This is a genomic window from Corynebacterium sp. HMSC074A01, assembly GCF_001831515.1.
In the GTDB taxonomy this organism is placed as follows: Bacteria; Actinomycetota; Actinomycetes; order Mycobacteriales; family Mycobacteriaceae; genus Corynebacterium.
The window spans coordinates 161,499-218,515 of the sequence record NZ_KV825619.1 but is presented as its reverse complement, the minus strand read 5'-3'; the positions used below and the strand labels follow the sequence as shown (position 1 = coordinate 218,515).

Annotated in this window: 54 protein-coding genes and 1 tRNA gene (1 of these 55 only partly in view); 9 read left to right on the top strand and 46 right to left on the bottom strand. The window is 65.1% G+C overall.

All coding sequences use genetic code 11. The features are described from left to right. The 5 genes in view from carB to pyrR are tightly spaced (at most 34 nt apart) and all read right to left on the bottom strand, a layout consistent with a single transcriptional unit that may run on beyond the window. Positions 1–1,641, bottom strand: the start of a protein-coding gene (gene carB, locus HMPREF2550_RS07630) for a carbamoyl-phosphate synthase large subunit (protein ID WP_070790555.1). 1,704 nt of this gene lie to the left of the window's left edge; only the first 1,641 of its 3,345 coding nucleotides appear in the window; it begins with the start codon at positions 1,639–1,641; its stop codon lies beyond the left edge, outside the window. A gap of 34 nt (positions 1,642–1,675) precedes the next feature. Next, entirely contained in the window at positions 1,676–2,851 is a 1,176-nt protein-coding gene (gene carA, locus HMPREF2550_RS07625) for a glutamine-hydrolyzing carbamoyl-phosphate synthase small subunit (RefSeq protein ID WP_141760554.1), read from the bottom strand. A gap of 19 nt (positions 2,852–2,870) precedes the next feature. Continuing rightward, a complete protein-coding gene (locus HMPREF2550_RS07620) occupies positions 2,871–4,187 on the bottom strand; it encodes a dihydroorotase (protein WP_070790553.1) in 1,317 nt (438 codons plus the stop codon). Next, positions 4,188–5,108 (bottom strand): aspartate carbamoyltransferase catalytic subunit, encoded by a 921-nt coding sequence (locus HMPREF2550_RS07615; protein ID WP_070763920.1) that lies wholly within the window; start codon positions 5,106–5,108, stop codon positions 4,188–4,190. It lies immediately after the preceding gene. A gap of 3 nt (positions 5,109–5,111) precedes the next feature. Further along, the gene (gene pyrR / locus HMPREF2550_RS07610; protein WP_070763918.1) at positions 5,112–5,681 is read right to left on the bottom strand and encodes a bifunctional pyr operon transcriptional regulator/uracil phosphoribosyltransferase PyrR; all 570 of its coding nucleotides are present in this window, start codon (positions 5,679–5,681) and stop codon (positions 5,112–5,114) included. A gap of 162 nt (positions 5,682–5,843) precedes the next feature. Here pyrR and HMPREF2550_RS07605 point away from each other — a divergent pair, with 162 nt between their 5' ends. Continuing rightward, positions 5,844–6,407 carry a YbjN domain-containing protein gene (locus HMPREF2550_RS07605; RefSeq protein ID WP_246819784.1) on the top strand — a complete coding sequence of 188 codons (564 nt, stop codon included), beginning with the start codon at positions 5,844–5,846 and terminating at the stop codon, positions 6,405–6,407. Further along, entirely contained in the window at positions 6,397–6,855 is a 459-nt protein-coding gene (locus tag HMPREF2550_RS07600) for a YbjN domain-containing protein (protein WP_070790552.1), read from the top strand. The genes HMPREF2550_RS07605 and HMPREF2550_RS07600 overlap by 11 nt, the downstream gene beginning before the upstream one ends. Here the strand turns inward: HMPREF2550_RS07600 and HMPREF2550_RS07595 are convergent. From HMPREF2550_RS07595 to aspS, 16 genes are all read right to left on the bottom strand, one after another. After that, the gene (locus HMPREF2550_RS07595; RefSeq protein ID WP_070763914.1) at positions 6,852–7,694 is read right to left on the bottom strand and encodes a PPK2 family polyphosphate kinase; all 843 of its coding nucleotides are present in this window, start codon (positions 7,692–7,694) and stop codon (positions 6,852–6,854) included. The genes HMPREF2550_RS07600 and HMPREF2550_RS07595 overlap by 4 nt on opposite strands. Positions 7,695–7,716: 22 nt before the next feature. Further along, positions 7,717–8,280, bottom strand: coding sequence for a transcription antitermination factor NusB (gene nusB, locus HMPREF2550_RS07590; protein WP_070790551.1), 564 nt, complete (start codon positions 8,278–8,280; stop codon positions 7,717–7,719). Continuing rightward, complete coding sequence (gene efp, locus HMPREF2550_RS07585; protein WP_070790550.1) at positions 8,280–8,843, bottom strand: elongation factor P; 564 nt, start codon at positions 8,841–8,843, stop codon at positions 8,280–8,282. Before efp ends, nusB begins: the two co-directional genes overlap by 1 nt. Positions 8,844–8,916: 73 nt before the next feature. Continuing rightward, on the bottom strand, positions 8,917–10,008 hold the full coding sequence (locus HMPREF2550_RS07580; RefSeq protein ID WP_070790549.1) for an aminopeptidase P family protein: 1,092 nt from the start codon (positions 10,006–10,008) through the stop codon (positions 8,917–8,919). A gap of 15 nt (positions 10,009–10,023) precedes the next feature. Continuing rightward, positions 10,024–10,461, bottom strand: a complete 438-nt coding sequence (gene aroQ / locus HMPREF2550_RS07575) for a type II 3-dehydroquinate dehydratase (RefSeq protein WP_070790548.1) — start codon at positions 10,459–10,461, stop codon at positions 10,024–10,026. Between the two features lie 46 nt (positions 10,462–10,507). Then, complete coding sequence (gene aroB / locus HMPREF2550_RS07570) at positions 10,508–11,560, bottom strand: 3-dehydroquinate synthase (RefSeq protein ID WP_070763904.1); 1,053 nt, start codon at positions 11,558–11,560, stop codon at positions 10,508–10,510. Between the two features lie 24 nt (positions 11,561–11,584). Continuing rightward, a complete protein-coding gene (locus HMPREF2550_RS07565; RefSeq protein ID WP_083317079.1) occupies positions 11,585–12,166 on the bottom strand; it encodes a shikimate kinase in 582 nt (193 codons plus the stop codon). A gap of 2 nt (positions 12,167–12,168) precedes the next feature. Further along, a complete protein-coding gene (aroC, locus tag HMPREF2550_RS07560; protein WP_070790547.1) occupies positions 12,169–13,398 on the bottom strand; it encodes a chorismate synthase in 1,230 nt (409 codons plus the stop codon). Positions 13,399–13,422: 24 nt separating this feature from the next. Continuing rightward, positions 13,423–13,845: a prepilin peptidase gene (locus HMPREF2550_RS07555; RefSeq protein ID WP_070790546.1), complete on the bottom strand. Its 423-nt coding sequence runs from the start codon at positions 13,843–13,845 to the stop codon at positions 13,423–13,425. 11 nt (positions 13,846–13,856) lie between these two features. Then, positions 13,857–14,735, bottom strand: coding sequence for a shikimate dehydrogenase (locus HMPREF2550_RS07550; RefSeq protein WP_070790545.1), 879 nt, complete (start codon positions 14,733–14,735; stop codon positions 13,857–13,859). A gap of 12 nt (positions 14,736–14,747) precedes the next feature. Next, entirely contained in the window at positions 14,748–15,899 is a 1,152-nt protein-coding gene (gene mltG, locus HMPREF2550_RS07545) for an endolytic transglycosylase MltG (RefSeq protein ID WP_070790544.1), read from the bottom strand. Beyond that, positions 15,896–16,390 carry a Holliday junction resolvase RuvX gene (gene ruvX, locus HMPREF2550_RS07540; RefSeq protein WP_038590855.1) on the bottom strand — a complete coding sequence of 165 codons (495 nt, stop codon included), beginning with the start codon at positions 16,388–16,390 and terminating at the stop codon, positions 15,896–15,898. Before ruvX ends, mltG begins: the two co-directional genes overlap by 4 nt. A 138-nt stretch (positions 16,391–16,528) precedes the next feature. Next, positions 16,529–19,198 carry an alanine--tRNA ligase gene (alaS, locus tag HMPREF2550_RS07535; protein ID WP_070790543.1) on the bottom strand — a complete coding sequence of 890 codons (2,670 nt, stop codon included), beginning with the start codon at positions 19,196–19,198 and terminating at the stop codon, positions 16,529–16,531. A 90-nt stretch (positions 19,199–19,288) separates the two neighbouring features. Then, entirely contained in the window at positions 19,289–20,671 is a 1,383-nt protein-coding gene (locus HMPREF2550_RS07530) for a replication-associated recombination protein A (protein ID WP_038590859.1), read from the bottom strand. A 61-nt stretch (positions 20,672–20,732) separates the two neighbouring features. Next, the gene (locus tag HMPREF2550_RS07525) at positions 20,733–21,980 is read right to left on the bottom strand and encodes a protein kinase family protein (protein ID WP_070790542.1); all 1,248 of its coding nucleotides are present in this window, start codon (positions 21,978–21,980) and stop codon (positions 20,733–20,735) included. 167 nt (positions 21,981–22,147) lie between these two features. Next, complete coding sequence (gene aspS, locus HMPREF2550_RS07520) at positions 22,148–23,968, bottom strand: aspartate--tRNA ligase (protein WP_070763978.1); 1,821 nt, start codon at positions 23,966–23,968, stop codon at positions 22,148–22,150. A gap of 139 nt (positions 23,969–24,107) precedes the next feature. Between aspS and HMPREF2550_RS07515 the strand changes: the two genes are divergently transcribed. Genes HMPREF2550_RS07515 through HMPREF2550_RS07495 form a run of 5 tightly spaced genes read left to right on the top strand, consistent with a single transcriptional unit; the run spans position 24,108 to position 29,063 of the window. Then, complete coding sequence (locus tag HMPREF2550_RS07515) at positions 24,108–25,013, top strand: KPN_02809 family neutral zinc metallopeptidase (RefSeq protein WP_070763890.1); 906 nt, start codon at positions 24,108–24,110, stop codon at positions 25,011–25,013. 14 nt (positions 25,014–25,027) lie between these two features. Next, positions 25,028–25,777, top strand: a complete 750-nt coding sequence (locus tag HMPREF2550_RS07510) for a CBS domain-containing protein (RefSeq protein WP_070790541.1) — start codon at positions 25,028–25,030, stop codon at positions 25,775–25,777. Between the two features lie 35 nt (positions 25,778–25,812). Next, on the top strand, positions 25,813–26,931 hold the full coding sequence (locus tag HMPREF2550_RS07505; RefSeq protein WP_070763886.1) for a CE1758 family FMN-dependent luciferase-like monooxygenase: 1,119 nt from the start codon (positions 25,813–25,815) through the stop codon (positions 26,929–26,931). A gap of 20 nt (positions 26,932–26,951) precedes the next feature. After that, entirely contained in the window at positions 26,952–27,623 is a 672-nt protein-coding gene (locus HMPREF2550_RS07500; RefSeq protein ID WP_070790540.1) for an FMN reductase, read from the top strand. A 42-nt stretch (positions 27,624–27,665) separates the two neighbouring features. Further along, positions 27,666–29,063 carry an L-serine ammonia-lyase gene (locus HMPREF2550_RS07495; RefSeq protein ID WP_070763882.1) on the top strand — a complete coding sequence of 466 codons (1,398 nt, stop codon included), beginning with the start codon at positions 27,666–27,668 and terminating at the stop codon, positions 29,061–29,063. 4 nt (positions 29,064–29,067) lie between these two features. On the opposite strand, the gene hisS is transcribed toward HMPREF2550_RS07495, so the two are convergent. From hisS to tpx, 3 genes are all read right to left on the bottom strand, one after another. Continuing rightward, the gene (hisS, locus tag HMPREF2550_RS07490) at positions 29,068–30,351 is read right to left on the bottom strand and encodes a histidine--tRNA ligase (protein WP_070763880.1); all 1,284 of its coding nucleotides are present in this window, start codon (positions 30,349–30,351) and stop codon (positions 29,068–29,070) included. Positions 30,352–30,362: 11 nt separating this feature from the next. After that, positions 30,363–31,019, bottom strand: a complete 657-nt coding sequence (locus tag HMPREF2550_RS07485) for an MBL fold metallo-hydrolase (RefSeq protein WP_070790539.1) — start codon at positions 31,017–31,019, stop codon at positions 30,363–30,365. 79 nt (positions 31,020–31,098) lie between these two features. Further along, complete coding sequence (gene tpx, locus HMPREF2550_RS07480; RefSeq protein ID WP_070790538.1) at positions 31,099–31,596, bottom strand: thiol peroxidase; 498 nt, start codon at positions 31,594–31,596, stop codon at positions 31,099–31,101. Between the two features lie 132 nt (positions 31,597–31,728). Here tpx and HMPREF2550_RS07475 point away from each other — a divergent pair, with 132 nt between their 5' ends. Next, on the top strand, positions 31,729–32,727 hold the full coding sequence (locus HMPREF2550_RS07475; RefSeq protein WP_070790537.1) for a peptidylprolyl isomerase: 999 nt from the start codon (positions 31,729–31,731) through the stop codon (positions 32,725–32,727). A 236-nt stretch (positions 32,728–32,963) separates the two neighbouring features. Then, the gene (locus HMPREF2550_RS07470; RefSeq protein WP_070763872.1) at positions 32,964–33,308 is read left to right on the top strand and encodes a hypothetical protein; all 345 of its coding nucleotides are present in this window, start codon (positions 32,964–32,966) and stop codon (positions 33,306–33,308) included. 161 nt (positions 33,309–33,469) lie between these two features. On the opposite strand, the gene HMPREF2550_RS07465 is transcribed toward HMPREF2550_RS07470, so the two are convergent. The 22 genes from HMPREF2550_RS07465 to HMPREF2550_RS07360 form a co-directional block, all read right to left on the bottom strand. Then, the gene (locus tag HMPREF2550_RS07465; RefSeq protein ID WP_070790536.1) at positions 33,470–35,551 is read right to left on the bottom strand and encodes a bifunctional metallophosphatase/5'-nucleotidase; all 2,082 of its coding nucleotides are present in this window, start codon (positions 35,549–35,551) and stop codon (positions 33,470–33,472) included. Positions 35,552–35,718: 167 nt separating this feature from the next. Further along, complete coding sequence (locus HMPREF2550_RS07460; RefSeq protein ID WP_070763868.1) at positions 35,719–37,998, bottom strand: RelA/SpoT family protein; 2,280 nt, start codon at positions 37,996–37,998, stop codon at positions 35,719–35,721. 45 nt (positions 37,999–38,043) lie between these two features. Next, positions 38,044–38,610: an adenine phosphoribosyltransferase gene (locus HMPREF2550_RS07455; RefSeq protein WP_038590882.1), complete on the bottom strand. Its 567-nt coding sequence runs from the start codon at positions 38,608–38,610 to the stop codon at positions 38,044–38,046. Positions 38,611–38,670: 60 nt separating this feature from the next. Continuing rightward, on the bottom strand, positions 38,671–40,302 hold the full coding sequence (locus tag HMPREF2550_RS07450; protein WP_070790535.1) for an ABC transporter substrate-binding protein: 1,632 nt from the start codon (positions 40,300–40,302) through the stop codon (positions 38,671–38,673). Between the two features lie 40 nt (positions 40,303–40,342). Then, positions 40,343–41,512, bottom strand: a complete 1,170-nt coding sequence (secF, locus tag HMPREF2550_RS07445; RefSeq protein ID WP_070790534.1) for a protein translocase subunit SecF — start codon at positions 41,510–41,512, stop codon at positions 40,343–40,345. A gap of 2 nt (positions 41,513–41,514) precedes the next feature. Continuing rightward, positions 41,515–43,365 (bottom strand): protein translocase subunit SecD, encoded by a 1,851-nt coding sequence (gene secD / locus HMPREF2550_RS07440; protein ID WP_083319837.1) that lies wholly within the window; start codon positions 43,363–43,365, stop codon positions 41,515–41,517. A 135-nt stretch (positions 43,366–43,500) separates the two neighbouring features. Then, a complete protein-coding gene (gene yajC / locus HMPREF2550_RS07435) occupies positions 43,501–43,815 on the bottom strand; it encodes a preprotein translocase subunit YajC (protein WP_246817492.1) in 315 nt (104 codons plus the stop codon). A gap of 42 nt (positions 43,816–43,857) precedes the next feature. Beyond that, complete coding sequence (ruvB, locus tag HMPREF2550_RS07430) at positions 43,858–44,934, bottom strand: Holliday junction branch migration DNA helicase RuvB (protein WP_038590888.1); 1,077 nt, start codon at positions 44,932–44,934, stop codon at positions 43,858–43,860. Positions 44,935–44,940: 6 nt separating this feature from the next. Further along, positions 44,941–45,540, bottom strand: a complete 600-nt coding sequence (gene ruvA, locus HMPREF2550_RS07425) for a Holliday junction branch migration protein RuvA (RefSeq protein WP_070790573.1) — start codon at positions 45,538–45,540, stop codon at positions 44,941–44,943. Between the two features lie 11 nt (positions 45,541–45,551). Further along, positions 45,552–46,106: a crossover junction endodeoxyribonuclease RuvC gene (ruvC, locus tag HMPREF2550_RS07420; protein WP_070790533.1), complete on the bottom strand. Its 555-nt coding sequence runs from the start codon at positions 46,104–46,106 to the stop codon at positions 45,552–45,554. Positions 46,107–46,252: 146 nt separating this feature from the next. Continuing rightward, positions 46,253–47,005, bottom strand: a complete 753-nt coding sequence (locus tag HMPREF2550_RS07415; protein ID WP_070790532.1) for a YebC/PmpR family DNA-binding transcriptional regulator — start codon at positions 47,003–47,005, stop codon at positions 46,253–46,255. An 88-nt stretch (positions 47,006–47,093) separates the two neighbouring features. Then, positions 47,094–47,972 (bottom strand): acyl-CoA thioesterase, encoded by an 879-nt coding sequence (locus HMPREF2550_RS07410; protein ID WP_070763854.1) that lies wholly within the window; start codon positions 47,970–47,972, stop codon positions 47,094–47,096. 34 nt (positions 47,973–48,006) lie between these two features. Then, complete coding sequence (locus tag HMPREF2550_RS07405; RefSeq protein WP_070763852.1) at positions 48,007–48,486, bottom strand: hypothetical protein; 480 nt, start codon at positions 48,484–48,486, stop codon at positions 48,007–48,009. 3 nt (positions 48,487–48,489) lie between these two features. Next, positions 48,490–49,584 carry a glycosyltransferase family 4 protein gene (locus tag HMPREF2550_RS07400; RefSeq protein WP_070763850.1) on the bottom strand — a complete coding sequence of 365 codons (1,095 nt, stop codon included), beginning with the start codon at positions 49,582–49,584 and terminating at the stop codon, positions 48,490–48,492. Further along, a complete protein-coding gene (locus HMPREF2550_RS07395) occupies positions 49,585–50,529 on the bottom strand; it encodes a phosphatidylinositol mannoside acyltransferase (RefSeq protein WP_070790531.1) in 945 nt (314 codons plus the stop codon). Next, positions 50,530–51,165, bottom strand: coding sequence for a phosphatidylinositol phosphate synthase (pgsA, locus tag HMPREF2550_RS07390; RefSeq protein ID WP_070790530.1), 636 nt, complete (start codon positions 51,163–51,165; stop codon positions 50,530–50,532). Beyond that, positions 51,158–51,745, bottom strand: a complete 588-nt coding sequence (locus HMPREF2550_RS07385; protein ID WP_070790529.1) for an ATP adenylyltransferase — start codon at positions 51,743–51,745, stop codon at positions 51,158–51,160. The genes pgsA and HMPREF2550_RS07385 overlap by 8 nt, the downstream gene beginning before the upstream one ends. Next, complete coding sequence (gene thrS, locus HMPREF2550_RS07380; RefSeq protein WP_070790528.1) at positions 51,723–53,798, bottom strand: threonine--tRNA ligase; 2,076 nt, start codon at positions 53,796–53,798, stop codon at positions 51,723–51,725. Before thrS ends, HMPREF2550_RS07385 begins: the two co-directional genes overlap by 23 nt. A 171-nt stretch (positions 53,799–53,969) precedes the next feature. Beyond that, entirely contained in the window at positions 53,970–55,136 is a 1,167-nt protein-coding gene (locus HMPREF2550_RS07375; RefSeq protein ID WP_070790527.1) for a Dyp-type peroxidase, read from the bottom strand. Positions 55,137–55,189: 53 nt separating this feature from the next. Next, positions 55,190–55,888 carry a copper chaperone PCu(A)C gene (locus HMPREF2550_RS07370; protein ID WP_070790526.1) on the bottom strand — a complete coding sequence of 233 codons (699 nt, stop codon included), beginning with the start codon at positions 55,886–55,888 and terminating at the stop codon, positions 55,190–55,192. 32 nt (positions 55,889–55,920) lie between these two features. After that, positions 55,921–56,493: a copper resistance CopC family protein gene (locus tag HMPREF2550_RS07365; RefSeq protein WP_070790525.1), complete on the bottom strand. Its 573-nt coding sequence runs from the start codon at positions 56,491–56,493 to the stop codon at positions 55,921–55,923. A 188-nt stretch (positions 56,494–56,681) separates the two neighbouring features. Continuing rightward, positions 56,682–56,753, bottom strand: a tRNA-Val gene (locus tag HMPREF2550_RS07360). Between the last annotated feature and the right edge of the window lie 264 nt (positions 56,754–57,017).

Genomic DNA, 57,017 nt, shown 5'->3' with positions numbered 1-57,017 from the left:
CGTCTGTGCCTCAAACTCGCCGGCGCAGGTATCGACGGTCTTGAACACGGGATGGATACCCAGCGACCAGCGCAGGGAACGCACGCCGTCCTCGCCCGCCAGCTCCGGACGCAGCGCCGCGATCTGGGCGTCGGAGAGCCCGTAAGCCTTGGCCTCGCGGAGGAGTTCGGCGTCGAGCACGGGGGCGTCGATAAGCTGCTGGCGGAAGTCCACGAGCGTCTGCAGCTCGGCGAGGAACCAGGGGTCGATGCCGCTGGCCTCGTGTACCTCATCGACGCTTGCGCCGAGGCGCAGGGCGAGCTCAACGTCGTACATGCGCTTGTCCGTCGGGACCTTCAGGTCCTCGAGCACTGCGGCCACGTCGTTCTCGCGGCCTTCGGCGAAGTACGCGTCCGGGCGGGTCCAGAAGCCGTTCGGCTTGTCCTCCATCGAGCGCATGACCTTGTTCAGACCCTGGATGTAGTTGCGGCCGATGCCCATGGCCTCGCCAACCGCCTTCATCGAGGTGCCGAGCGTGTCGTCGCTGCCCGGGAACTTCTCGAAGGCGAAGCGCGGCATCTTCACGATGACGTAGTCCAGCGTCGGCTCGAACGCGGCGGGGGTCACGCCGGTGATGTCGTTGGTGATCTCGTCGAGCGTGTAGCCGATGGCCAGCTTGGAGGCGATCTTGGCGATCGGGAAGCCGGTCGCCTTCGATGCCAGCGCCGAGGAGCGCGACACGCGCGGGTTCATCTCGATCGTGATGATGCGGCCGTCTTCCGGGTTGACTGCGAACTGGATGTTGCAGCCGCCGGTGTCCACGCCCACCTCGCGGATGATGGCAATGCCCTGGTCGCGCATCGTCTGGTACTCGCGGTCCGTCAGCGTCAGCGCGGGTGCCACGGTGACGGAGTCGCCGGTGTGCACGCCGAGCGCGTCAACGTTCTCGATCGAGGCGATGACCACGACGTTGTCGTCACCGTCGCGCATGAGCTCGAGCTCGAACTCCTTCCATCCCAGAATGGACTCCTCGATGAGCACGTTTGCCTCGGGGCTGGCCTCCAGGCCGCCGCCGGCAATGCGGTCGAGGTCCTCCATCGTAAAGGCCAGGCCAGAGCCCAGGCCGCCCATGGTAAACGACGGGCGCACGACTACCGGCAGGCCAAGCTCTTCGACCGTCTCGTGGACCTCGTCCATGGTGTAGCAGACGCGGGAGCGGGCGGACTCGCCGCCGATCTTCTCCACGATGTCCTTGAACTTCTGGCGGTCCTCGCCGCGCTCAATCGCGTCGATGTTCGCACCGATCAGCTCAACGCCGTGCTTTTCCAGGATGCCCTGGCGATCCAGCTGGATCGCAGCGTTCAGCGCGGTCTGGCCGCCAAGCGTTGCCAGGATGGCGTCGACAGGGTTGCCCTGCTTCGCCTCCTTCTCCAGGATCATGTCGATGTAGTGCGGCTCAATCGGCTCGACGTAGGTGTGGTCGGCAAACTCGGGGTCCGTCATGATGGTTGCCGGGTTCGAGTTGATCAGGGTGACACGCAGCCCTTCTTCCTTGAGCACGCGGCACGCCTGCGTACCCGAGTAGTCAAACTCACAGGCTTGACCAATCACAATCGGCCCGGAGCCAATAACCAGGACGTGGTTGATGTCTTCTCGTTTCATCGGTGATACTCCCTAGTACTTTCGTTCTTCCTGGTTACTTTGCGTTCGGGCTGTGCTCATTCATCAGCGCGATGAACTGGTCGAAGAGCGGGTTCGCATCGTGCGGGCCGGCGGCCGACTCCGGGTGGAACTGCACCGAGTACGCCATCCCGTTTTCCAGCGCCACGCCCTCCACGACGTCGTCGTTAAGGCAGGTATGCGTGATCACGGCCGGACCGAACTCGGTGTCGAAGGTCTGGCCAGCACCAACGCCCTCGGGCGCGGCGAGCGCGAAGCCATGGTTCTGGCTGGTGATGTCGATCTTGGAGGTCAGGTGGTTCTTCACCGGCACGTTGACGCCGCGGTGGCCGAACTTCAGCTTGTACGTGTCAAGCCCGAGCGCGCGGCCGAGGATCTGGTTGCCAAAGCAAATGCCAAACAGCGGCAGCTTCTCCTGGAGAATCTTGCGGGTAATCGCAACCATCTCGTCCGCGGTCGCCGGGTCGCCCGGGCCGTTGGAGATGAACACGCCGTCCGGCGAGTACTGCGCAATGTCCTCGAAGGGGGTGTTCGCCGGCACGACGATCGTCTCCACGCCGCGCTGGGCCAGGTGGTTCGGGGTGGCGGACTTGATACCCATGTCGTAGGCCACGACGGTAAACCGCTTCTCGCCCACCGCCTCAATGGTGTAGGGCGCATCAGTGCTGACCTGGGCAGAAAGGTCCGCGCCAGCCATGGTCGGCTGCTCGTTGACCTTCGCCACCAAGTCTTGGACATCGCTTTGCGACGCCTCCCCCACGAACAGGCCCGCCGGCGCGGAACCCTCGTTGCGCAGGTGGCGGACCACGCTGCGCGTATCAATTCCGGATATGCCCACGATGCCCTGGGCACGCATCTCCTCCTCCAGCGTGCGCTCGGCGCGCCAGTTCGATACGCGCTTGGAAAGATCGCGCACGATCAGGCCAGCGACCCAAATGCGGCCGTCGCGGGACTCGTTGTCCTCGTCGTTCCAGCCGGTGTTGCCGATCTGCGGTGCCGTCATCACCACGATCTGGCGGTGGTACGAGGGATCCGTCATGGTCTCCTGGTAGCCGGTCATCCCGGTGGTAAACACGGCTTCCCCGTAGACAGGGTCGATGTCGCTGTCGGGCTCGACGGCGCCGAAGGCGTAGCCGCGGTAAACGTGACCGTCGCCAAGCACGAGGGCCGCAGGGATTCGAGATTCAGTCATGATTGCTTCCTTACTTGAACTACTTCGTGCTGGTTGTGGTTTCGGTCTCAGTCTCGCCGGCCCGGTAGGTCACCTCGCCGCGCAGCATCGTCAACGCGATGCTGGTGGCAAATTCCGTGCCCTCGTACGGGGTGTTCGACGCCTTGGAGCGCAGCTTCTCGCCCTCGACGGTCCACGCCTTACCCGGGTCGACGAGCACCAGGTTGGCCGGCTCCCCTTCCGCGATCGGGCGGCCCTGGTCTGCAAGGCGCAGGATCTCGGCGGGGCGCTCGCTCATCACCTTCGCCACGAAGCGCCAGTCCGCCAGACCGGACTCCACGAAGACCTGCGCGATGATCGGCAGCGAGGTCTCCAGGCCCAGCATGCCGGGCTTGGCGTGCTCGAACTCCACGCACTTGTCCTCGGAGCCGTGCGGGGCGTGGTCGGTGGCCACCACGTCGATCGTGCCGTCAAGCAGCGCGTCGCGCAGCGCGATCGTGTCGCGCTGCTCGCGCAGCGGCGGGTTGACGCGGTAGACGCCGTCGTAGGTCTCGAGTTTCTCGTCGGTAAGCAGCAGGTGGTGCGGGGTCGCCTCGGCGCTGACGCTGATGCCCTGTTCCTTTGCCCAGCGCAGCAGCTCGACTGTGCCCTCGGTCGAGGCGTGGCAGATGTGCAGGCGGCCGCCGTAGTCGCGGGTCATGATTACGTCGCGGGCGACGACGGATTCCTCCGCCACGCGCGGCCAACCGCCCAAGCCCAGCCGGGCCGCGGTCTCGCCCTCGTGGGCGACCGCGTCCGCGGTCATGCGGTGGTCTTCGGCGTGCTGGGCGAGCAGGACGTCGTAGGCCTTCGCGTATTCGACCGCGCGGCGCATGACCTGCGGGTCGTTGACGCACTTGCCGTCGTCGGAGAACATGCGGACGTGTCCTTGGCTCATCAGCCCGATCTCGCTGAGCTGTGTGCCTTCCAGGTTCTGCGTGATCGCACCGACCGGGTAGACGTCGCACTTGCCGTAGGCCTGGCCCTTTTCCCACACCGCGTCGGCGAGGAAAGGCTGGTCGATCACGGGGCTGGTGTTCGCCATGGTGAACACCGCGGTAAACCCGCCCTTGGCTGCCGCATCGGAGCCGGTGGCAATGGTTTCCGTGTCCTCGCGTCCCGGCTCGCGCAGGTGGACGTGCATATCCACCAGGCCCGGCAGCAACACCTTGCCGCCGGCGTCAATGACCTCGAAGGACTCATCTGTCTCATCGAGGCCGAGGTCTTTACCGATGGCTTGGATCACGCCGCCGTCGATAAGCAGCTGCACCTCGTCCTCACCGTAGGGACGGACGTTTTTGATTACGAGCTTTCCCATTTACTCTTCCTCTCCCACAAGCAGCGTAAACAGCACGGCCATGCGGGTGTAGACGCCATTGGTGACCTGCTGCAGCACCGCGGTGTTGTCGCGCTCCGCAACAGCAAAGTTGATTTCCATCCCGCGCAACATCGGGCCCGGGTGCATGATGATCGCGCCTTCTTTCATCCGGTTGGCGCGCTGCGTGCTCAAGCCGTAGAGGGTGGCGTACTCGCGGTGCGAGGGGAAGAACCCGCCGTGCATGCGCTCGGCCTGCACGCGCAGCATCATCACCACGTCCGCATCCGCAATCTCGGCGTCCAGGTCGTAGGCCACGCGCGCCGGCCAGTGCTCCACCCCAGTGGGCAAAAGCGTCGGCGGAGCCACGAGCACGACTTCCGCGCCCAACAGGTGGAGCAGGTCGACGTTCGAGCGCGCCACGCGCGAGTGCACGATGTCGCCCACGATGACCACCTTGCGCCCGGCGATCTCGCCGATGCGCTGGCGCATGGTCACCGCGTCCAACAAGGCCTGCGTGGGGTGCTGGTGCTTGCCGTCACCTGCGTTAATGATCGAAGTGCCCGGCAGCCACTGCTTCAGCAGCTGCGCCGCACCCGAAGCCGGGTGGCGCACCACGATCGCGTCCGCGCCGACGGCCTCGACCGTCTGCGCCGTATCTTTGAGCGATTCGCCCTTCTTCACCGAGGAACTGGACGCGGAGATATTAATCACGTCTGCGCTCATCCACTTGCCCGCTGTCTCAAACGAGGAGCGGGTGCGGGTGGAGTTCTCGTAGAACAGGGTGAAGATGGTGCGGCCCCGCAGTGTGGGCAGCTTCTTGATCTCGCGGCCGTCTAGGGCCTCCTTGAAGCGGTCGGCCTCGTCCATGATGGCAAGCGCCTCGTCCCGGCTTAGGTCTGCAATATCAATGAGGTGTTTCATCTCTTATGCCTCCCGGTGCAGCGTGACCGCGTCAACGGCGTCGATCGGCGTGAGTGTGACGGTCACGTCCTCGCTCAACGCGGTCGGGATGTTCTTGCCCACATAGTCTGCGCGGATGGGCAGCTGGCGGTGCCCACGGTCAACCAGCACGGCAAGCTGAATCGTCTCTGCCCTCCCGATGTCGCGCAGCGAGTCCAGGGCAGCGCGGATCGTGCGCCCCGAGTACAGCACATCATCGACGAGCACCACCGTCGCCCCATCGAGCGGTGCAGGAATGCTGGTCGGGCGCAGCGCGCGGTGCGGCTTGTCGCGCAAGTCATCGCGGTACAGGGTGACATCGAGGCTACCGACGGGCACGCTCACCCCGGAGAATTCCTCAATAGCTGCCGCGATGCGCTGCGCCAAGGGCACACCCCCGGAGGGAATGCCGAGCAGCTGCACGGGCGCGGTACCATCTTGCGATGCTGTGTCCAGCGCCGTCTTTTCAATTATCTGGTGCGCAATGCGTGCGATCGTGCGCGCGACGTCGTCTGCGCTTAGCAGCTCCACCGTCGTGCGGGTATCTCCACTCATCTCGCCTCCTTCCCCGCCTCACAGTGCGGAATTTAAAGGATGCTTGTGCAAAACCCGCGTACTGCGGGCCGAGTCCCGGTCTGAAAGATTGTTGAGACTGCCCAGCATTTTAGCACTTATGCCTCACTCGCGTGACGAAGCGTGGCAGGTACAGTCGTCTGTGTGAGTAGCAACAACACGACACCCCCACACGCGTCCCAGTCAGCTGCGGACGGGGCCGAGCTTCCGAGCGCCCCGGACGCGGAGACCGTCGCCGAGGTCAACGCCGCAGCGCAGGCTGACTCCAACAACGAGCTCAAGGAGGTGACCCCGGAGGCCGTCGCCGAGATCTTCAGCGCCGAGGGCCTCGAGCACCGCGTCGAGGACGGCACGGTGCGCTCCGGCTTCATCAACGCCGCCATCGTGGTGGCATTCGACAGCGACCACCTCATCTTCGAGTCGCTCTGGCGCGGAAAGATTCCGAAGGACATGGCCTCGCACATCCTGCTCGCCACCAACGAGCACAACCAGACGCACTTCGCGCCCACCCTGCGATTCTTCGAGCAGGGCGAAGACCACCTGGCGATTAGCGCGATCCGCACGCTTGACATCACGCACGGCGCATCCTACAACCAGCTCGGTGCGTTCATCATGAGCTCGATCGACACCACGCTGCAGGCCTTCGTCTTCTTGGCCACTTCATTCCCCACCCTCGTCACTTGGGAGGATCCGCACGATGAGCACTAATACAACACAACTGGTCACCATCGACCGCGTCGTGGACGCGCTCGCAGACCTCGACGTCACCGTGCAGACCGACGCCTCCGGCCGCGCCGCGCATGCCAACATCAACGGCTACAACGTGCTGTTCGTCCTGCTGGACTCGGTGCTCATCGCGCGCGCCGACGCCGCAACGGAAACGCCGTCCGATACGCCGGACCCCACCGTGTACCTGGCTGCAAACCAGGTCAACTCCTCTTTCTTGGACGCTCGCGCGCTTGTTGTCAACAAGGCGGACACGCTGATTATCCGCACGGAGTCGGAGAACCAGGTCGCTGCCGGCATGACCGACGAGCAGCTCTCCAGCGCCCTCAAGCGCAGCCTCGACGGGCTGATGCGCGGCCAGGACGCAATGCACGCCCTGATCGAGGAAATCACCTCGGCCCGCGAGGCCGCCCAGGAAACGGAGAGCTAAGAGTTCTCTAGCCGCGCAAGCTCCGTCGCCGGGTCAAAGTCGGCGGCGGGCCACTGTGGATCGAGTTGCTTGAGCGCGTCGACAAGCAGCGTCTTGACCACGGTGCGGCAGTACTTCTTGTTGTCGGAGGGGATGCAGTACCAGGGGGCGGTATCTGTCGACGTGCGCGTCAACGCAATCTGGTACGCGGCCATGTACTGCGTCCACAACTTCCGGTCATCGATGTCGCCCGGGTTGTACTTCCAGTGCTTCTCCGGGTTCTCGATGCGCTCGCGCAGGTTTTCCGCCTGGAACTCGCGCGAGATATGCGGCATGACCTTGATGATCTTCGTGCCCTGCGCCGCAGCCTTCTCCTCAAAGTCCACGATCGCGCCGTAGCGGCGCTCGATCTCCTCCGGCGGTGCCATCTGCTTGACCCGCTGGACCAGCACGTCCTCGTAGTGGGAGCGGTCGAACACGCTGATTTGGCCAGGCTCCGGCAGGTGCGGGGCGATCCGCCACAGAAAGTCGTGCTCGGCTTCCTCTTCAGTCGGCGCGCCGAAGGCCTTGATGTGCACGCCCTGCAGGTCCATCGTCCCGCCGATGACGTGGCGGATGATCCCGCCCTTGCCCGCAGTATCCATCCCCTGGAGCACCAAGAGCACCGAGCCGGTCCCCGGCGTGCCCGCGCGCCCGTTGGCATAGAGCTTCTTCTGCAGCACGCCAAGCTCATCGTCGAACTTTTCGAAGGCCTCCCCCACGTCTTTGACGCCCGGGGTGGCTGCCGGGTCCACATCGTCGATCTGGAAATCCGGGCCGACCTTGAAGGCCTGTGCTTCTTCGATGGAAACCTTTGCCATTGGGTGTGTCCTTGCGGTGCTTTTAGGGTTCCTGCGGGCTCGCCGCGGGCGGGACAGCGGCCTCGGCCACCGTCTCGGTCACGATTCGCTGCGCGTCATCTGCGCTTTGGGCTGGCTCTGCGTCATCTTCCTCCGCGAAGGGTGCCTCCGGGAGTCCGCGCTGCGCGACCCCGTCGAGCACCACGTTGATGTAGGGCGCAGCCTGCGCGGCGGAATACTCCGCGGCCATTTCCACGCCCTCCTTGATGGAGATTGGCGCGTCGACCGCGTCGTTGAACATGATCTCCCAGGCGCACACGCGCAAGATCTGGCGATCCACCGCTGGCAGGCGGGACAGCTCCCAGTCGTCGACCAAGAAGCGCTCAATCGCGTCATCCAGGTCGTCGAGCTGCTCAGCGGCACCGGCCACGATTTGCTGCGTGTACTCGGCGACGGGCGCGACTGAGTTCTGCGGGTTCTTCGCCAGTTCGACGCGGTCTTCAACAATCGCGACCGGATCAACGTCGCGCGTTTCCGCCTCAAAGAGGATGTCTACCGCGCGACGACGTGCGCGGTAGCGGGCTCCGTGGCGCTTAAAGTCCGCCATTAGTTGCTCACGCGGGAGAGGTACTCACCCGTGCGGGTGTCTACCTTGACCACGTTGCCGGTGTCCAGGAACAGCGGCACCTGGATCTCCGCACCGGTCTCCAGCGTTGCCGGCTTGGTGCCACCGGAGGAACGGTCGCCCTGCAGGCCCGGCTCGGTGTGCTCGATCTTCAGGTCCACCGAGATCGGCAGCTCGGCGAACAGCGCCTCACCATCGTGGAAAGAAACCTGCACGCGCATGTTCTCCAGCAGGAAACGCGCCGCCTCGCCGAACTTGTCGGCCGGCAGCTCGAACTGCTCGTAGGTCTTATCGTCCATCACGACGTAGGCGGTGCCGTCGTTGTACAGGTAGGTCATGTCGCGGCGGTCAACGTTCGCGGTCTCTACCTTCACACCAGCGTTCCACGTCTTGTCCACGGTCTTGCCGGTGACGACGTCCTTGAGCTTGGTGCGCACGAATGCAGGGCCCTTGCCCGGCTTGACGTGCTGGAACTCAATGATCTGCTGGAGCTTGCCCTCGTTCTTGAGTACGAGCCCGTTCTTAAAATCGGCGGTAGTTGCCACGTGAAACCTTCCTCTAATCCTTCATGAAAGTGCCGCTGAATACTTCAGCAAAGCGTGTGCAAACACAACAATGCTACAGCACAGTCAGTTCCTTAGGGTACTGCGTGATCACCTTCGGTGCCCCAGAGGTGATGATCAGCGTGTCCTCAATACGCACCCCGCCCTTGCCAGGCACGTAGATACCCGGCTCGATGGTCAGCGTCATCGCTTCGCGCAGCTCGCCCTTGCCCGTCGTCGAGGCGTACGGGGCCTCGTGAACGTCAAGGCCCACGCCGTGACCGGTGGAGTGTACGAAGTACTCGCCGTAGCCTGCCTCTTCGATCACTGTGCGGCAGGCCGCGTCGACGTCGACAAGCTTGGATCCCGCCACCGCGGCGCGCACACCTGCCTGCTGGGACGCCAGGGTGACCTCGTAGATCTCGCGCAGGAACTCATTCGGCTCGCCGATGGCAAAGGTGCGGGTCATATCGGAGTTGAACCCGAGGCGGTGCATGCCAAAGTCGATGGTCACCAGCTCGCCTTCCTGCACGATGCGCTCACTTGCGCCGTGGTGCGGCTTCGCAGAGTTCGGCCCGGAGGCGACGATCGTGTCAAAGCTGGGACGCTCCGCGCCGAGCTTGCGCATGCGGTACTCCAGGTCCGCGGCAATGTCGCGCTCGCTGCGGCCCGCGGCGAGCTCGCCGGCGTCGATAAGCTGCTCGAGCGCCTCGGTGGCGAGCGCTGCGGCCTCCTCCAGACGGTGCAGCTCGAGGACGTCCTTGGTCAGGCGGATGTCTTCCACCGCACCGGACACCGGCACCAGGGTGACGTCTTCCGGGCATGCCTTCTTCAGCACCTCGAGCTGGCTCACGCTGAGGTAGTCCGCCTCGAAGCCCACGCGGTGGCCCTCGACCACCTGCGCCAGCAGCTCCTCGGCCACCTTGCGGGTAATGGTCGCGGGGATGTCGGGCACTTCCTCACCAATCTGGGTGGTGTAGCGCCCGTCCGTGGCGATCTTTGCCGTGCGGTCCTTCGACACCAGCAGCGCGCCGTTGGAGCCGCTAAAACCCGAAAGGTAGCGCACGTGCGTGAGGTGCGTGATCAGCACGTCGTCAATCCGCTTCGCGGCCAGTGCGGAGGCAAGCTTCCGACGCCGCGTTTCAAAACGAGTATCAGCCAGTGACATGTGTTCCTCCAAACCTTAGCTTTCGGTCTGTGCAAAGTATTCAAGTGCGAGCAGGTAGCCCTGGGTGCCCAGCCCGGCGATCACGCCCTTAGCAATGGGTGACAGGTACGAGTGGTGCCGGAAAGGCTCGCGGGCATGCACGTTGGAAATGTGCAGCTCGATGAAGCCGTGGTGGTCGGTCAGCTCCACCAAGGCGTCGCGCAGCGCCACCGAGGTGTGCGTCCAGCCGCCGGGGTTGATAATGATGGGCAGGCCCGCCTCTGCCGCCTCGTGGACCCATTCGAGCATCTCGCCCTCGTGGTTGGTCTGGCGCAGCTCAACCTCCACGTCGAGCTCCTCCGCGCGCGCCTGAAGCTGGCGCTCCACGTCTGCGAGCGTTGCGTGCCCATAGATCTCCGGCTGACGCTTGCCCAGCCGGTTCAAGTTGGGTCCGTTGAGCACCAAAATCTTCATCGCTTTTACGTCCCTTCCTAGAAGCCTTGCCCTGTGTGTGAGCGCGCTACTCTGCAATCGCGTCGTAGGCCGCGCGCATTTCCTCGACCGTTGCGTCCTCCAGACGGGTACACGAGCCGAGCTTGTTCAGCACCACGAAGCGGATCTGTCCGTCGCGGTTCTTCTTGTCGTGCGTCATCGCCTCGTACAGCTCGTCGAAAGCGCCCGCCTCGTAGGTGGTTGGGAGGCCGACTGCGGTGAGCACTTCGTGGTGGAGAGCGAGCAGGGAGTCGTCGATAAGCCCGCGATTGTGCGCCAAGTGCGCGGCGAACATCATGCCTACCCCCACCGCATTGCCGTGGCGCCAGGTGTAGTTCTCGCGGCGCTCAATCGCGTGGCCGAGCGTATGCCCGTAGTTGAGGATCTCGCGCAGGCCCGACTCTTTGAGATCGCGGCTGACCACGGCGGCCTTGACCGCCACGGAGCGCTCAACCAACTCCGCCCAGTGCGCGTCCGCGCCGGCGCGGTACAGCTTCAAGATCTTCGGGTCGGCGATAAAACCGGTCTTGACCAGCTCAGCGGAGCCCGAAACAATCTCCTCCTGCGGCAGGGTGTAAATGCGCTCGAGGTCGATGAACACCGAATCCGGTTCGTGGAACGCGCCGACGAGGTTCTTACCCACCGAGGTGTTGATGCCCGTCTTGCCACCGACCGCGGCATCCACCATGGCCAAAAGCGTGGTCGGCACCTGGATGACTTTGATGCCACGCATCCACGTCGCGGCGATGAACCCGGCGATGTCTGTGGCCGCGCCGCCGCCCAGACCGATGATCACATCCTGGCGGGAGAAGCCGTGCTCGCCGACCAGATCCCAGAGCCCGCTTGCGGTCTCCAGCGACTTGCCTGCCTCCGCGTCCGGGATCGGTGCCAGCACTGCGGCAAGGCCTTCGCCCTCAAGGTCTTGCGCGATGGAACGCGCTACCGCCTGCAGCGGCCCTTGGTGCACGATCGCTGCCTTGCGCGCGCCGATTTCTTTCACCCGCGCCGCAACGTCGCGAATGGTGTCGTACCCGATGTGGATGGTGTACGGGTCTGCTCCAGTTACCTGCACTGTGGCCATGGTTGCTCCTTGGGTGGGTAAAAACTATTCCTCGGTTGATTCGATGATGCTGAGCACCTCGGCCACCACACGCTGCGGCGGCCGGGAATCCGTCCGCACCCGGTAGTTCGCAACCTCGCGGTAGAAAGGCTCGCGCGTGGCCAGCAGGTCGCGGTAGTGCTGCGCCGGGTCATCGGCTTGCAGCACCGGGCGCGACGTCGAGCCCGCGGTACGGCGGATGCCCTCCTCCGCAGTCACATCGATCCACACCACGGTGTGGCGCTGCAACAGCTGACGCGTCGACGGGGTGAGCACGGCACCGCCGCCGAGGCTGACAACCCCGCCGGTAGCCAGCGCCTGGGCCACGCACCCGGCTTCCAGCTCGCGGAATCGCTCCTCCCCGAGCTCGCTGAAAATCTCGCCGCAGGCCTTGCCATGCGCCTGCTCGATCAGCAGGTCACTATCCACGATCGGCAAGTTCAGCGCGCTGGCAATGCGCCTGCCAATGGTGGACTTGCCAGCACCCGGCGGGCCGACAAGTACGACGCGCGGCGCCGATGCGACGACCGCTGAATTCGCTTGCGCCTCCTCCGGCACCGTGGTCACGCCCTGATCTGTGTGCGTCATCGCTACTGCCCTTCTTCCGCCCCGTCTTGCTCGAAAGCTAATCGACGCTCGACTGCTTCCTTGTACGCCTCGACGTTACGCTTTGTCTCCTCCAGGCTATCGCCGCCGAACTTCTCCAACACCGCGCGGGCGAGCACGAGCGCCACCATCGCCTCGGCCACAACGCCGCCGGCAGGCACCGCGCACACGTCCGAGCGCTGGTGGATGCCCGTCGCCGGCTCACCGCTACGCATGTCCACGGTCTTCAGCGCGCGCGGCACGGTGGAAATCGGTTTCAGGGCCGCACGGACGCGCAGCTGCTCGCCGTTGGTCATGCCGCCCTCCAGGCCACCAGCGCGGTTGGTCAGGCGGTGCACACCCGTCTCGTCGCGCACCATCTCGTCGTGCGCGGCCGAGCCGCGCCTGCGCGCCTCTTCGAAACCGTCGCCGATCTCCACGCCCTTCACCGACTGGATGCCCATCAACGCGGCGGCCAGCTGGGCGTCCAGGCGGTGCTCGCCAGAGATGTGCGAGCCCAGCCCGATCGGCAGTCCGTCGACAATGACCTCGACGACGCCGCCGAGCGTGTCGCCGGACTTCTTCGCATCCTCGATGCACGAGATCATCGAGGCCTCCGCCTCCGAATCGAAGGCGCGGACCGGCGAGGCGTCAATGGCCTCAATGTCTGCAAAGGTGGGAAGGTCTCCCGCAGCGGGTGTCGACTCCCCGATCGAGATTACGTGCGAAAAAACCTCCACCCCGAGCGTCTCGCGCAGGAAGGAACGCGCCACCGCGGCGGCGGCGACCCTTGCCGCTGTCTCGCGGGCAGAAGAGCGCTCGAGCACCGGGCGTGCCGAGTCGAAACCGTACTTGAGCATGCCCGCGAAATCCGCGTGGCCGGGCCGCGGGCGGGTCAGCTTCGCACCGCGCCCCGAGGACATGGCCTTTGCCACCTCCGGGTCATCCATATCCAGCGGGTGCGGCGACATAATCGTGGTCCACTTCGGCCACTCCGTGTTCCCAATCTGGATGGCGATCGGGCTGCCCAGCGTGCGGCCGTGCAGGATGCCGGTGAGCAGCGTGAGCGCGTCGGCCTCAAACTTCATGCGCGCACCGCGGCCGTACCCCAGCCGGCGACGCGCAAGGTGGTGAGCGATCTCCTCTTCGGTGATCGGCACACCTGAGGGCATGTTCTCAATCAGCGCGATGAGCGCCTGTCCATGGGATTCCCCAGCGGTTGTCCAACGAAGCATGCACGCATTGTCTCACACGCTGGCTCAAACTGAGCCGTTTAGCCCAACAAACGTTCCCACCGCCCAGGCCGCACCCAGCATTTGCGGCCCGTGCGCAAGTCTGGGCAGACGTAAGGCAAGCCCGAGCACCACCGTCGCAGCTCCGGAAAGCGCCACCGCGACGAGTACTGCGCCGAGCCCGCCGAGCGCCATGAGTACAACCCCCAGTGTCACTGCAAGCTTGACGTCGCCGCCGCCTATCCCCTTGCCCGCCACGAAGTACAGCGCTGGCCACACCAGCCCCCATGCAAGTACCGGCGCGGTTATGCAAACCAGCAGGCACGCAAGCGCGGGCGGCACGGTCAGTGGATTCGGTAGCCTTCGCCACCGCATATCAGATGCGCATAGCGCCGCGCTCCAGACGGCGAAGATGCACAGCGCGAAGATGTAAAGTCCCCCATTCCCCATGGGGGCAAAGCCTAGTCGCTGTCCTGGTCCCTGTCCTGCGCACTCTCTGCGTGCGAAGCCTCCCAGTGCGCAAACAGCGCCTCCCGCATCGCGGTGCGCGGCGCGGCGACGCCCGTGAACTGTTCGAACTGTGAGTAAGACTGTCCGGCCAGCATGGTCAGCCCGCCGACGGTGGGGTACCCATTCGCGGAGGCGCGCACCGCCAACGGGGTCGGCCACGGGTCATAGATCACATCCAGCACCGGCGCATGCCCCAACTGCGGCGCGTAAGGCTCCACGCCAGCGGCGGGCACGGTTGAGACGATCACGTCCGCCCATGCTGAGAGCGCGAACAGGTCCGCCGAAAAGTCGACAAAGCGGGTCTTTACCCCACTGACCAGCTCGGCCACCTCTGCGGAGCGGTCCGAACGGTTGACCACCACAATCTCGCTTACCCCCTGCTGCTGCAGTGCCCACAGCGCGGGGCGGGCCGTCCCACCAGCGCCGATAACTAGGGCACGCGTGGGCGGTTCGTCGCCAAGCAGCGCCTTCAGCGCGGTGTGGATTCCCTCGCAGTCGGTGTTGTCCGCGCGCCAGCCCTCGCTGGTGCGCACGAGCGTGTTGGCCGAGCCGATCGCGCGGGCGCGCTGCGTGACCTCAGTGGCGAACTCCAGTGCCGCGAACTTCGCGGGCATGGTGACGGAAAAGCCGCGGTACTCCGGCGCAGCCTCGCCGACGATGGACGGCAAATCCTCGGCGGCGCACTCAATCCGCTCGTAGACCCAATCGTCCAGTCCCGCCGCCTTATATCCTGCGTGGTGCAACACCGGCGAGAGCGAGTGCGCGATTGGCGAGCCCAGCACCGCCGCACGGTGCCGGACGGTGCGCGGCACTCCTGCTTCCTTCTCCATCAGCAACTCCCCCTAGCGACGCGAATCCAGCACGCCGGAGTCGATGGCGCGGCGGGTGTCTTCCTGGTGCTGCTCGAAGGTGTCGTTGAACACCGTCGTGCCGTCCTTATCCACAGTGACGAAGAACAGCCAGTTACCCTCGGCCGGGTGCTCCATCGCATCGATGGCCTCCACTGACGGCGAGGCGATCGGCGTCTGCGGCAGCCCGTCCATCGCGTACGTGTTCCACGGGGTGACCCGCTCACGGTCCTCGTCGGTGGTCGCGACCTCGACCTGCTCCAGCCCGTAGTTCACCGTCGAGTCGAACTCCAGGCGCATCGGCTTGTCCAGGCGGTTGAGGATCACTCGCGCCACCTTGTCGAACTCGCCGGCCGGAGCCTCGCGCTCGACCAGGGAGGCAGCGACGACGAGCTCGTAGGGGCTCAGCCCCACCTTCTCGGAGCGTGCTTCGATATCGGTGGACTCGTACACCTTGGTCGAGCGGGTCACCAGGTCGGTGAGGATCTGCTCCGCGGTCGCGCCCGGATCAATGATGTACTCGCCCGGCACGATCAGACCCTCGAGGCGCTTCGCGTCACCCTTGCGGCCGTCGACCACTTCGCGGGCCCACTCGGGCACCCCGAGGCTTGCCGCGTCCGCCTCAGCGGCGACGTGCTGCAGGCGCTCGACGTCCACGCAATCGTGCGTGGCGTTCCCGCCGCAGGTCACGTCCTGGATCATGGTCAGGATGCCGTGGCGGGTCTGGCCGCCGACGACCTGGATGTCCATCAGCGTCGCGCCGCCGTACACCTGCAGGGGCGTGACCTTATTGTTCGGGTCCAGCAGCGCGGAAACGGCGCTCTTCGCGCTCATCTCGCCCTCCAGGCGGTAGAAGCCCGGCTGGATGTTATCGGAGTCCGGGTCGGCCGCGGCAGCAGACTGGAACGCCTTGTTGGAAGCAACGATCCCCCGCTCCTCCAGCTCTGGGCCAAGCGCGGAGATATTCGAGCCCTCGGGGATCTCCACGACTTCCTCTTCGCCGTTGCCGCTTCCACGGAAATCACTGCCGGCACCGTTCTGGTGCGCCACCGCGATCCAGGCAATCAGGCCGATGATGAGCAAAATCGAGGCAACGAGCACTGCCACGCCACGAGTGCGCCGGCGGCCATTCTGTCGGGATGTCACGATTCATTCTCCTTTAGATAGTTCTGCCGGCCATCCAGCCACGACTGCAAAATCTCTACCGCAGCGGCCTGATCAATCACGTCGCGCTGCGCTTTCTCGCTGCGTCCCGAGGCCCGCATCGCGTGTGTTGCGGCCACCGTGGTCAGCCGTTCGTCGGCCATGCGCACAGGCAAGCCGGTGCGCCTATTGATCCGAAACGCGATCTCCTTGGCATGCTTCACGCTGCGCGAGCCGTTGCCCTGCAAGTCCCGAGGCAGCCCAACGACCACCTCGACCACCTGGTACTGCTCGGTCAGCTCCACCAGGCGGTCAATGTCCGCCCCGTCGCGGTCTTTGAAACCGGTGACGCGCTTGACGGTCTCCACCGGCATTGCCAGCTTCGCATCCCGATCAGAGGACGCGACCCCGATGCGCACGGTGCCCACGTCAACGCCAAGGCGCCGCCCCGGACCCGGGTCGTCCACCCCTGGGGTGTCAGGCTCAACCTTCAAAAGTTTCTCCGATCTGCTCGGCTCGCCGGGGCTTGCCGCTTCTCGACGCTCGCGTTCACAGCTAAAATACCGGTTCCATACAAAAAGGCCGGGGCACGCGCACGGCGTGTCCCTTGACCATTTTGTTATATTCCCACCTTAGCGGTTGGCCAGTTCCTCTCGCAGCGCCTGCAGACCGGCGTTGATACCCTCCGGCTTCGACCCAGAGCCCTGCGCAAGATCCGGCTTGCCGCCACCCCTGCCGTCAATGTAGCCGCCGACGAGCTTGACCAGGTCACCGGACTTCACGCCGCGGGCGACGGCCTCCTTGTTCGCCGCGACCGCGAACGGCACCTTCGCGCCGTCCTTGGAGGCAAGCGCGATCACGGCTGGCTCAGCACCGAACTTGGCGCGCACATCCTGCGCGATGGTGCGGATGTCGCCGCCGGACACGCCGTCGGGAAGCTGCACGGCGACAAGCTTGAACTCGCCACAGCTCTCAGCCTTGTCGGCCAGGCCGGAGGTCTGCGAGAGCAGCTGCTGGCGGTGCAGCGCCTCGATCTCCTTCTCGGCCGCGCGCAGACGCTCGGTGAGCTGGGCGATACGCTCCGGCAGCTGCTCGGTCGGCGTCTTCAGTTCGGCCGCGAGTCCCGAGGCCAGCGCCGCTTCCTTGGAGAAGTAGTCGAAGGAGTGCATACCGGAGTAGGCCTCGATACGGCGGGCACCGGAGCCAACGGAGGACTCGCCGAGTACGGCCACCGGGCCGATCTGCGAAGAGTGCTCCACGTGCGTGCCGCCGCAGAGCTCGATGGAGAACGGCCCGCCGATTTCGACGACGCGGACCTGGTTGCCGTAGTTCTCGCCGAACAGTGCCATCGCGCCCATCTCCTTCGCCTTGTCCAGGGAAGTCTCGATGGTGTTGACCGCGAAGTCCGCGTCGACCGCCTGGTTGGTGATCGTGGCGATCTCTTTCAGCTGCGCGTCAGTAAGCTGCTCGGTGTAGTTGAAGTCGAAGCGCAGGTAGCCCGGCTTGTTCAGCGAGCCCGCCTGCACGGCGGTCGGGCCAAGCACCTGGCGCAGCGCGGCGTGGATCAGGTGTGTCGCAGTGTGCGCCTGGCGCGCACCGTGGCGCCACGCGCCATCCACCTCGGTGGTCACGGTCTGGCCGAGGTCCAGCCCGCCCTGCGCCACCGTCGCCTTGTGTACCCAGAGCTTCTTGCCCACCTTCTGCACGTCGTTGACGTTGAGGACGGTATCGCCGACCACGATGCGGCCGCGGTCGGCCATCTGGCCGCCTGCCTCGGCGTACATCGGGGTGACGTCCAGGATCACCTCAACCTCATCGCCGGCCTGCGCCTCGGTGACCTTTTTGCCGCCGCTGACCAGGCCGAGGACTGTACCCTCGTGCTGGAGCTGGTCGTAGCCGACGAACTCGGTCGGGTGCGCATCCACCCACTCGCGGTAGAGGGACTCATCGACGTTGCCCTGCTTCTTTGCCTTGTTATCGGCCTTCGCGCGTGCGCGCTGCTCCTGCATCGCCGCGTCGAAGGCGTCCATGTCCACGTCGAGGCCTGCCTCGCGGGCCATCTCCAGGGTCAAATCGATGGGGAAACCGTAGGTGTCGTGCAGCTCGAACGCCTGCTCGCCCGGCAGCACCTTGGCCCCGGATTCGCGCAGCGCAGCCGCCGCCTCGTCGAAACGAGTCGTACCGGAGGCCAGCGTCTTCAAGAAGGCACGCTCCTCGGCTTTCGCCACGCGCAGGATGCGCTCGCGGTTGTCCGCGATCTCAGGGAAGGACGGAGTCATCGTGTCCATGATGGTGTTCATGAAGACCTCGAGCACGTTGCCCTCGGCACCGAGCAGGCGCGCAGAGCGCACGATGCGGCGCAGCAGGCGGCGCAGGATGTAGCCGCGGCCCTCGTTCGACGGGGTCACGCCGTCGAGAATGATCATCATGCCGGTGCGCGAGTGGTCCGCAATCACGCGGAAGCGCACATCGTCCTCATGCTTGCCGGCATCGTATTTCGTGCCGGTCAGGCGCACCGCCTCGTCGATGACAGGGCGCAGCAGGTCCGTCTCGTAGACGTTGTCCACGCCCTGCAGCAGGCAGGCCACGCGCTCGATGCCGAGGCCGGTATCAATGTTCTTCTTCGGCAGCTCGCCGAGCAGCTCGAAGCCGCCCTTCTTGTCGCCCTCGCCGCGGATGGACTCCATGAACACGAGGTTCCAGATCTCCATGTAGCGGTTGTCATCTACAGCAGGACCGCCCTCCTTGCCGTAGTCGGGGCCGCGATCGTAGTAGATCTCCGAGCACGGCCCGCACGGGCCGGGCACACCCATGGACCAGAAGTTGTCCTCCATGCCCATTCGCTGGATGCGCTCGGCGGGCACGCCGACCTTGTCGCGCCAGATCTCAAAGGCCTCGTCGTCGTCCAAGTAGACGGTTACCCACAACCGCTCCGGGTCAAGGCCGAAGCCGCCGTCCTCGACGGCGCTAGTCAAAAGCTCCCAGGCGTGAGTAATGGCACCTTCCTTGAAGTACTGGCCGAAGGAGAAGTTGCCCGCCATCTGGAAGAAGGTGTTGTGGCGCGTGGTGATACCCACCTCCTCGATGTCCAGGGTGCGCACGCACTTCTGGATAGAGGTGGCCAGGCCGTTTGCAAACGGCGGGTTCTGCTGGCCCAAGAAATAGGGCTTGAACGGCACCATGCCCGCGTTGACAAACAACAGCTGCGGGTCATCCAAGATCAACGACGCGCTTGGCACGGAGGTGTGCCCCGCCTTCACGAAGTGGTTGGTAAACCGCTCTCGGATCTCATGAGTCTGCACGAGGTGGTGTCCTTTCAAAGCTTGCAAATTTGTCCCGGACTACTCTACCCCTGAGGTATGCGGAGGACCCAGTGCGCGTCGATAAGCGCGCTAGCCCTTGCCTCGCAGAATGCCTCGCAGGCGGCCGAGAAAATCCTTGATCCGCTTCTCCGCGCCGTGATCTGTGGGCTCGTAGTACTCCGTGCCCACCAGCTCATCCGGCAGATACTGCTGTGCGAGCACGCCGCGCGGATCGTCGTGCGGGTACTGATAGCCCACCGCGTTTCCCATCGCCTTGGCCCCCTCGTAGTGGCCGTCGCGCAAATGCGGCGGCACGGCACCGATCTTGCCCTGGGCAACGTCCGCCTGGGCCTTCGAGATCGACTGGATCACCGACGCCGACTTCGGTGCGGTGGCGAGGTGGATGGTGGCCTGCGCGAGCGGGAGGCGGCCCTCCGGCATGCCGATGAGCTGCACCGCGTTCGCCGCAGCGGTGGCGATCTGCAGCGCGGAAGGGTCCGCCATCCCGATGTCCTCGGAGGCGTGGATGACCAGGCGGCGGGCGATAAAGCGGGGGTCTTCGCCGGCCTCGATCATGCGCGCCAGGTAGTGCAGTGCCGCGTCCACGTCCGAGCCGCGGATGGACTTGATAAACGCGGAGATCACGTCGTAGTGCTGGTCCCCGTCACGGTCGTAGCGCACCACCGCGCGGTTGACGTTCTCGCGCAGCGTATCGACGGTGATCCGCCCGCCCTGCGGCACAGCCTCGGCTGCGGCCTCGAGGTAAGTCAGTGCGCGGCGCGCGTCGCCGCCGGCGAGCGTGACCAGCTGCTCGCGGGCTTCCTCGTCAAGTTCGACGGTGCCGGCGAGACCGCGCTCGGCCGTCACCGCGTTGTCGATGACCTTGGTCAGCTCTTCCCGCGACAGCGACTCCAGCTTGAGCAACAGCGAGCGCGACAACAGCGGGGCCACCACGCTAAACGACGGGTTCTCCGTCGTCGCCGCAACCAGCAGCACCGTGCGATTTTCCACCGCGGCAAGCAGTGCGTCCTGCTGTGTTTTGGAGAAGCGGTGTACCTCGTCGATAAACAGCACTGTCTTCTCGCCGCGGATGAGGTCGCGCCGCGCCTGGTCAATGACCTGGCGGACCTCTTTGACCCCGGAGGACAGCGCGGAAAGCCCGACGAAGTTCTGCTCCATCGTCTGCGCAATCAGCGACGCGATCGTGGTCTTGCCCGTCCCCGGCGGGCCGTAGAGGATCACGGATGCCGCCCCCGAGCCTTCAACCAGCCTGCGCAGCGGTTTGCCCTCTGACAGCAGGTGGGTCTGGCCCGCGATCTCGTCCAAGCTCCGCGGTCGCATCCGCGCGGCCAGCGGTGCCGTCGCTCCAGCGTGGAAGAAGCTTGCGCCGCGACGCCCCGCGCCCGGTGTTTCTGCCTCGTCCCCGCCGAGACCACCGCCGAGACCACCGCCGAAAAGGTCTTCCTGCGCCACGTTTTCGCACCTCCTCCTTTGTCGAAGCGCTCTGCCTGAAAGCGCTTGAGTTTTCGCAGCGCTACTTAAAGCGCGCCGCTACGGTACGTGCAAACTCCGCGATGACTAGGTAGGCAGTGTCCCGGCCCGTGCCTGCATAGGCGGCGAGCGCGTCAAAGGTCTCCTCAAAGTCGCGGCGCACAAGCTCCTCCTCGTGGGTAAACGGCCCCTGGCTCTGCGGACGCAGGATGCCCGGACCAGCGCCCTGCGGTGTCGACGACGACTGGCCGTCGGCTACCTGATCAGTGACGTCGATACCCGCTGCAGCAAGCTCCTCGGCCAGTGCCTCGTCGCGCGCGGCCAGCTCTGCCAGGGAGAACTGTCCCATGACTGACAGGCTCGACAGGGCCCAGCTGACCATCGCCCCGGTGATGCGGGCCTGCAGGGTGTCCTCGTGTTGGAAGGCGGGCCAGGTGTCGCGGATCTCGTGCAACCAGGCGTCGATAAACGCATCGACGGCCTCCTCGTTGTAGTCCCACTCGGAGACGTACAGGGGAAAACCAGCGACCACGAACGCCACGTCGAAGGAGACGTCCCGAAAACCCGCCCACTCGTAGTCCAAAAACTGCGTGCGGTCGGCGTAGATGATGTTGTCCGGCGACAAGTCGAAGGGAGTAAACGCCCGCGAACCGCCTTTGAACAGGCGCGACTGCACGTTCGTCGCGGTAATCGCCACCTCTCCCGGCACGTCGATGCCGCTTGCCTCCAGCATCTCTAAGCCGAAGCGGATCCGGTGCGCCAGGAGACGCTCCCGCAGGCGCTGAATGGTCTCCGCCCCGGAACGGCTATTCGCCGCACGGGCAAAGAGCACGTCGAAGGCGTGCTCGCGGCCCGCCGACCCGGCATGCATCCGCCCGAGTGCCGTGCCCAAGTTGCGCAGGATCTGCACGTGGCTCTCCGCATCCGCGTGATCCAACAGCGTGGCGAGCGTGTCCCCCTCGCCGGAATCGCTGATGATCATGATGCGCTGATCCACGTCGTAGCCAAGCAGCACCGGGCCCGGCCGGGCTTCTTCGCTTAACGACGTAGTGAACTGGTAGGCCACCACCTCACGCAAGAAAGCCGCGTCCTCGACTGCATTACCCGTCTCCGGTGAGTACTTCACCACCACAGTCCGGTGCTGCAGGAAAGGGTTGGTGGCCACTCGGGCACGGAGGACGTGGGCGAAGCCGGAGCCGCTCAGCGGATCCACCCCGCTCAGCTTCTGCGCACCCCCGTAGCGGCGGGTGAGGATTTCCTCCGCCTGGGCGATAATCGTCTCCTGGTCCAACCGAACCCCTCCTTGTGGGTTTCGTCCTTTTTGGGTCACGCGTGCTGCCGATACGCTTTAAGTCTGACACACTGCGCCATGTGGCGGCATGCTGTCGCATGCGTCAGCCCCGAGGCGACGCTGAGACGCGAGACCCCGGGGCCGAAAGATGACGCGGGCGCAAGGCGTTACTTGTCTGTGCCTTCAGCATCCTTCGCGGCGCTCTTCGCCGCGTCAGCCTTCGGCTTAAAGTCCACGCCGGTCTCCTTGCGCTGCTCCTTGGTGATCGGGGCCGGCGCATCCGTGAGCGGGTCGACGCCGCCGCCGGACTTCGGGAAGGCGATGACGTCACGGATGGACTCGAAGCCGCCAAGCAGGGAAACGATGCGGTCCCAGCCGAAGGCGATGCCGCCGTGCGGCGGGGCACCGAAAGCGAAGGCGTCCAGCAGGAAGCCGAACTTCTCGCGTGCCTCTTCCTCCGTAATACCCATCACGTCAAAGACGCGCTCCTGCACGTCGCGCTGGTGGATACGGATCGAGCCGCCGCCGATCTCGTTGCCGTTGCACACGATGTCGTAGGCGTACGCCAATGCCTCGCCCGGCTCCTTATCAAAGGTGTCCAGGTACTCCGGCTTCGGCGAGGTAAAGGCGTGGTGCACAGCGGTCCACTTCGAGTGGCCCAGCGCGACGTCACCGGATGCGGTCGCGTCCGCGGCAGGCTCGAACAGCGGCGCGTCAACCACCCAGGTAAACGCCCAGTCGCCGTCCTTGATCAGGTCCAGCTTCTTGGCGATCTCGCCGCGGGCAGCGCCCAGCAGCGCGCGGGAAGCCTTCGTCTCACCAGCGGCGAAGAAGATGCAGTCGCCCGGCTTCGCGCCGACGTGGTCGGCAATGCCCGCCTTCTCCTCATCGGTGATGTTCTTAGCCACCGGGCCCGCCAGGGTGCCGTCCTCCTGGACGAGGATGTACGCCAGGCCCTTCGCACCGCGCTGCTTTGCCCACTCCTGCCATGCATCAAGCTGGCGACGCGGCTGAGATGCGCCACCGTCCATCACCACGGCACCGACGTACTCCGCGTTGAAGACGCGGAAAGTAGTGTCCTCGAAGAACTCGGTGCAGTCGGTCAGCTGGATGTCAAAGCGCAGGTCCGGCTTGTCCGAACCGTACTTCTCCATCGCATCCTTGTAGGTCATGCGCGGGATCGGCGTAGAGATCTCGTAGCCGATGAGCTTCCACAGCTCCACCAGGATCTGCTCGGCGAGCTCGATCACATCGTCCTGATCCACGAAGCTGGCCTCGACGTCCAACTGCGTGAACTCCGGCTGGCGGTCAGCGCGGAAGTCCTCGTCGCGGTAGCAGCGCGCGATCTGGTAGTAGCGCTCCATACCGGCAACCATGAGCAGCTGCTTGAACAGCTGCGGGGACTGCGGCAGCGCGTACCAGCTGCCCGGGCGCAGACGCGCCGGCACGAGGAAGTCGCGCGCACCCTCCGGGGTGGAGCGGGTCAGCGTCGGCGTCTCGATCTCGGTAAAGCCGTGCTCATCCAGCACGCGGCGCGCTGCCTGGTTGGCCTTGGCACGCAGACGCAGTGCCTCCGCCTGGCGCTCGCGGCGCAGGTCCAGGTAGCGGTACTTCAGGCGGGTCTCCTCGCCGACCTCCGTCGACGACGCATCCTCGATCTGGAACGGCAGTGCGGCGGAGGTGTTGAGCACGTTGAGCTCGGAGACGTTGACCTCGATCTCGCCCGACGCCAAGTTCGGGTTCTCGGAGCCGGCCGGGCGGGGCTCGACCACGCCGGTGACCTGGATGACGTACTCGCTGCGCAGGTCGTGCGCAGCCTCGGCTACCTCGGACTCGCGGAATACCACCTGCGCCAGGCCGGAGCGGTCGCGCAGGTCGATGAAGATGACGCCGCCGTGGTCACGGCGACGCCCCACCCAACCGGTCAGGGTTACGGTCTGTCCATCGAGGTCTTTGCGGAGATCACCCGCAAGGTGAGTGCGCAGCACGGTCTCTTCCACGTCCTTCCACGTGAGGGCAATACTTTAACCCCAAGCACTTTACCCTTTGCCGGACTGTCGCGCCGAAGCGCCCCTCCGACGCACACCGATGCGGCGCTCGCCTTGGATTTTTGGCAAGATTTGCACCATGACGTTTAAGAACGATTTTGGCCAGGGCCAGGGCAGGCGTGCTCAGACCAGCTCCGGATCAGGTCGGCGCGGCGGTGGCGTGGGTATCCCGATCGCGGTCGGCGGCGGCGGGCTGAGCACCATTTTGCTGCTTGCGCTCGTCTTCTTCCTCAACGGCGGTCTCGACGGCCTGGTTGGCGGGGGCTCGCAGTCCTCCCCGCAGGGCCAGAGCGACTATGACTTGAGCCATTGCGATACTCCGGGTGCCGCGAACGAATACGACGACTGCCGCGCCGAAGCCGTGGCGCGCTCCGTCGACCAGGTCTGGTCCGAGGTCCTGCCCAGCCAGGCCAACCTCGAATACGAACCAGCTGGTATCACGCTCTTCCGCAGTGATGTGAACACCGGCTGTGGCTACGCCACGGCGGATACTGGCCCGTTCTACTGCCCGCGCGACACCACCGCCTACCTCGACGTGTCCTTCTTCGAGCAGCTCGGCCAGCTGGGCGGCTCCGACGGCGCGCTGTCCCAGGAATACGTCACAGCGCACGAGATGGGCCACCACATCCAGCAGCTCGAGGGAACCCTGGGCTTGAGCGACTACAAGAACCCGGGCGAGGACTCGGCCGCCGTAGCAATTGAGCTGCAGGCCGACTGCTACGCCGGTATTTGGGCCAAGCATGCCTCCGAAGGTCCGGATGCGGCGCTGGAGCCGATCACAGAAGAGCAGCTCAACCAGGCGATCCAGACGGCGCAGGCGATTGGCGACGATAACATTCAGCGCAAGTCCGGCGGCGACGTCGACCCGGATGCGTGGACGCACGGTTCCTCCGAGCAGCGCAGCGAGGCGTTCATGTCCGGCTACACCACCGGCCAGATGGCCGCGTGCGATACGCTCAACCGCGGCGTCTACACCGAGGGCTAACTACGCTATTAGGCATGGATAGCGCCACGCAGGACACCAACTCCCCTACCCCCGCGCCGAATCGGGCGGTGCCCTTTATGGCGGCGTTTAACGCCATCGAAGGGTTTCTCCGCGATGAGTTGAACGCGAAGAAGTCCGATTCCTTTAAGTGGATGACCAACTTGGCGGCAAAGAAGAAGGTCATCACCAGGGACCAGGCGGACACGCTGATCGAGTTTGCTGAGTTGCGCAACGCGATCTCCCATGGCGAGTACCGGGATCTGCGCCCGATCGCGGAGCCGCTGTCCGAAACGGTTGCGGAAATTGAGCAGCTGCGCGAGGCGTTGCTGCGCCCTGCGCTTGCTCTCGACGTCATCCAACCGGAGAAGGTGCTCACCTTCTCCCCCGACGACGACGTGCTCGAGCCGCTGCGCGCGCTACGGGAGACCGGTCACAAGCAGTTCCCCATCTATGACGACGGCGTGTGCGTCGGTTTGCTCACCACCAACGCGCTGGCCCGCTGGGTGGCGCGCGAGGTCGAGGAAGACACCCGGCTGCGCAGTGCCACGGTCGACGAGGTGCTCGAGCTCTCCGGACGCCACGACCAGCCGGTCTTCCTGCCCCGAGACGTGACGGCCGCTGCCGCTGTGGATGCCTTGACTACCCCGCTGGAGTCCGGCGCGCTGCCGCGGATGGCCATCATCACAGAGAACGGCAACCCGCGCCAGCGGCCCTTGGCGGTGCTCGTCGCGACTGAGATTCCGGCCCTGCTCGCAGCTAGCTAAGTGGCCACGACGTTGCAAGAAAGGCAGAAGTAGACATGCAGTTTGGCATCTTCACTATTGGCGATGTCACCACCGACCCCACGACCGGTGAAACACCGACGGAAAAGCAGCGCATTGATGCGATGACGCAGCTCGCGCTGAAGGCGGAAGAGGTTGGCCTGGACGTCTTCGCCACCGGCCAGCACCACAATCCGCCGTTTGTGCCTTCCGCGCCGACGACACACTTGGCCTACATTGGCGCGCAGACCACAAACATCGTGCTGTCCACCGCGACCACGCTGATTACCACGACTGACCCGGTGCGCATTGCGGAGGACTACTCCTTCTTGCAAAACCTGGTGGACGGGCGCATGGATTTGATGCTGGGGCGCGGCAATACCGGCCCGGTCTACCCGTGGTTTGGCAAGAACATCCGCGACGGCATCGACCTGGCGGTAGAAAACTACCACCTGCTGCGCCGCCTGTGGCGCGAGCGCAACGTCACCTGGCAGGGCCGTTTCCGCACACCCTTGCAGGGGTTTACCACCACGCCGTTCCCACTTGAGGGCGTGGCCCCGTTTGTCTGGCACGGCTCGATCCGGTCCCCGCAGATCGCGGAGCAGGCGGCGTATTACGGCGACGGCTTCTTCCACAACAACATCTTCTGGAACAAGGAGCACACCGCAAAGATGGTGGGCCTGTACCGCAACCGCTTCGCGGCCTACGGACACGGCGACGCCGACCAGGCCATCGTGGGGCTAGGCGGCCAGACCTACATCGCAGATACCGAAGCTCAGGCCGTGCGCGAGTTCCGCCCCTACTTCGACAACGCTCCCGTCTACGGACACGGGCCGAGTTTGGAGGAGTACACGGCGCACACGCCGCTCACGGTGGGGACTGCCGAAATGGTCATCGAGCGCACGATGCAGTTCGCCGACTGGGTCGGTGATTACCAGCGCCAGCTCTTCCTCATCGACCACGCAGGCCTCCCCCTCGAGGTAGCGCTGCGCCAGGTCGAGCTGCTCGGCCGCGAGGTCGTGCCTGAGCTGCGCCGTCGCATGGAGCAGCGCCGCCCTGCGCACGTCCCAAGCGATCCGCCGTCGTTCGCCTCCCTTGCCCAGGCGAAGCGGGAAGGGAAGGATTTGCCGCACTTCCGCGTTGCGCCTGCTGAGTAGTCAATAGTAAAAGGAGCACTATGAAGCAGTTGATGGTCGTGAGCGCTGGGCTTTCCACTCCCTCGACCACGCGGCATGTGGCCGATCAGATCGCAGCCGCGGTGCGCGCCCAGGTCACCGCGCGCGGCGAGGACCTCGAGGTCCGCACGGTGGAGGTCCGCGAGTACGCCCAGGATCTCACCCAGCTCATGCTCACCGGGATGGATTCGCCCGCGCTCGAAGCGCTCAAGCGCGACATCTCCAGCGCAGATGGCCTCGTGGCCGTGACCCCGGTGTTTCAGGGCAGCTACAGCGGGCTGTTCAAGATGCTTTTCGACGCCCTGCATACCGATTCTCTCAACGCCATGCCCACCATCATCGCGGCTACGGCCGGTTCGCAGCGCCACAGCCTTGTCACCGAGTACGCGCTACGCCCGCTGTTTACCTACCTCCGCGCAAACGTCGTGCCGACCTCACTGTTCGCCGCGACTGAGGACTTTGGCAGCGACGAGGGCGCGGCCTTTACACGGCGCGTGGACCGCGCCGCACGCGAACTGGCCGAGCTACTGGTGGCAACCACAGGCGCTGTCTCGGGACTTGCGGGCTCGCTCGATGAGTCAGCGCAGCCCCGGCCGCGCCGCTCCGGCACGGACCTCGACGAGTTTGTGCCGCTTGGCCAGCTACTGGGCCAGCAGACGGGAGCGCAGGGCTAGGCCCGCTGCATCACCGGCGCGTAGGTCTGTATTATCGCGCGCATGCCCCACAGCACAGTCAGTGTCGTAGACCTTTTCAGTATTGGCATTGGCCCGTCGTCCTCGCACACGGTCGGCCCGATGCGCGCTTCCCTTGCGTTTATTGAGGCACTCGGCCAATTGCCCGCCTCGGTACGCATCGAACTTCGCGGATCGCTTGCCGCCACCGGCGTGGGCCACGGGACGGACCGCGCAGCCCTTTTGGGCCTAGTCGGCTACACGCCAACGACCACTTCAGCGGATATTTCGCCGAAGCCCGGCGAGCCGATCCCCACCACGGGCACGATTAGCGGCCCGGCGGGCTCGGTGGACTACGAGGTGCAGTTCAACCCCACCCCGGTGTCCAAGCACCCCAATTGCCTGATTTTCGACGCCTGGGACGCCGACGGCAACCGCATCGCCTCCCGCTCGGAGTACTACTCGGTGGGCGGCGGTTTCATCCTGGACCGCGCCGGCATGGAGGCGCACGAGAACGAGGCGGGCGTGGCCACGGTGCGCGAAAGTGAACCATTGCCCTACGAGTTCGACGACGCGAAGACGCTCGTGGCGCTGTGCGAGGAAACCGGGCTTTCCATCGCCCAGCTGATGCGCGCCAACGAGGAGCACCTGCACGGCCGCGAGCGTCTCGACGCCCACCTCGACGCGGTGTGGGACGTCATGCAGGAGTGCGTCGCCCACGGGCTGAAGACCGAAGGCGTGCTCCCCGGCGGCCTCGGCGTGAAGCGCCGCGCGAACCGCCTGCACCGGCTGCTTACCGCGGAGTACGAGGAGTCCACGGCCCGCGGGCTCGACGCCATGGAGTGGGTGAATCTTTACGCGCTCGCGGTGAACGAGGAAAACGCCGCCCACGGCCAGGTGGTCACCGCCCCAACCAACGGCGCGGCCGGGATCATCCCCGCGGTCATGCACTACTGCCGCGACTTCACCGAAGGTGCTTTTGGCGTGGAACAGGCGCGCGACTTCCTGCTCACCGCCGGTGCCATCGGCATCATCATCAAGACTAACGCATCGATCTCCGGCGCCGAGGTGGGTTGCCAGGGCGAGGTGGGCTCAGCTTCCTCCATGGCTGCGGCAGGCATGTGCGCCGTCCTCGGTGGCACACCCGCGCAGGTGGAAAACGCGGCGGAGATCGCCCTCGAGCACAACCTCGGGTTGACCTGCGATCCCGTCGGCGGGCTCGTCCAGGTGCCGTGCATCGAGCGCAACGCCATCGGCGGTGTGAAGGCGATCAACGCGGCCCGCCTGGCCAAGCTTGGCGACGGTACGAACATCGTCACCCTCGACGACGTCGTTGAAACCATGGCGGCAACGGGCCGCGACATGATGACCAAGTATAAGGAGACCTCGATGGGTGGACTGGCAGTCCAGCTCGGACTGCCAGTCAACATCACCGAGTGCTAGTCAGCTAGCGCAGCTGCTCCAGCACCGCCGCGGCCGACAGCTCCACCGTCTCCTGGGTGTGCGCGGCGAGGTCCTTCACAGCGACTTCGCCGCTTTCAAGCTCGCGGTCGCCCAGCACGAGGGCGTACTTCGCACCGGCACGGTCGGCACCCTTCATCGCGCCCTTAAGTCCGCGGCCGCCGTAGGCCATGTCGGCGCTGAGCCCGGCGGCGCGGAGCTCGTCGATAAGCAGCGCCATGCGCGCCTGCGCCGCCTCGCCGATCGCGACGCCAAAGACGTCGACGCGGCGCTCAACGCCCTCGAGAGTCACCCCTTCCGCCTCGAGGGCGAGCAGGGCGCGGTCGACGCCGAGGCCGAAACCGATGCCGGAGAGGTCCTGGCCGCCGATCTGCGCCATCAGCCCGTCGTAGCGGCCGCCGCCACCGATGCCGGACTGCGCGCCGAGGCCGTCGTGGACGAACTCGAAGCAGGTCTTGGTGTAGTAGTCCAGGCCACGCACCATGCGCGGGTTGAGCACGTACTCCACGCCCATCGCGTCGAGGGTGGCACGCACCGTGTCGAAGTGGGCGCGGCACTCGTCGCAGAGGTGGTCAACCATCAGGGGCGCGTCCGCGGTCATCTCGCGGACCTCGGCGCGCTTGTCATCGAGGACGCGCAGCGGGTTGATCTCAGCGCGGGCACGAGTCTCCTCGTCCAGCGGCAGGGCGAAGAGGAACTCCTGCAGCTTCTCGCGGTAGGCAAGGCGGCACTGCGCATCGCCCAGGCTGTTGAGCTCCAGGCGGTAGCCACGCAGCCCGATGGATCGAAAGCAGCGGTCCGCGAGCGCGATGACCTCTGCGTCCAGCAGCGGGTCGTCAACACCGATGGCCTCCACGCCCACCTGCTGCAGCTGGCGGTAGCGGCCCGCCTGCGGGCGCTCGTAACGGAAGAAGGGACCGTAGTAGTTCAGCTTAACCGGCAGGTAGCCGCGGTCCAGGTTGTGCTGGATCACCGCGCGCATCACGCCCGCGGTGCCTTCGGGGCGCAGGGTGACCGAGCGATCACCGCGGTCGGTGAAGGTGTACATCTCCTTGCTCACCACGTCGGTGGATTCGCCGACGCCGCGGGCGAACAGGGTGGTGTCCTCGAACACCGGCAGCTCGATGTGTTGGTAGCCCGCGAGGTGGGCCTGGCGGGCAAACTCATCGCGGACGCGCAGGAAGGTCGCGGACTGCGGCGGGACGTAATCCGGCAGGCCCTTCGGGGCCGACAGCGGCTGGAACTTTGCGGACTTCTTCGATTCACTCACGACTGCTCAGTCTAGCGGTCTGGGTTGGCCTGCAGGAGAAATGGGTTGCTCGCCCGCTCCTGCCCCATCGTGGTCGTCGGACCGTGCCCGGGCAGGACCGCCAACTCATCGTCCAAGTCCCAGACCGGGCCACGCAATGTTTCCCGCATCGCGTCCGGGTCCGAGTTGGCAAAGTCGGTGCGGCCAATCGAGCCACGGAAGAGCACGTCGCCGGAAAAGACCGGGCCGGCCTGCCCTTCGTACTCGGTGAGCAGCAGCACGCTGCCCGGCGAGTGGCCCGGGGCGTGGCGGACGGTAAAGGTGGTGTCGGCGAAGGAGAGCGTGTTGCCGTCGTCAAGCGGGCGGACCTCTTTGGGCAGCTCCATCGACGCGGCGTCGAAAAGCGTGCGGGAGTTCTCCGGCAGGCCCTTGCCTCCCTCGAGCATGAACTCGTCGTCTGGGTGGATGTAGACGGGCACGTCGAACTGGGCCGCATCGCGGGTGTGGTCGAGGTGGCCGTGGGTGAGCAGCACCGCAGCAGGTATCGCGCCTGCCTGCTCGACGATGCGCATCGCGTGCTCGTACGCGCCCATGCCCGGGTCGATGATGACCGCCTCGCGCGAGCGCTCACCGCACACGACGAAGCAGTTGGTCTGGTAAGGGCCTGCAGCAAAACCGGAAAGCTTCATAGCCACATCGTAGGCGGGCAAAGGAAAAGGGGCACCCACGACGCGACGGCCATGGGTGCCCCGCGAAAGGGGGCGGCGCTTACTTCAGCGCGTCTTCTGCAGCCTGGTAGTCAGGCTCGTTGGTGATCTCGGAGACGAGCTCGGTGTGGATGACCTTGTGGTCCGCATCCGTGACGACCACGGCGCGGGCAGTCAGGCCCTGCAGCGGAGAGCCTTCCAGCTCAACGCCGAAGTCCTTGGCAAAGGAGGAGCGGAACGCGGAGAGCGCCTCAACGCTTTCGATGCCCTCTGCCGCGCAGAAACGCTGCTGCGCGAACGGTAGGTCCTTGGAGATGCAGAGCACCTCAGTGTTGTCGAGGGATGCAGCGAGCTCGTTGAACTTGCGCACGGAGGTCGCGCACACGCCCGTGTCCAGGGACGGGAAGATATTCAGCACGAGACGCTTGCCTGCATAGTCTGCGAGCGACTTCTCGCTCAAATCGCCTGCGACAAGCGTGCTGTTGGGCAGCGCGTCGCCGACGGCGGGCAGCTCGCCGGAAGTAGTAGTGTCATTGCCTTGAAAAGTCACGGTAGCCATGGCCGCGATTCTATGGACGCGCGCTGTACTGCGCAAGGGTCGGTACTTCCACACTGCTAGTGTTAACAACCGGAATTTCATGGTGCGCTCCGGGCGCGCTGAATACTCACAACAAGGACGAGGAAGCACATCATGGCTGAGAACTCGGGTGCTGCAGACAGCAGCGCATCCAACACACCCACCACTGACAACGCGAAGCGCGGCGAGGACGCGCTGCGCCACCTCAAGCGCGAGCTGGATTCGCGCGACCGAAAGGAAAAGTCCAAGCCGCTGACGGTCGCTGCGCTGTCCGCGGTGGTGATCATGGTTGTTGGCGGTGCGATCTACTTCGCCGCGACGCAGAATGACGACGAAGAGGTCACCGCTGCCGAGGAGGAGACCTCGGAAACCACTGAGGCCGAGGAGACCTTCGACGCGTCGCAGTACGAGGCAGTGGGCACCGCGCGCGCCACTGCCCTGCCGGCGACCGTGTCCTGCTCATACAACGACAGCCCACAAGCAGACCAGGGCGAGGCTGCCTCCAAGCCGCAGGAGGAGGACGTCTCCACCGAGGGCAAGGTGAACATCGAGCTGGATACCAGCGCAGGCCCAATCGGGATGGAACTCGACCGCAGCGTTGCCCCCTGCACCGTCAACGCCATCGAGCACCTGACCGAGGAGAAGTATTTCGACGACTCCGTGTGCCACCGCCTCACCACCGGCGACGGGCTGAAGGTCCTCCAGTGCGGTGACCCCACCGGCTCCGGCTCCGGCGGCCCGGGCTTCCAGTTTGCCAACGAGTTCCCCACCGACGAGGCGCTCGAGCAGGTTGACGACGCTGACCTGCAGCTGCCGGAGGGCATCTCCGAGGAAGAGAAGGAACAGTACCGCGCGATGGCGCTACAGAACGGTCCCAAGCGTTACGACCGCGGCACCATTGCGATGGCGAACGCGGGCGTGGGCACCAATGGTTCCCAGTTCTTCCTGAACTACGGCGACTCTGTTCTGCCCCCGCTCTACACCTACTTTGGCCAGATCGATGACGCAGGTCTCGAGACCCTGGACAAGATCGCCGAGCAGGGCGTTGAAGGCGGTGCCACCGACGGCGCACCAGCGGAGGAAGTCAAGATCAAAACCGCTACCGTGAAGTAGCCCTGTCGATACATTCAAGTATCGCATACCGGGCGATACGGCAACTTTGCACACTCGCCCAGATACCTTTCGGGAAGCTCCCACTTCCCGCAAAGGCCCACCTGACCAGTTCATTCAAAGTTCATCTCCAATATCGGGAATCCTCCGAAAACGCCGACAAAACTGTTGCGTATCTCTTGGCGTCTGGCTAAGGTAGTCAACGTCAAATCGAACCTCTCCGAAAGATAGGGAATCAGATGCAGTTCCGTAAGGGTCTCGTCGCCGCTGCAACCGCAGCCGCTGTCATGTCCACCGGTGCCGTCGCCGTCCAGGCGCAGGAAACCACCACCACCGCGCCGACCACCACCACGTCGAAGCCGGCTGACAACGGCACCACCAAGCCGACCACCACCGCGACCAAGAAGCCGGAGTCCCAGGCGAAGCCGACCGTCACCAACGACAAGAACAACAACAAGAAGGACGGCTCCTCCGTCAAGGACATGTCCCCGGCTGAGATTCGCGATTGGATCGCCGTCTTCACCGCCATCATCGGCGCGATCGGCACCCTGTTCGCTTTCCTGGACAAGTACATGCGTCCGTAAGCTCTAAGCAGCGAACACTCGCTTGAAAGCCCGGCCCCGGCCGGGCTTTTTGCATGCCTGCGCGAGGCTAGGCATGTGGCTAAACAACTGGCAAACAAAGAAGACCGGCCCCAAGCCACAAGGCTTCGGGCCGGTCTTGCGCTACCGCGCTTTTAGTCGCGTTAGCGCAGCTTCGCGATCGGGCCAAGCACCTGGTCGATCGGGCCTGCGAAGACAATGCTCAGCAGGCCAATCAGCGCGAGCACACCGGCGATCGCACCGAAGATCGTGCCCGTGTCAGCGGAGCTGCCCTTCTCCGGGGTCTCGCCCGGCTTCTCGCCCGGCTCCTGCGCATCTGCCTCCGCGACCGTCACCGGCAGGGAAACCTCGGTGCCAGCGTCAGTGGTGATCGTCAGGGTCTGCTCACCGCTCAGCTCAGCCGGAATGTCCAGGATAACCTCGGCGCGGCCCTGCTCGCCCAGGCCGGTGTCCGCCTCGGTCGTTGCCGCGTCGATGTCTGCGGTGGCGGTCGTCTCACCGAGCTTCACGGTTGCTTCCTTGGCCATCGGCTCGCCCTCCGAGGAGGAGTTCAGGGAGCTGAGCTTGATGGTGGCCTTCGTGCCGGCCTTCAGACCCTCGGCAGGCAGCACGACGCCGACGTCCTTCTGGCCCTTGCGCACACCGACCTCGTCGGTCTTGAGGTAGTCCACGAAAGCAGCGAGGTCGTTGTAACCGACGTTGAGCTCGTTCCGGACCTCGGCCGGGTCGATGAAGCCGTCGCCGCCACCGAGGAGGAAGGAGGAGGCCGCAACGCGGTAGTCCTTCTCGTCTTCCAGCGGTGCGCCGTCGATGGTGATCGAGGTGATGCGCTCACCGCGGGCGGCCTCCGGGTTGTAGGTGTAGGACACGTTGTCGGACAGGCCCATGTCCAGGCGCGGGCGGCCCGACTTTGCTGCGTCCTCCTCAGACTGCCACTGGTTCTCCAGTGCCTGCTTGATCGCCTTGCCGGACAGGGTGGCCACGGAAATGTCGTTGCCGAACGGCTGTACCTCGAAGGCCTGCTGGTAGGTCACCTCGCCCGCGGGCAGGTCAGCGCGTACGCCGCCGGCGTTCATGATGCCCAGGTCGATCTTCTCTTCCAGTGACGCGTTCAACGCCACGAGCGCGGACTGGGCGAGCATGTTGTTCGCGGTGGACTCGGTACCGCGGTTGGACCCAGTCTTCGCGCCCGGGTTGGAGCCTCGCAGGTAAGTATCTTCGACCGTCGCAACGACCTGCTGGCCCAGTTCGCCGGCCTTCTCCCGAGCCTTCTCCACGAGCTTCTCCACCTCGGCATCCGGCGCGATATCGAGCTCGATCAAGGTCTCGGCGTTGTACTGGTCCACCTTGAGATCCTCGATCTCTCCGGTGGTCTTGTTGTAGGTAAAGCCCAGGTCAGAGACGACCTTGCCGTACTCCCAGGACTGCGCATTCGGCACCTCCGCCTCGGTGTCGACCACGTTTACGTGGCTGTCGCCGCCGAACATGAAGTCCACGTACTCCGGATCGAGCTTGGGAGCGCCCGTATCGACCGGGTCGTGGATCAGGGCGATGACCACGTCAGCCTTGCCCTCATCCTTGAGCTTCTTGGCCTCCTTGTTCACTTCCTCAGAAGAGTCGGTGATGTTCAGGCCCTTGACGTGGTCCGGGCTGGACTTGCTCTTGGTCAGGTTCGAGGTGGTGCCCACCAGTGCGACCTTCACGCCCTCGACCTCGACGATGCGGTACGGGTCAATCTCGCGGGAGCCGTCTTCCTTGTAAATGTTCGCGCCGAGCTGGACGCCCTTGGTGCCCGGGACAATACGGTCGACCAGGTCGTCGTAACCCTTATCAAACTCGTGGTTACCCACCGCAGAAGCGTCCGTACCGATGGCGTTAAGGAACTCCATCGTGTACTCATCGTCCGAGATCGCGGAAACGAACGCGGAGCCACCCTGGTTGTCGCCGGAGGTAGTCACCAGCTGGTTCTCGTTCTCGGCACGCAGGTAGTTGATGATGCCGGCAATGTTCGCCGCACCCATCTCATCGCCCGCCTTCGGGATGAGCTTGCCGGTCTCGCGGTCCTTGCTCAGGCCAGCCTCAAGGCGGCCGTGGAAGTCCGTGAAGTTGGCAACGTTGATCTGCACCTTCTCATCTTCTGCGGCGAGTGCAGGCACAGCGGTGACAACGAGTGCGGTAGACGTGGTGGCAGCCACCAGGGCACCGAGGCGACGGTAAGAAAACACGAAAAGCTCCTCTGCTTCAAACGGTGTGGGGGTCTTTACGTGTTTTCTAGCCCGAAATCAGTCACCTCGCAGCGCAACCTCGGCGATGCTTACGAACTTTCCTCGGCATTCAAGCTCACCGTCGCCAAAAATTCATGTGCAGTTCACCTCAAGGCCCGGTGCTTGCTTTACGACGTCACGCGGTAGATGTCGAACACACCCTCCACATTGCGCAGCTGGTTCATCAGCGCACCGAGCTGCTTCGTATCGGAAACCTCGATGGTGAAGCGCACGTTGGCAATCCGGTCATCGGAGGCCTGCGAGGACAGTGCCAAGATGGGAAGATTCTGCTCCGTGAGCACGCCGGTCAGCTCCGCGAGCAGGCCGTGGCGATCGAGCGCCTCGGCTTGCAGGGTCGCCAGGGAGGCACCGCCGGCGTTGGTGCTGTCGGCCCACGCAACGTCGATAAGCCGCTCGGGCTCCTCGCCCAGCTTGGCCGCATTGGTGCAGTCAGTGCGGTGCACTGAGACTCCCCCGCCGCGGGTGACAAAGCCGAAGATCTCGTCCCCGGGCACCGGCTGGCAGCACTTTGCCAGCTTGGCCATCACGTCGGGGCTGCCCTGGACCAGCACGCCGCTCGTGGACGAACGGGACTCGCGGCGTACCAACTCGGACATTGGCGCGCGGTCCGTGAGCGCATCGACGGCGTCCTCCTCGTTCCCGAAAAGATCCACCAGCATCTTGCTCACGTGCTGCGCGGACACATGCCCCGCGCCAATCGCCGTGTACAGCGCATCAACGTCCGGGTAGTGCAGGCGCTGCGCGACTTGGCGCATCGACTGCGAGGTAAACAGGCGGTGCATCGGCAAACCACCGCGCTGCACCTCCGCCGCAAGCGCGTCGCGGCCGGCCTCTAAGTGCTCCTCGCGGCGCTCCTTGGCAAACCACTGCCGGATCTTCGCCTTCGCCCGCGGGGAGACCACAAAGTCCTGCCAATCGCGCGAGGGCCCGGCGTTTTGGTCCTTCGAGGTGAAGATCTCCACCCGGTCGCCGGATTTGAGCTCCGACTCCAGCGCCACCAGCTTGCCGTTGACCTTGGCACCGATGCAGCGGTGGCCTACCTCAGTGTGCACGGAGTAGGCAAAATCCACCGGAGTCGAGCCCGCCGGCAGGTTGATTACGTCGCCTTTGGGGGTAAAGGCGAAGATCTGCTGGCTGGTCAGGTCGTAGCGCAGCGAGTCCAAGAACTCGTCCGGGTCGGCGGCCTCCTTCTGCCAGTCGAGCAGCTGGCGCATCCACGCCATCTCGTCGACCTCGTTCTGGTTGCCCTTGTGCGAGCCCTTCGTCTCCTTGTAGCGCCAGTGCGCCGCGACGCCGAACTCGGCGTTGTAGTGCATATCGTGGGTGCGCACCTGCACCTCGAGCGGGCGGCCCGTGTCCGTCATCACCGTAGTGTGCAGCGACTGGTACACGCCGAAGCGCGGGTTGGAGATGTAGTCCTTGAAGCGCCCCGGCATCGCCGAGTACAGCGAGTGGACCACGCCGACAGCCGCGTAGCAGTCGTGGACGTTATCCACCAGCACGCGGATGCCCACCAGGTCGAAGATCTCGTTGAACTCGTGGCCGCGCACCACCATCTTCTGGTAAATCGACCAGTAGTGCTTCGGCCGCCCCATCACCTCGGCCTCAATGCCGTTGGATTTCAGCTCCGCCTGGATTTCCTCGGTCAGCTCTTTCAGCGCCCGGTCGCGCGAGGGCGCGCGGTCGGCGACAAGGCGCACGATCTCCTCGTACTTCTTCGGGTAAAGAATCGCGAAAGCGAGGTCTTCGAGTTCCCACTTCACCGACGCCATGCCCAACCGGTGCGCCAGCGGGGCAATGACCTCGAGCGTCTCGCGCGCCTTCTTCGCCTGCTTCTCCGGCGGTAAAAAGCGCATCGTGCGCATGTTGTGCAGGCGGTCCCCGACCTTGATCACCAGGACGCGGGGATCCTTCGCCATCGCCACGATCATCTTGCGGATGGTCTCGGCCTCCGCGGCCTGGCCCATCTCCACCTTGTCCAGTTTGGTGACCCCGTCAACAAGCCGGGCGACTTCAGGCCCGAAGTCGTTGGTGAGTTCCTCAAGCGAGTAGTCGGTGTCCTCGACGGTGTCGTGCAACAGGGCAGCCACCACGGTCGTGGTGTCCATGCCGATCTCGGCGCAGATCGTGGCCACGGCCAGCGGATGCGTAATGTACGGGTCCCCAGACTTGCGCATTACGCCCTCGTGCAGGCGCTCCGCCGTCTCGTAGGCACGGTTGAGCAGTTCGACCTTCGCCTTCGGGTGGTACTGCCGGTGGATAGACAGCAGCGGGTCCAGCACCGGGTTAATCTTCGGTTTACCGCCGCCCGTGAGTGAACGTGCAAGGCGTGCCGACACGCTGCGCACGGTCTGCCCCGATCGCTTGGGTGTTTTCTCGTGCGTCAACGCAATCCTCCATCAAAGAGCGGATGGGAACATATTGCAACGATACTAGCCGTTGACCCGGTGCCCGTCATCAAGCACGACAAGTGGCGCACCAGCTAACTTCTCCCGGCCGCCCAGGCCCTCTACCTCAAGCACCACCACGTAACCCACGACCTCGCCCCCGGCGTGCTCGATGAGATTCGTGGCGGCAACCAGGGTGCCGCCGGTGGCCAAGACGTCGTCGACAAGCACGACCTTTTTGCCCGCCAGATCCACACCGTCAGCGGGGATCTGCAGAGCGGCGGTGCTGTACTCGGTCTCGTACTCCTGCGTAATGACCGGCGGCGGCAGCTTGCCCTTCTTGCGGATCGCAAGAATTCCCAGGCCCATGTCGAAGGCCACTGCGGAGCCCAGTAAGAATCCGCGCGCGTCCAGCCCGCCGATCAGGTCCGCGCCGAGGTCTTGGCTGGCCTCGGCCATCTCGCGGATGACCGCGTGGAGCGCCGCCGGGTCGGCGAGCACGGGCGTGAGGTCCTCGAAGAGCACGCCTTCAGATGGGAAATCGGGCACGCGGCGCACTTTATGCGCCAAAGCCTCCTGCGCGGAAGAGTACTGGGTGGGGTGTGTAGCCATGTCAGCGAAACCTTTGCTTGAGAATCTTCGTCAGTGCATTAGCAGGGCGAGCACTTCGCGTCACCCTTGATCAGGTGCGGGCGGAATATCGTCCTTAGCCAACATACGCCAGCGGTCCATGTTCCAACTGATACCGTTCATGCCCGCGTACGGCACCACGTTGGCCACGCCCCGGTGCACAGCAAACGTGCGCGGCTGGGTGGCCAGCGGTAGCGAAGGCAGCTGCTCCCACAGCGCCTTCTCCTGCGCACGCAGGGCACCTACGTTAGCCGCCCTATTGTCAGCTGCCGGGTATTCCTTCATCGGGTCAACCGGTCGCAGCAACACGTCAATGTTGCCCTCGGAATAGCCAGGGTTCCCCTGGTCATCGAGGGTAGCGTGCGGCAGGTCCGCGAGCGTCTTGCCGGACTCGGTCACGTCGATAATCGTGATCCCGGCCGGTTCGCAGGTGCGCCGCATGGACTCCACCATCGCCGCATGCCGCGCGTTGGGATAGGGGTACGCCATGCGGATCTGCGCGCCGGAGATGCGAGATGCCGCCGCGATGTCCACGTCCAGGTTCGGAGTGGCAACGTCGATCACGCGCCCATAGAGCGGGTCGTCCTGCTGCAGCACGTGTACCGGGGCAACCGGCACCTCTACCCCGGCGAGCTCGCCGGAGGCCTGCGCTACCGCGCGTGGATCGAGACACCGCGACAGTGCCTTGCGCTGTGCCGGCTCGGCCCACGGGCCGACGTCGGGGAACGTGAGCACCTCGGTAAGCTCGCCGTGCACAGTGGTCAGATCGATCCGGTTGTTCTCCGCGTTCACGTCGAACCACTCGGGGTCCGGCTCGTCTAAGTCCGCGACCTTGAGCGCGTCGTGCTCGTAGAGCTGCGCACTGTCGGCAGAGCCAGGCCACACCACAAGGCGTTCGACCTGCGGTTGGTCGCCGTAGTAGTGCTCGTTGGCGACCAGATTCACCTCACCCTGCTCGCCGAAACTTTCAATCACGTAGGGGCCGAAAGAGACCTGCAGCTCAGGGTCGAACTCCGCGAAATCGAAGCCGGTGCGCCACACCTTGGCAACCGGCGCGATCCGTGCCGGATCCAAAGAGTGCAGGGCGTCGACGAGTTCTTCCTCGCTCATACCTGTCTTCTTGGCCACCGCGTGAGCAGGCAGCACTGTACCTGCGTCGAAAAGGCCACGCCAGCGATCCCCGCGACCTTCTTTAAAGACCACGGTGAATGTCTTGGCTCCGGGGGTGCATTGGAGGGACTCGGTGTCGTCGAAAAGCGGCAGGTGCGCGCCGAAGAGTTCCGGCAGCTGGCCGGCCGTGAAGGTGAGCAGGTAGTCGGCGCAGGTTACCGGTGTGCCGTCGGAGAAGACGGCCGCGTCGGAAAGCGTGTAGCTTACGCGCCGCTGCGCACCGGGCAACGCTTGTGCCTTGACCAGGTCCGTATTGGGGATCATCTCCCCGCCCGGACCGGGGACGAACACGCCCGGGTACAGGCGGCCCGAAAGCCGCTGTGCCTGCGTGGACGCGCCTTGCATCGACGCCGCGTTGGTGGTCAGCAGCGGTCCGGATACCTGGTACCCGAAGTGCTGGTCGTCCAGCTGCCCGTTGTCGTCGCCAAGCGTGCTGCATCCAGCCAGCGCGAGGGCGCTCGCCGTCAGCACCGCCGCAAGCGCGCGCGGAGTTCGTTCAGTCATCACTGATCCTTCGCCTCTCAACGAAACCAAAACCGCTCGCCTAGCGTCCCGGCCTCCACGTCGCGGAGCCAGAGGACTCGCCACGCGGCTGCTCCGGCGCGGCGCTCGGCGCAGGCGCGCGCCCGACCGGGGTGCTCACGGAAGCAACGGTGCGCTTGCCGGCGGCCTCGTCCTCGACGTCTTCTTCGGAGTCCTCCCCGTTGCGGAAAGCCTCAACGGCAGCGTTGTGTTTGCGGATGGAAGGCTTGCGCTCCACGAAGGTCACCAGCAGCGAAGTGGCAAGGAAGAGCGAGGAGATCACGCCCTCGATCACACCAATGAGCTGGATAACCGCCAGGTCTCGCAGCGTGCCGACGCCGAGCATCCACACGGCGACGATCATCAGCGCGATGATCGGCAGCGCCGAGATCACCGAGGTAGAAATCGAGCGCATCACCGTCTGGTTTACCGCCAGGTTGGCCTGCTCCGCGTAGGTAGACCTGCGCGAATCCAGAATGCCGGAGGTATTTTCCTTGACCTTGTCAAACACGATGACCGTGTCGTAGAGGGAGAAGGTCAGCACGGTGAGCAGACCGATGATCATCGCCGGGGTGATCTCCAGCCCGAACAGGGCGTAAAAGCCCATGATCAAGATCGCGTCCACCACGAGTGCCAGCAGCGCCGCGGCGGCCATCTGCCGCTGCAGGCGCAGCGCCACGTAGACCGCTGCGGCCAGAATAAACACGAGCATTGCGAGCAGCATGCGCTGGGTAATCGTGTCGCCCCAGGACTCGGACACCGTCGAGTCACCGATGGCGTTCGCGGAGACCTCGCCGTTGGCATCCTTCGGGTGGTACTCCTCGAAGATCGCCTGGCGTGCCTGGTCAATCTGCTCCTGCGTGAGGTGCTCGGAATTGATCTCCAGCGTGCGCGCGTCGCCCGCGCCCACGATCTGGGTCAGCTCCGGAGTGACCCCGGTGGCTTCGATAAAGGTTGCTTCGACTTCTTCGGCGACAAGCTCGTCGGCAGGCATGGACATCTTTGTGCCGCCCTCGAAGTCAATGCCCAGGTTGAAGCCGCGGCCGAGCATCGCGACCACAGCAATCGCGATGAGTCCGACGGTGATCGAGTACCACAGCTTACGGCGCCCGACGAAGTCGATCACGCCGTAGCCGGTGTGCAGCCGCTCCGAGCGGTGCTCGGCGGCGTCGGTGAGAGTAGCGTTAGTCATGTTTACTTCTCCTCAGCTTCGTGGCCGCTTACGGTGCCTACGGGCTCGCGCTTTTCGACGCCCACCGCCTCACGTTCTTCCGCTTCCCCAGCCCGCACCGCGGCACCGGTGGCAAAAGCCTTCGACATCCCGTTGACGCCTGGCTTGGACCAGAACTTGCTCCGCGAGGCCAGCACCATCAGCGGCGCGGTGACCAGGAAGGTCACCAACAGGTCGAAGATGGTGGTCAGGCCCATGGTAAAGGCGAAGCCCTTCACGTCACCCACGGCGAGGAAGTAAATAATCACCGCGCCGATGAGCGTGACCATGTTGCCTGTCACGACGGTTTCCTTCGCGCGATCCCAACCAGAAGCCGTGGCAGAACGGAAGGTCTTGCCCTTGCGCACCTCATCCTTGATGCGCTCGTAGATCACCACGAAGGAGTCTGCGGTCGTACCAATACCGATGATCAGACCCGCCACGCCAGACAGGTCGAGTGAGTAGCCGATCCAGCGGCCCAGCAGCACGAGCGCGCCGTACACCAGCACACCAGCCACTGCCAGGGTGGCCAGCGAGATCAGGCCGTAGAGGCGGTAGTAGGTAAAGACGAACAGGGCGACCAGGGCAAGACCCACCAAGCCTGCGTAGAGGCCAGCCTGAAGGGATGCAAGGCCGAGTGACGGCGGCACCGTCATCGCGGTGCCACCCGGTTCGCCGTTCTCACCTGCGAACGACAGCGGCAGCGCGCCGTAACGTAGGTTGTTCGCCAGACCCTCGGCCTCTTCCTGGGTAAAATCGCCGGTAATCGCGGTAGCAGAGCCGACCGGGGTTGCGCCCTGGATCACGGGCGCGGAGATGACCTGGGAGTCCAGGGTGATGGCGATCTGCTTGCCGATCATCTCGCTGGTCAGCGCAGCCCAGGTGGAGGAACCGTTCACGTCGCCGCTCTGGCTGAACGCGAAGCTGATCTCCATCTGGGAAGACTGCGGGTTGTAGCCGCCGGAGATCGGGCGCGTGGTGTCGATCTGCTCGCCGGTGAGGCGCGGGCCGTCTTCGTCGGTCACGCCCTGCAGCAGCGGCACCTGATCAAGCAGTAGAGGCTGGCCCGAGTTGGAGTCACAGGCCACCAGCGGGCGGTCCTCCGCGTCCGTGCCGGCCAGCGGGTCAACGTCCTGGCTGGCGCAGACGCCCGAGAGCAGAATCATGGAGGCGAACTGCTGGGTCGGGTCCTCCGACTGGCGGGATTCGCGCAGCACCTCCGTCGCCTCCTGACGACGCTCGGCGGCCTCCACCGGGCCCTCCGGCTCCGGCAGCGGCTCCGCGTCGACCTTCGGCCCCTGGGGCGCGTTCTCGCCCTCGGGCTGGTTAGCCTGGACGGCCTGGTCCAGCACACCCTGCGCCTGCTCCTTGGTCATCACGCCGTACTTGACCCACTCGTTTGCGGTCTCCAACAGCGTGAGCGCAATTGCTGCGGCGTCCGGCTGCGGCGGCTCCATCACGGGGCGGAACAGCAGCTGCGAGGTCTGCCCAATGTTGCGGACCTCCGAGGTGTCATCGCCGGCGGCGGTGATCACAATCGTGTTGCCGTCCACCACGACGGTCGCGCCGGAAACGCCCATGCCGTTGACGCGGTTCTCCAGGATGCGCCTGGCGTCGTCAAGCTGCTCGCGGGTCGGCTCCTCCCCCTGCGGCACCAGCGTGACGCGGGTACCGCCCTGGAGGTCGATGCCGAGCTTCGGCGTCGCCGACTTATCGCCGGTGAAAAAGACTAATGCGTACACGCCTATGACGATGAGGAGGAACAACGCCAAGGCCTTGCCTGGCCATGTCCGCTTGGACCTCAGATCGCCGGAACGCCGAGTGTGTGACGACACTTACGCTGACTCCTTAATTGATCCGATGAATGGTTCTGCGCCTTGCGCACAACGCATCTATGCTACGGCATGGTGCGCGTATTCACGTGGTCGGCCACGTGGTCCCTGAAAAACTCTCAGGTGTGACTCGTGCTTTTAGCGCTCCTGCTCGGTCTCGCCCGGGGCGGGCTCGGATGCCGGTGCCGGTGCTGCGGGGTCTTCCACGCGCTTCATCACACCAGCGGTCTCCATCGTGACCTGCACGCCGGGGGCGAGCTCAACAAGCAGGCTGTCGCCGTTGTGCTCCACCACAGTGGCGTGGAAGCCGGCGACGTTGACCACCTTGTCGCCCGGAGCAATCGAGGCTTGCATCTCTTGGACCTGGCGCTGGCGCTTCTTCTGCCCACGCATCATCAGCATGGAGGGCAGCAGGAAAATGAGCAGGACAACGAGAATCATGAGGAAATCCATGCGCCCCATTGTTGCATAGTGGCCTGTGCGGCCAACGGTTCCCTACATCAAGTTCAACTGCCCCGGCGCCTCGGGCGGCGGAGTCATGCCCAGGTGGTCCCAGGCGGCAGCTGTCGCGACACGCCCGCGACCGGTACGCGCCATCAGCCCCGCGCGCACCAGGTAAGGCTCGCAGACTTCCTCGACGGTCGAGGGTTCCTCCCCCACCGCAATGGCGAGCGTGTTCACACCTACTGGCCCGCCGCCGTGCCCACGGATGAGCGAATCCAGCACTGCCCGATCCAGCCGGTCGAGACCGCGCTCGTCGACGTCGAATACCGCCAGTGCGGACTGCGCAGCGGCCAGGTCGACGTGCCCGTCGCCGTTGACGTCCGCCCAGTCGCGCACCCTGCGCAGCAGGCGGTTGGCGATGCGCGGCGTGCCGCGCGAGCGCGAGGCAATCTCGACGGCAGCATCGTCGTCAATATTGACGTTGAGGATTGTCGCCGCGCGGGTCACCACGCGAGTGAGATCGTCCACCTCGTAGAACTCCATCTGCGCGGTGAAACCAAAACGGTCGCGCAACGGACCGGTGAGCATGCCAGCTCGCGTGGTGGCACCGACGAGCGTAAAGGGAGGAATCTCGAGTGGAATAGAGGTCGCGCCCGGGCCCTTGCCCACGATCACGTCGATGCGGAAGTCCTCCATCGCCATGTAGAGCATCTCCTCCGCCGGGCGCGCAATGCGGTGGATCTCGTCGATGAAGAGCACGTCGCCTTCCATCAGGTTCGACAGCATGGCCGCCAGGTCGCCGGCGCGCTCAAGTGCCGGGCCCGAGGTCATCCGCAGCGAGGTTCCCAGTTCCTGCGCGATGATCATCGCCATCGTCGTCTTACCCAGGCCGGGTGGGCCGGAGAGCAAGATGTGGTCCGGCGTGACCTCGCGGCGTCGCGCTCCGGCGAGCACCAGGCTCAGCTGCTCCCGAACCTTCGGTTGCCCGATGAACTCCTCGATGGACTTCGGGCGCAGGGACTTTTCGGCGTCGCGTTCCTCGGGCTGCGACGTGGCGTCGATAAGCGAATTGCTCGGCCGCGACATGCCTTCCGGGAGGCTGAACTCTGTTTTCTCCACATCCGACATGGGCGGCTACTTCTTTCCTAGCTCGGACAGCGCGGCACGCAGCAGTGCCGAGGTTTGCGCCTCCGGGTTCGCCTCGACGACCCGGTCCACGGTGGGGCGCGCGCTGCGCTCGGGGAAGCCGAGACCGATGAGTGCCTCGACCACCTGCTCGGTGGCCAGCGAGGACTTCGCCGCGGGAGCCGGCGTTTCGTCCTGGTCGGTGGCGAAGCCGGCCATCTTGTCCTTCAGCTCGAGCACAATGCGCTCGGCCATCTTCTTGCCCACCCCGGGGATCGTCTGAATGCGTTTGGTGTCCTGCTCGGAGATCAAGCCCGCGAGCTCGCCCGCGCCGAATACGGAGAGCGAGGCGAGCGCAAGCTTCGGGCCCAGGCCCGTGACGCTTTGCAGGCGGTGGAACATCTCGCGCGCCTCGTCGTCCGAAAACCCGTAGAGCGTCACCCCATCATCTTTGACCACCATGGACGTGAGCACACGGCGGTTTTCGCCGCGAGTCAGCGTGGCCAACGTCGGCGGGCTGGCCAGGAAGCGATAGCCCACGCCCGCGCACTCAATAACCGCGTGGTCGAGCCCGATCGAGATGACCTCTCCGTTGAGCGAATCAATCATGCTGTACTCCTTCACTTCCTTACCTGTGCTGCCTGCTGCGCCTGCTGCAACCGCTGTGCCTGCGCGCTACGCGCGAGAAGCGGCGCGCGCCAGCAGTGGCACACCGCGATGGCCAGCGCGTCCGCCGCGTCAGCTGGTTTCGGCGGCTCCGAAAGGCCCAGGATACGCGTAATCATGGCCGTCATCTGTTTCTTATCGGCGCGACCGCTACCGGAGATCGCTTTCTTCACCTCGGAGGGCGTGTACATGTGCACCGGAATGTCGCGCTCCGCAGCGGCGAGCACGAGCACCCCAACGGCGTGCGCGGTGTGCATCACCGTGGACACATTGCCGCGCTCAAAAATACGTTCCATCGCCACCACATCAGGGCGGTACTCGTCCATCCAGTCCCCAACTGCGCGGGAGAGCCGCAGGAGTCGCTCGCCCAGCTCGGCGTCCGAAGGCGTGCGGACCACCCCCACCGAGATGGGGAAGATCTGCCTGCCACGCCCGGCCTGCACCACGGACAGGCCGCACCGAGTCAGCCCCGGGTCAACGCCCATCACCCGCAGCCCTTCAAGGTGCATGCCTTACCTCCCACACACGGACAACCTACTAACACACATGTTCTACCATAGGTCGCGCCACAGCGCGAAGCCCCGCCGCAGACACCGCGTTACACGCGGCCCACGGCGGGGCATATCGGCACCGAACGCATCGGTGCGTGCGGGAACTAGTCGTCCAGCTGCGCGGCGACCTCGTCGGGGATGCTCATGTTGGTGTAGACGTTCTGCACGTCGTCCGCGTCCTCAAGCGCATCAATCAGGTTCAGCGTCTTCTTCGCGGCGGAGACGTCAGCCTCGACCTCGATGTCGGCGCGGAAGTCCTGGTCCGCCCCCTCGACCTCAATGTCGGCGTCCTTCAGCGCGTCGCGCACCGCCTGCACGTCGGTCGGCTCGCAGACAACCTCGAACTCCTCGCCCAGGTCGTTGACCTCCTCGGCACCGGCGTCGAGCACCGCCATAAGAATGTCGTCCTCGGTGAGCGCGCCCTTCTTCACGGTGACGATGCCGGTGCGCTTGAACATGTACGCAACCGAACCGGAGTCGCCCATGTTGCCGCCGTTCTTCGTCATCGCGGTGCGCACCTCGGTGGCCGCGCGGTTGCGGTTATCGGTCAGGCACTCGATGAGCAGCGCAATGCCGTTGGGGCCGTAGCCCTCGTACATCACGGATTCCCAGTTAGCGCCGCCAGCCTCTTCGCCGGAGCCGCGCTTGCGGGCGCGCTCAATGTTGTCGCCCGGCACGGAGGCCTTCTTGGCCTTCTTAATCATGTCGTCGAGCGTGGGGTTACCTGCCGGGTCGCCGCCGCCGGTACGGGCAGCCACCTCGATATCCTTAATCAGCTTCGCCCACAGCTTCGAACGCTTTGCATCGTTCGCAGCCTTCTTGTGCTTCGTCGTAGCCCACTTTGAGTGGCCCGCCATATGGCACCCCTTTTCGTCGCTGGAGGATGAACTTTGACGATTATACGTACCCTGCGCCGCGCACTCCCCTTTGACTGGTGGACCGCGCCTATTTCTCCGGCACAGCAGTCGCTCCCTCGCGCAAGTTCCGCGTCAGCCCTTCCTGCACCACCACAGCAACGAGGTTGCCCGCGCGGTCGAAAATGCGCCCGTGCGTGAGCGCGCGACCAGCGTGCGCCGAGGGCGAAATCTGGTCGTAGAGCAGCCAATCGTCCGCACGGAAAGGACGCAAGAACCACACCGCGTGGTCCAGCGAGGCCAGCTGCACCTTTCGCCCCGGGTGCGCCGCAAGCGAAGAATGCAGCAGCGTCATATCTGACATGTAGGTCAGCGTGCAGGCGTGGAAGGTGTCCTCGTCCGGCAACCGACGCTTGGAACGAAACCAGACCACTTGCTGGCTTTGCGTGTACTGGTTCGGCGCGTAGCGATCCTGCGGGACAATCCGGATATCCCACTCGTTCCAATCGTGCTTCGATCCCGGCCCCAAATGCTCCGGGTTCGCCTCCTCTCCTAGATCTTCCGGGCTGGGCACTGCACGCATCTCGTCGGAGTGCTCCAGGCCCTCGTCGTCGGTGCGGTGGAAGCTGGCCTGCATGGAGAAGATCACCTCGCCATCCTGGACTGCCTCGACGGTGCGTGTGGCAAAGCTGCGCCCGTCGCGCGGGCGGCCAACCCGGTAGACCGTGGCCTCGTTGGCGTCGCCAGGTCGCAAGAAGTAGCCGTGCAGGGAGTGCACGTGCTTGTCATCCGCGATCGTGCGCGTCGCCGCGACAAGCGCCTGCCCGGCAACGTGGCCGCCGAAGGTGCGCACAAAGTTCTCCGAGTGCATCGCCGCACCGCGGTAGATGTTCTTGTCAATGCGCTCAAGATCCAGGATCCGCTGAATATAGGTGGGCTGGGACGCAGAAGTTGGTAAATCGTGGTGCATGCCACCTCACACTACGCGCTCACGGCCCAGCTGTTCAGTTCAACTCCAGTTCCTCGAGCGCGGCATATTCGGGCAGGGCCGCGGTCCCACCGAGTCGCAGCACACGCACCAGCGGCCGCAGTCGCAAATCGCGCGTGTCGGAGACCGCCTCGTTATAGAAGCGCAGCGCGAGAAACACGCGCGTCTGCGCATCCTGCAGCTCCCGGCGCACTTCCGGTGCCGCAAGCACCTCATCCGTGAGCGCCACAAGGTCAGCGGCAAACGTGCGCTCGAGCTCGAGTCGGCTATCGACGTCACGTGCGTCGAGTCGCACCTCTTCGATCGCACGCGCACGCTCCCGCAGCTGCGGCACCACCGCGGCCACCACCGCAGCGCGCCGATCCAGCGCGGCCTGCAACGCCTCGCGCGAGCGATCCAAGCGCGTGTGCAGCCGGTCTAAGCGCTGTGCTGTGAAATACGCCCACGCGGCGAACAGCGTCACCGCGATTGCAACAACGACCCACACCACCGTCACTGCTTACTCACCCTTCACGTTGGCCGCGCCCACGACCGTTTCGTAGACCGTCAAGATCTGATCCGCCACGGTGTCCCAGTCGTACTCCAGCGCACGCGCGCCGCCCCGTGCAATGAGTTCGTCCCGCGCGTGCGGATCTGCAACGAGCTTGCGCAGCGTCGCCGCCAGCGCAACGTGGTCGCCCACCGGCACGAGTGCCCCGGCGGGTGTCGCCGAGTCTGCGTCGCAGACTCGCGCAAACGCCTCGAGATCGCTGGCCACCACGGCGCAACCCGCCGCCATCGCCTCGACGAGCACGATGCCAAAGGACTCCCCGGACGTGTTCGGCGCGACGTAGATGTCGGCGCGACCCAAGATGCGTGCCTTCTCCTCGTCGCTGACCGCACCGACGAAGTCCACACCCTCGACCGCGGTGATGTGGTGGCCCGCGCCGATGACGGTGACGCGCACGGGGACGTCGAGAAGCGCAATTGCGCGCAGGAAGATATCGAGCCCCTTGCGCGGCTCGTCGAGACGGCCGAGGAAGACGATCTCCACCGGTGCCGCCGGGTCGCGCGGGACACGCGCCTGCCGAAACTGTGCGGTGTCGACACCGTTGGGGATCACGATCGGGTCCGCGCCCACCTGCTCCACCTGCCAACGGCGTGCGAGTTCGCTCACCGCGATGCCCGCGTGGATCTTCTCCAGATTCGCGCGCAGCAGGGGCAGCGCGGCGCGCAGGGCATAGGAGTGCGTTGCCGAGGTGTGATACGTCGCCACGATCGGCCCGCTGGCCAGCGCGGTCGCGACCATGGAGTAGCTCGGCGAGTTCGGCTCGTGCACGTGCAGCACGTCGAAGTTGCCCCGCGCGAGAAACTCGCGGGTGGTGCGCCGCACCTGCGGCCCAAACGCCAGCCGCGCCACAGAGCCGTTGTAGCGCACCGGCACGGCAGGGCCCCCGCGGGTCACCCACTCTGGCAGAGCAGTGCTTGCCGACGCCGGGCCGAGCACCCCAACTACATGCCCCCGAGACCGAAACACGCGCGCGAGATCGAGCACGTGGGACTGCACCCCGCCGGGGTGGTCAAAGGAGTAAGGGCAGACCATGCCGATGCGCATCTAGGCTGCGCCCCCTGACTCCCCTCCGGGTGCCTGCCGACGGCGCGGGTGCGCGGTGTTGCGCCACTGCGCATCGGCGGGCCAGATGGGCTGCAGCGCGTGCCAGTCCTGGGGGTGGCGCGCAATGTTTGCGGCGAACTTATCGGCTACCCCCTGCGCGGTCGCCTCGAGCGTGGTCACCTCAACGGGGGCGGAAACCGAGAAGCCCCACCGCAGGCCCCGTGCGGCACGATCGGGATACCAGGAGTGCGCAACCGCGAGCTGCGCGCCAGTTTCCATGGCGAGCTTGGCCGGGCCTGCCGGCATCGTGGTGTCCTCGCCAAAGAACCGCACCTTCACGCCCCTTCCTTTCAGGTCCCGCTCACCCATGAGGCACACGATGCCGCCGTCTGCGAGCACCTCTTTGAGCCGCGCAAATGGCGGGGTCGCCGCGCCCGTAAGCGGGAGCACCTCAAAGCCGAGCTGCTCGCGGAAGTTCACAAAGGCGTCAAACAAGGCTTCGGGCTTGACCCGCTCGGCCACAGTGGCGAAACCCCCGTAGTGGTGCGCGAGCCACATCCCCGCCATATCCCAGTTCCCACTGTGCGGGAGCGTCAAGATCAAGCCCCTGCCCTTGTCCAGCGCGGCGTCGATGTGCGCCCGCCCCTCAACACCGGCGTCGAGCTCGCGGATGAGGGTTGGTTCGCCCGCAAGCTGCGGCAGGCGGAAGACCTCGTGCCAGTAGCGTGCATAGGAACGTGTCGCCTCGCGCACCAGCGCTCGCGTCACCCCGGTCGGGCCAACGACCCGAGAGAGGTTGCGACGCAGCATTTCCATCCCCTCCCCCTGCTGGGAAAAGGCGTCCGCGCCGCGCGCGAACATTACGGCGGTCCACCCGGCGGGCAGCTTGCCGACGAGCTTCCACCCCGCCAGGTAGCCCGCAGTCGCCAGATCGATGCGCGCCATCTACGCCCCCGGCGGTGGTGCGAGACGCTCCGCGGACTGTGGGTCGCGCGCCGCGAAAATGAGGCGCTGCACCACGGTAATGGCGGAGCCGACAAGCAGGACCCACAGGGACACCACGACGGCACCGCCCACGCCGAAGCCCTCAAGGAGCAGCCCAACGACGGCAATGATGAGCCGCTCGGGGCGCTCGATCAGTCCGCCGACGATGCGCAGCCCGCCAGCCTCGCCGCGAGCCTTGATGTAGCTGATCACCTGCGACAGCACGAGCACCGCCAGGCAGGCGGCAACGTGCGCGGGGTGCGCATGATCCACGTAGACCAGCCACATGGCGATGGCGGCAAACAGCGCGCCGTCGGTAATGCGGTCGCAGCTGGCGTCCAGCGTGGCACCGAAGGCGGTGCCGCCACCGGAGAAGCGGGCCATCGTGCCGTCGACCATGTCGAAGGCGGCGAAGAAGATGCTCAGCAGCGCGGCCCACACCAGGTGGTCGGCAGGGATGAGCACGACCGAGGCGACAACCGTGGCTGCGGTGCCCACCAGCGTGGTCACGTTCGGGGTCAGCCCCACGCGCAGCAACGCCTGCGCCACGGGCTTGACCACGACGGCCGCGGGCTTGCGCCCGTGCACGCTAAGCATCGCTGTCTCCTTTGTCACAAGCCTTGGGGCCGGGCCAGGCGTCGGCAAGCAGCTGGCGCGTCTCGCGCAACAGCTGCGGGAGCACCTTCGTACCGCCGATGACGGTCATGAAGTTCGAGTCGCCTGCCCAGCGCGGCACGACGTGCAGGTGCAGGTGGTCTCCCACCGAACCGCCTGCCGCCTTGCCCAGGTTGAGCCCGACGTTGATCGCCTCCGGCGTGGACACAGCTTTGAGCGTGCGCACGGCGCGCTTGGCAAAGACCATCAGCTCCGCGGTCTCCTCGTCCGTCAACGCTTCCAGCTCCGCGACCTTGCGGTACGGCACCACCATGAGGTGGCCCGCGTTGTACGGGTACAGGTTGAGCAGGGCGTAGACCGTCTCGCCGCGGGCGATGATCAGCCCGTCCTCATCGCTGCCCTTGGGAATCTCCACGAAGGGGTCCGTACTGCGCTTCGGTGCCGTGGCGATGTAGTTGGACCGGTATGGTGCCCACAGGCGCTGCAAACGGTCCGCATCGCCCGCACCGCGGTCGACGTAGTCACCGACACCCTCGCCGTTAGTTCCCACGGCGGGCCGCAATGGCTTCCTCGCTCGGCTGCTCGTTGCGCTTAGCTTCCACCCAATCGATGATCAGCGCCACGGCCTCATCGACGGGCACGCCGTTGACCTGGGTGCCGTCAAGGAAGCGGAAGCTCACCGCGTTCGCCTCCACGTCGCGGGCGCCTGCCACAAGCATGAACGGCACCTTGCCGGTGGTGTGGGTGCGGATCTTCTTCTGCATGCGGTCATCCGAGTGGTCGACCTCGGCGCGAATGCCAGCCTCGCGGAGTTTGCCCACAACCTCGTCGAGGTGCGGGGCGAACTCGTCGGCGACCGGGATACCCATCACCTGGTGCGGTGCGAGCCACGCCGGGAACGCACCGGCGTAGTGCTCGAGCAGCACGCCGAAGAAGCGCTCGATCGAGCCGAACAGCGCGCGGTGAATCATCACCGGGCGGGTCTTCGACCCATCCGGGCCGGTGTACTCCAGGTTGAAGCGCTCGGGCAGGTTGAAATCGAGCTGTACCGTGGACATCTGCCAGGTGCGGCCGATGGCGTCACGCGCCTGAACGGAAATCTTCGGCCCATAGAACGCGGCACCCGCCGGGTCCGGAACGAGCTCCAGGCCCGACTTTTCCGCCACCGACTGCAGGATGTTGGTGGAGCGCTCCCAGATGTCGTCGTCGCCGATGTACTTCTCCGGGTCCTTGGTAGACAGTTCGAGGTAGAAGTCGTCCAGGCCGTAGTCCTGCAGCAGCGAGATGATGAACTCCAGCACGCTGGTCAGCTCTTCTTCCAGCTGGTCCTCGGTGCAATAGATGTGCGCATCGTCCTGGGTAAACCCGCGCGCGCGGGTCAGGCCGTGCACCACGCCGGACTTTTCGTAGCGGTACACAGTACCGAACTCGAACAGGCGCAGCGGCAGCTCACGGTACGAACGCCCGCGCGAGTCGAAGATCAGGTTGTGCATCGGGCAGTTCATCGGCTTGACGTAGTAGTCCACCGCCTGCTTGGTCACGTTGCCGTCCTCGTCGACCTCGCCGTCGAGCTGCATCGGCGGGAACATGCCGTCGGCGTACCAGTCCAGGTGGCCCGACTTCTGGAAGAGCTCGCCCTTGGTCACGTGCGGGGTGTTGACGAAGGAGTACCCGGCCTTCAGGTGGCGCTGGCGGGAGTGCTCCTCCATCACCATGCGCACAATGCCGCCGTCCGGGTGGAAGACCGGCAGGCCCGAGCCCACCTCGTCCGGGAAGGAAAACAGGTCCATCTCGTTGCCCAGTCGGCGGTGGTCGCGCTTCTCCGCCTCCTCGAGCATGGTCATGTACTCGTCCAGCTTCTCCTTGGACTCCCACGCGGTGCCGTAGACGCGCTGCAGCCCAGCGTTGTTCTGGTCGCCGCGCCAGTACGCAGCGGAAGAACGGGTCAGAGCGAACGCCGGGATGTACTTGGTGGTCGGTACGTGCGGGCCGCGGCAGAGGTCAAACCACTCGACGTCGCCCGTGCGCGGATTGACGTTGTCGTAGTAGGTCAGCTCACCGGCACCCACCTCGGTCGCCTCGTCCGAATCCGGGTCGACGTTGCCCTTGTCCTGGATCAACTCAAGCTTGTACGGCTCGTCCGCCAGCTTTTCCGACGCCACCTCAGCGGACTCGAAGACGCCGCGGGCAAACTTCTGGCCCTGCTTGATGATCTTCTTCATCCGGCGTTCCAGCTTCTTCAGGTCCTCCGGCGTAAAGGGCTCAGCCACGTCGAAGTCGTAGTAGAAGCCGCCCTCGATCGCCGGGCCGATACCGAGCTTCGTGCCCGGGAACTCCGCCTGCACCGCCTGCGCGAGCACGTGCGCGCAGGAGTGGCGGATTACCGAGCGGCCCAGCTCCGTATTGGCAGCGACCGGGGTAAAGGTTGCGGTCTCATCCGGCACGTGCGAGAGATCAACCAGCTCGCCCGCCTCGTTCTTCACGACAACGACGGCGTTGTCGCCCCGGTTGGGCAGGTTCAGCTCGCGCATCGCCGCGCCCACGGGGGTGCCTGCTGGCACCTCGAAGGGCTCGAACTCTACCTGCACGTTGACATCGGCTACATCGGTGGCCATTGGCGCTCCTTTGCGCATCATCTGGGGTCCGCCGTACCTGGGCGCACCCCTTCAAGTTCACTGTTCGTCATGCGGCGGGCGCGAAAGAGGGCCCGACACGTCGTTGCACATCCTACCCCGCGGCTGTGCGGGGTTGCGGGTTGGCGGGGTCACGTAGCGTCGAAAAGCGAACTAGGCTTCGAGCAGCGACTGACCCCAGTAGTCGCTCTCACCGACGCCGGGCACGATGTAGTACACGGCCGAGCCGATGTGGGTGATCCACTCATTGAGACGATCGACCTCATCGAGGTGCGCGAGCATCGGGGTAAAGCTCTCGTCCGGGTCGCGCTGATAGGACATGAACACCAGCCCGGCGTTGGACAGCTCGCCGGACCCCGGCTCGGGCGGCAAGTTGTAGTTGTAGGGGCGGCGCAGAATCTTCGTGCCCACCGCGCGGGCGCGCGCCATGTGCGAGTTGCGGTCAATGACCGGCAGCCCGTACTCATCGCGGGCCTCGAAATCAGGCTCCGAAAACTCGTCCCCGCCCGTCAGCGGCGCACCAGTGTCTAAGGTGCGGCCCACCGCCTCTTCGCGGGAGCGGCGATCCAAAAGCTCCCACGTGTCCAAATTCATGGCGATGCGGCGCACCACCAGCGACGTGCCACCGGCAAACGGGCCGGAAGGGATCCACACCTGCTCGTTGTATTCTTCCTCCGTGTGCGGGTTGACCGTCCCGTCCACCTGGCCAAACAGGTTGCGCGGGGTCTCACCCTCCGGCGTGGCCCCGCGCGCATTGACAAAGCCCTGCTGCACCCAGGCCGTCTCCACGTAATCCACGCCCGCGCGCGTCATGTGCCGCATCGCCCACGCGCCCATCACCGGGTCGTCGCAGCAAATCTGCAGCACCAGGTCGGTCTGCCCCCACTTCGGGTCGAGCTTGTCGCGGGTCATTGCCGGAATGTCGTGCAGCCACTCCGGCTTATCCATCCCCGCCTTGGCGAAAAGCCCCTCGCCAAAGCCGCAGGTAAAAGTAAGGCTTGCGGGCCAAGCCGTCATCTCCGGCTCAAGGCTGCCCAGCGGATTCTGCCCATTGGCCAGCCTGCGCGCGTCCTCAGTCCACAGCCGCATCAGCCGCGCGACCACCTTCGCGTCGGCCCCGTCTTTGAGGTTGAAGCCGATGAGGTTCAGGCACGCCTGCTCAGGCGTGGCCACGCCAGCCTGGTGCGCACCGTGAAAATCTACGGTTGCTTCCCGCAGCGGCAGCGGCGGGGCTTCCGGTTCGTCTGCGCAGGCAGCGAGCATGCTTAACGACGCCACTCCCGCCGAACCAGCGAGAAATCCCCGTCGCGAAACCGCCATCGTAAAAGTTCACTTCCCCTTTTCTAGTTCTGCTTCTGGTGCTTCTCTTGCTACTAGTGTGCGCTGTGATCCATCTCGCCATGGTCCATGTCGCCATGGTCCATCTCATCGTGGTTCATCGCGCTGTGGCCCGCGAGCTGGCCGTCTTCGCCGTAATCCTCGCCGCCCGGCAGCATGGAGCGCACCGCGACGCCGTCGACAGCAATGCTCTCACCGTCAGCGGTTTCGAACTCGATGTCAACGGTGTCGCCTGCCGGAATCTCCGGGGCGTAGCCCATGACCATCAGGTGGTCGCCGCCAGGGGCCAGCTCTGCCGTGCCGCCAGCCGGGATGGTGATGCCGCCCTCCTTCTCCTGCATGACGCCGTCCACGGTCTCGTGGATCTCGTAGGAAGCCTCGCCCAGCGAGGTGGTGAAGCCGGTAACCGTGATCTCGTTATCCGAGGTGTTGTGGATGGTGCCGAAGATGGCGGTCATCTCGGTGCCGTCCTCCGCATTAGCGGCGGCCTTGGCGCGCACGGTGGCGTTCTCCAGTTTGAGGTCGCCGTCGCCAAGCAGCTCGCCCTCGGCATCAGCCGAGTCGGAGGAGTCTGCGGCCGCGGACTCGGTTGCGGCGCTCGAGGTGGTTGCCTCGGATGCGGCGGTGGTCTCCTCGGTCTGCGTGGAGTCGTTCTCATTCGCAGGGCTGCAGGCTCCGAGCGCCAGGGTTGCCACAGCTGCAAGTGCGATGGTGGTGGAACGGGAGATAGACATATTCTGCTCTTTTCTGTCGGGATGAGTGGGTTTTACTTATTCTTTCGGCCGATAAGGACGATGCCGACACCGAGCACAGCGATCACCGCGACGATGATGCCGATAACCACGCCGGCGCTCATGCCGGAATCCTGCGTCGCAGAGTCTTCGGATGCGGCATCAACTGCCGCGTCGTCATCGTTTGCGCTCTCGGAGTGCGCTCCGGCCGTCGGCTCGTAAGTAAAGGTGGTGCGGCCTTTTGTTGAGTGACCGTCAGAAGAGATGATCTGGAACCCAACCTGGTACTCGCCAGGCTCGGCGTTCTCCTCCACTTCTGCGGGGACATCAACAGTCACCAGTCGTTCGTTTAACTCGGGCTCCCCAGTGAACAGGATCTCACCGTCACTGACGCGAGACAGCGCGACGGTATTAAACCCCTCCTTCGGCTGCCCAGAGAACTCCAACGTAATCGAATCCGGGAACTCCGAGACCACAGATGCGTTCTCCGGGTCCCCACCGATCACCGAGTCATGAGCGAGTGCCGCCGGGGCACCAATCGCGGCTAGACCTGCGACAGCGCCGGCCGCGGCCAAAGCGCACTGCGTGCGCCACGGGAAGCGTTGCATCAAAAAGGCTCTCCATTCTTTGGTCGCGCGGAGGGACGTGTGTTTCACGTTTCCGCTTAGGAGAGTAGTCGGGCCACAGCCCTAAAGAGTTCCCGGCCCACCAACTTTTGTTTGATGCCCTGATGCCCGCCCAAAATGGGGGGTTCAGAAAAGAAGACAGCCGCCAGAAGCTGGCGGCTGTCTCGGTGTGGTCCTAGCTGGGATCGAACCAGCGACCTTTCCGGTGTGAACGGAACGCTCTTCCACTGAGCCATAGGACCGAACGAGTAAGTACTTTACAACGCCGGTGACCTTTTCCACGAATCCGCAGGATATGGGGCGCTTTGCGCGCTCCGCCCCCCAAAAACACGCGGCGTGGCTTTCAAACTACAGTGTTGTAATCCCCACCCCTCCAACCGAGACCACTAGAGGTGCCACTTTACGCGCATGACCTCACGATTTGGACTCTGGTGAGCAACAGGTTAATGTTTTATCTCGCACAATGCAGTGCATGCGGATGTAGCGCAGTTGGTAGCGCATCACCT

Bases quoted from the DNA above. Each gene is read 5' to 3' on its own strand.
- HMPREF2550_RS07450 (WP_070790535.1), bottom strand. From the start codon at position 40,302: ATGACTGAACGAACTCCGCGCGCGCTTGCGGCGGTGCTGACGGCGAGC.
- HMPREF2550_RS07470 (WP_070763872.1), top strand. From the start codon at position 32,964: ATGCAGTTCCGTAAGGGTCTCGTCGCCGCTGCAACCGCAGCCGCTGTC.
- HMPREF2550_RS07550 (WP_070790545.1), bottom strand. From the start codon at position 14,735: ATGGAGAAGGAAGCAGGAGTGCCGCGCACCGTCCGGCACCGTGCGGCG.
- tpx (WP_070790538.1), bottom strand. From the start codon at position 31,596: ATGGCTACCGTGACTTTTCAAGGCAATGACACTACTACTTCCGGCGAG.
- HMPREF2550_RS07615 (WP_070763920.1), bottom strand. From the start codon at position 5,108: ATGAAACACCTCATTGATATTGCAGACCTAAGCCGGGACGAGGCGCTT.
- HMPREF2550_RS07495 (WP_070763882.1), top strand. From the start codon at position 27,666: ATGCCCCACAGCACAGTCAGTGTCGTAGACCTTTTCAGTATTGGCATT.
- HMPREF2550_RS07400 (WP_070763850.1), bottom strand. From the start codon at position 49,584: ATGCGCATCGGCATGGTCTGCCCTTACTCCTTTGACCACCCCGGCGGG.
- carA (WP_141760554.1), bottom strand. From the start codon at position 2,851: ATGACTGAATCTCGAATCCCTGCGGCCCTCGTGCTTGGCGACGGTCAC.
- HMPREF2550_RS07510 (WP_070790541.1), top strand. From the start codon at position 25,028: ATGGATAGCGCCACGCAGGACACCAACTCCCCTACCCCCGCGCCGAAT.
- aroQ (WP_070790548.1), bottom strand. From the start codon at position 10,461: ATGAAGATTTTGGTGCTCAACGGACCCAACTTGAACCGGCTGGGCAAG.
- HMPREF2550_RS07370 (WP_070790526.1), bottom strand. From the start codon at position 55,888: ATGTCTATCTCCCGTTCCACCACCATCGCACTTGCAGCTGTGGCAACC.
- aroC (WP_070790547.1), bottom strand. From the start codon at position 13,398: ATGCTTCGTTGGACAACCGCTGGGGAATCCCATGGACAGGCGCTCATC.
- aroB (WP_070763904.1), bottom strand. From the start codon at position 11,560: ATGGCCACAGTGCAGGTAACTGGAGCAGACCCGTACACCATCCACATC.
- HMPREF2550_RS07555 (WP_070790546.1), bottom strand. From the start codon at position 13,845: ATGGGGAATGGGGGACTTTACATCTTCGCGCTGTGCATCTTCGCCGTC.
- HMPREF2550_RS07410 (WP_070763854.1), bottom strand. From the start codon at position 47,972: ATGCACCACGATTTACCAACTTCTGCGTCCCAGCCCACCTATATTCAG.
- HMPREF2550_RS07415 (WP_070790532.1), bottom strand. From the start codon at position 47,005: ATGGCGGGCCACTCAAAGTGGGCTACGACGAAGCACAAGAAGGCTGCG.
- HMPREF2550_RS07455 (WP_038590882.1), bottom strand. From the start codon at position 38,610: ATGGCTACACACCCCACCCAGTACTCTTCCGCGCAGGAGGCTTTGGCG.
- thrS (WP_070790528.1), bottom strand. From the start codon at position 53,798: ATGGCCACCGATGTAGCCGATGTCAACGTGCAGGTAGAGTTCGAGCCC.
- HMPREF2550_RS07515 (WP_070763890.1), top strand. From the start codon at position 24,108: ATGACGTTTAAGAACGATTTTGGCCAGGGCCAGGGCAGGCGTGCTCAG.
- HMPREF2550_RS07395 (WP_070790531.1), bottom strand. From the start codon at position 50,529: ATGGCGCGCATCGATCTGGCGACTGCGGGCTACCTGGCGGGGTGGAAG.
- HMPREF2550_RS07595 (WP_070763914.1), bottom strand. From the start codon at position 7,694: ATGGCAAAGGTTTCCATCGAAGAAGCACAGGCCTTCAAGGTCGGCCCG.
- secF (WP_070790534.1), bottom strand. From the start codon at position 41,512: ATGACTAACGCTACTCTCACCGACGCCGCCGAGCACCGCTCGGAGCGG.
- HMPREF2550_RS07375 (WP_070790527.1), bottom strand. From the start codon at position 55,136: ATGGCGGTTTCGCGACGGGGATTTCTCGCTGGTTCGGCGGGAGTGGCG.
- yajC (WP_246817492.1), bottom strand. From the start codon at position 43,815: ATGGATTTCCTCATGATTCTCGTTGTCCTGCTCATTTTCCTGCTGCCC.
- ruvB (WP_038590888.1), bottom strand. From the start codon at position 44,934: ATGTCGGATGTGGAGAAAACAGAGTTCAGCCTCCCGGAAGGCATGTCG.
- HMPREF2550_RS07505 (WP_070763886.1), top strand. From the start codon at position 25,813: ATGCAGTTTGGCATCTTCACTATTGGCGATGTCACCACCGACCCCACG.
- HMPREF2550_RS07600 (WP_070790552.1), top strand. From the start codon at position 6,397: ATGAGCACTAATACAACACAACTGGTCACCATCGACCGCGTCGTGGAC.
- HMPREF2550_RS07475 (WP_070790537.1), top strand. From the start codon at position 31,729: ATGGCTGAGAACTCGGGTGCTGCAGACAGCAGCGCATCCAACACACCC.
- ruvA (WP_070790573.1), bottom strand. From the start codon at position 45,540: ATGATTGATTCGCTCAACGGAGAGGTCATCTCGATCGGGCTCGACCAC.
- pgsA (WP_070790530.1), bottom strand. From the start codon at position 51,165: ATGCTTAGCGTGCACGGGCGCAAGCCCGCGGCCGTCGTGGTCAAGCCC.
- HMPREF2550_RS07620 (WP_070790553.1), bottom strand. From the start codon at position 4,187: ATGGGAAAGCTCGTAATCAAAAACGTCCGTCCCTACGGTGAGGACGAG.
- HMPREF2550_RS07565 (WP_083317079.1), bottom strand. From the start codon at position 12,166: ATGACGCACACAGATCAGGGCGTGACCACGGTGCCGGAGGAGGCGCAA.
- HMPREF2550_RS07580 (WP_070790549.1), bottom strand. From the start codon at position 10,008: ATGTCACTGGCTGATACTCGTTTTGAAACGCGGCGTCGGAAGCTTGCC.
- HMPREF2550_RS07365 (WP_070790525.1), bottom strand. From the start codon at position 56,493: ATGCAACGCTTCCCGTGGCGCACGCAGTGCGCTTTGGCCGCGGCCGGC.
- HMPREF2550_RS07500 (WP_070790540.1), top strand. From the start codon at position 26,952: ATGAAGCAGTTGATGGTCGTGAGCGCTGGGCTTTCCACTCCCTCGACC.
- nusB (WP_070790551.1), bottom strand. From the start codon at position 8,280: ATGGCGGACTTTAAGCGCCACGGAGCCCGCTACCGCGCACGTCGTCGC.
- HMPREF2550_RS07485 (WP_070790539.1), bottom strand. From the start codon at position 31,019: ATGAAGCTTTCCGGTTTTGCTGCAGGCCCTTACCAGACCAACTGCTTC.
- pyrR (WP_070763918.1), bottom strand. From the start codon at position 5,681: ATGAGTGGAGATACCCGCACGACGGTGGAGCTGCTAAGCGCAGACGAC.
- ruvC (WP_070790533.1), bottom strand. From the start codon at position 46,106: ATGCACCTTGAAGGGCTGCGGGTGATGGGCGTTGACCCGGGGCTGACT.